The sequence below is a fragment of the Parendozoicomonas sp. 2304DJ65-17 genome (assembly GCF_058148445.1).
Genome location: NZ_JBYVJV010000006.1, coordinates 57,672 through 114,570 on the forward strand (window position 1 = coordinate 57,672; position 56,899 = coordinate 114,570).

A 56,899-nucleotide genomic window follows, 5' to 3' on the forward strand; every position below is an offset into this window, starting at 1 on the left:
GTGCCGAAGGGGTAAGCATTGGCATGGTAGACATGAACAGGCTTTGAGGAAGAGCTCTCCCCCTCAAAGCTGAAGTAATGAGCAGGTTGGTTATCGAGCTGAATATCCTGTCGAGATACAGTTGGCATCATGGCGTTATTATTCTTATCAAATCACTGCTATTGAGACTCTCATAGTGATTTGTACGAATAAATAGCAAACTCTGCCACAGCGATTGGCTTAGAACGCCTGATCAACCTTCACCAAAGCGTCTGCCAGCTCCTGAGGTTTAAAAGGAGGACGCAAGAATCCCTGATAGTCACCCTTTGGATTAACCAGAACTACCTGAGCACTGTGCTCTACAAGATAATCATCAGAATCAGTATCTCCAACTATCTCAAATGCCACGTTCAGTTGTTGCGTTAAGGCTTTCAGATTTGCGGAATCACCAGTCACTCCAACAAAGTCCTTATCAAAGAAATCCACATACTGGGCAAGCTTGTCCGGCGTATCGCGCTGAGGGTCAACGCTGACCAGTACAACATTTACCTTCTGGGCAACTTCCGGGTTGATGGCTCTCAACTCTTTCATCACCTGTGCGAGATTTGCCAGCGTTGCCGGGCAGATATCGGGGCAATAAGTGAACCCGAAATACATCAGAGTCCAGGGGCCCTCCAGATCAGAAGCTTGGAAGGATTCTCCATTGGCCTTTTTCAATGGATTAAAAACAAAAGATCTGGGCGTTTCGTACCACACCACACCCTGTTCGCGCAAAGCTTCGGTATCCAGGGTTGGCTTACCGTTGAACTTGTTAAATGTCAGACCTATTACCGCCAGAACAACCAGCGCCAAAATCAGAACCGTCTTGCGTACACCTGCGTCCATTTATTTTTAACCTTTTCGACTTAACCCAGATAGAGATAGTGATCTGCCAGTAAAACCACAAACAACAACATCAGATAAGTGATGGAGTAGTGGAATGTTTTAATCGCAGCATGTGGGCGAGATTCCCGAAGCAATGCCACCGCCCAATACAAGAAACGCAATCCAAGTGCTGATGCTCCCAGCAGATAAATCATGCCGCTCATACCGGTCATCCACGGCATCAGGCTGACTAACAACAGAATCACGGTATAAAGCAGAATATGAAGCTTGGTATACGCCTCACCATGAGTCACCGGCAGCATAGGAATATCAGCTTTGGCATATTCTTCCTTTCGATGAATAGCCAGCGCCCAGAAGTGCGGAGGAGTCCAGGCGAAGATAATCAAAACAAGCAGCAAAGCATTACCGTGAAACTCGCCGGTTACGGCAGTCCAGCCAAGCAGGGGAGGTGCTGCTCCGGCAATACCGCCAATAACAATATTCTGTGGAGTGGCGCGTTTCAGGAACAGGGTATAAACGACAGCGTAACCAAGTAGAGAAGCCAGCGTAAGCCATGCTGTCAGTGGATTAACCATGGCCAGCAAAATGCCCATACCAATCACACCAATCGCCAGAGCAAAGAGCAGGGCATTCAGTGGTTCAACCTTGCCAGTGGCCACAGGGCGCTTCATGGTACGCGCCATCACCGTATCTATACGACGATCAACAACATGGTTGATCACCGCCGCAGAACCTGCACATAAGGCGATGCCAATGTTTCCAAAGAACAAAACATCCAGGGGAACCATACCCGGTGTTGCCAGGCACATACCGATAACAACAGTCAGCACCATCAAGGCAACGACTTTTGGCTTGCACAACTCCAGGTAATCCCGCCAGCCTGCAGGTTCAACTATGACTGTTTTGCTTGCTCGTGTTATTCCCATAACCTTCCACCTTTTATCCTTATTTTTATTATTCTTTCCGTGTGGTGATCAAGACTAAAACCTTTAAAGCTCTATGCCCGTTCTAACCTGAGCCGGTAATTTAACACCATCACTGAAACCAGCAGTAAAGCTCCACCCAGGTTATGTGCAACGGCAACCGAAAGGGGTAGATAGAAAATGATATTGCTCAATCCCAGACACACCTGCAAAGCAAGTGCTCCCAGCACAAAACCATAAACCGGCTTTAAATTTCCCGCCCCGCGCACAAGACCTTTTATTGCCAGAAACCCAAGCAACAGCGTGGTTAGGATAGCCCCTATCCGGTGCGCCATATGAATAGCAATGCGGGCATCGTTATCCAGTTTTCCACCAAGATAATTTGGTCCGATGGACTGCATAACATCAAACCCTTCTGAAAAATCCATAGGTGGCAGGTACTGTCCCTGACAGGTTGGTAAATCCGGGCAGGCAAGAGCCGCATAATTGGAACTCGTCCAACCACCTAATGAGATTTGTGCAACCACAACGAGCAGCGCAACAATTGCCAGCTTTCGGGGTTGGAAAACTGATGCGGAGAAGGTTCTAACTTTTTGCCACGCCCCCGATAATCGAAAGGTCAGCAGCGCCAGCAAACTTAACGTGGCAAAACCTCCCAATAGGTGAGCAGTGACCACCTGTGGCCAAAGTTTCAACGTCACTGTCCACATACCAAAAGCAGCCTGCAGAATAATCAGCCCGAGAATAAACAGTGGCAGCTTTACTGGCTGGCCTTCACTTTTTCGATTTCGAACAGCGCTTACCGCAATCCCAAGAACAAGTAGAAGCAGTGAGCCCGCCACATAACGATGAATCATTTCCGGCCAGCCCTTCTCGACTTCTACGGGGGCATCCGGAAAACGTTGTTCCGCAATCATTATTTCGCTTGCTGTTTCAGGTACAGTCAGAAAGCCATAACAACCGGGCCAGTCCGGGCATCCCAGCCCTGCATGCACAAGGCGGGTCCAGGCTCCAAGACCAACCACAACAATAGCGATTAATGTTGCGAAAGCTGCCAGCCAGAATCCGGGCTTATGAGATGATGTCATCATACTTCTTTACCCTATACGGCTGGCTTTCAGCATTTTTTCCAGGTCTTTCAGGATTTGCTTGCCCGAATGTTCCTTGCCGTACCAGAGCATCACATTCCCAAGTGGGTCAGTAAGAAAAACTCTTACGGATTCATCGGTGCCATAGGAAATATTGGGCATTCTCCCTGTCAGCACATTGAGTTCTTGGTGTTCTGTTTTCAGAAGCTGGCTAAGTGAACCTTGTGGCACTTCTTCGGAAATAAAGAAACGTGAAACACGTGTGGAATTACGATTCAGAGCAATATGAGACTGGCGGGTAAGGTAGAGAAAATCCTGACACGCCTGCACACACTCTCCTTCAGAAACAACAATAATGCCCCACTTCCCATCCAGCATTTCTGTGTTAAGACCGCTGGCTTGAAACTCTGATAAGGAAAGGGGAGTGGAGAGCATATTACCTTTATGGCTTCGCCCTTCTGGTAAAAACTCACCGGCAAAATACATCCATGCAGCCAGTGCTAAACCGCCAAACGGAATGAAAATAATAAATAGCAATTCCAGTTTGCTGGATGACTTTGCTTCTGCCTGTATCCCTGCTTCTACCATCAAGGTAACTCCTGCTTTACAGCTTGTTTATTATTGCTTTTATCTTTTCTGAGAGCCCAAAACCCCAGCACTACCAAAACCAGAGCCATGGCAAACCACTGCATGGCATAACCAAAGTGCCGCGACGCGGGCATATTGGTTAAGAAAAAATTCTTTTTCAGACTGCCCGGTTGATCACTATCCTGCACCAGTAACCATGACTCCGTCGTGACACCCAGAGCTTCCTGCATACGTTCCTGATCAATGGCCTGAATCACTTTAGGCCAATCTTCACTCCAGACATCTTCTGCAAGAAGAAATGCTTCACCTGCTGGCTGCCAGCTCTGGCCAGCAATGGTCACTTTCCCATCCACAACCGGGACATCCGGCAAACGACTGCGGTCAGGAATTCCGGCAATCCAGCCACGGTCAACTATTACTGTTTCACCGGTGTCGACCAGAAAAGGCGTAAGAACGTGAAACCCGACTCGCCCTTTAAACGTCCGGTTATCCAGAAGGAAGTTGCGTGAGTTATCGAATCGGCCTGCCAGAGTCAGCTGGAAGTACAGAGGATCGTAAAGCCCTTTCAGGTCGGAGACAGAATAAGTACCACCTCTGCGCTCCTGGTACTGATTTTCCATGGCGAGTTTGGAGTCGTATCTCTCCAACTGCCAGAAACCCAGCCCCACAAGAACAGGGAGCAGGGCGACTACCAGTAACACTATTCGAATTCTGTACATCTCGCGGATTCGATACATCTACTTCATCCGTTTCTGGATTTATTATTTTTATCTGCCAGCTTTCCTGTGTTTATACGACGCAGTAAGCTGGTAATTAAAAACAAGCGGAGAACCCCATGTGGATCAAAGTCGCCATTGTTATCCTTCTTATCGCCATGATCGCCAGCCTTGTGAACGCCTTTATCGGGCTGATGAAGGATAGAAGTGGCTCTCCCCGTCTTGTCTGGTCACTCACGTCCCGCGTACTTATGGCGGGGTTAATTTTAGCGCTGATCCTTTACGGTAAGATCAGCGGCCAACTTGATATTTCTGCGCCTTGGTTATGATGTTCTGCTCTTTGTTTTTGTTGGGTTAGACGTGCAACGTCGTAACCCAACAACCAACCATCACAACACGTAAACAAACAAGAACAGTCCAATCCAAACCACATCTACAAAGTGCCAATACCAAGCTGCAGCTTCAAAGCCGAAGTGGTTCTTCCCGGTAAAGTGCCCCTTTGCTATCCGGATATACATGATCAACAGCATTATGGCTCCAAGGGTTACATGCGCCCCGTGAAAGCCTGTCAGCATAAAGAACGTTGAACCATAGATACCGGAGTTAAGCGTTAATCCAAGATCGTTGTAAGCGTGGTAGTACTCGTAACCCTGTACGCCCAGGAACACAAAACCAAGAACCAGAGTAATAGCCAACCAGTTCTTCGTACTTGTGCGGTTATCGGCTATCAGAGCATGGTGAGCCTTGGTACAGGTCACACTCGAGGTCACCAGCAAGATGGTGTTGATGAGCGGCAGTGTCCAAGGGTCAACCAGCTTAGCAGGCCCTTTAAAAGTTTCCGGGTCAGGGTTAGTCATCAACGGCCATTCTGCAGTAAAACCAGGCCAGAGAAGTTGAGTCACACCTTTCTCACCTTCACCACCCAGCCAAGGCACGGCATAGAAGCGGACGAAAAACAGTGCGCCAAAAAATGCCGAGAAAAACATCACTTCGGAAAAGATGAACCAACCCATACCCCAGCGAAAACTACGATCCATCTGGGGGCTGTACAGACCAGCGCGAGATTCGCGAATAACATCGCCAAACCAGCCAAACAGCATGTAAGCCATAACCAGCGCACCAATAAAAAATACATAGTGCCCGGTGGGGTCATCAGCTTTGGCGCTCATACTGTTCATCATCATGCCAGCACCAACCAGCGTCAGGAACAGTCCTACAGTTGCAACAATGGGCCACTTACTTTGAGCAGGAACGTAGTAGGTGCCTTCGCCCTCATTCGCTCCCTGTGTTTCACTTGCCATTGCTCTCTCCTTAATAGGTGCACTGTGTGCACCAGCCTGAGATTTACGGGACTTACAGCCCGGCAGTCCTCTTCTTATTCATTTCTGTAATGTCGAACAGCGTGTAGGATAGGGTCAGCTTGTTAATATGCTTTGGCAGATCCTGATCTACGATAATTTTCAGCGGCATTAGCTTTTCCTCGTGGGCCTCCAGAGGCTGGGAGGTAAAGCAGAAACATTCGGTTTTGTGCAGATAATCTGTGGCTTCAAAAGGCGACACACTGGGAATTGCCTGCCCCACCATATTCTTACCGGAAGGATTGCGAACATAGAATGTCAGCGAGCCAATCTCTCCGGGATGAACCTTCACCTGATGGGTGCTGGGCTTGAAATCCCAGTTCATGCCTTTGTTGTTTGTTGCCAGAAACTGCACAGTAATTGTTCGTGATGTATCCACGGCGGCGGGAACAGACTTGTAAGGGTTCGGGTCTGTTTTTCCATTCAGACCCGTGACCTGACAAAGCACGTTATACAAAGGCACCATCACGACAAAGACAAAAGCAAACATACCAATAGCGGTTATGGTGGCTTTAACAATCGTCTTCTGTGCTGGGTTCAGTTGCATAATCCCACGCCTCCTTTACTTCACATCAGGAGGCGTAGTGAATGTGTGATAGGGAGCCGGTGAAGGCACCATCCATTCCAGACCATGAGCACCTTCCCAGGGCTTGGCTTCAGCCTTTTCACCACTCTTCACACACTTAATCACAATAAACAGGAACAACAGCTGGGTTACACCAAACATGAACCCGCCAATACTGGAGAGCATGTTGAAGTCGGCAAACTGCATGTTGTAATCGGGAATACGTCTTGGCATACCTGCCAGCCCAACAAAGTGCATTGGGAAGAAAGTAAGGTTCATACCAATAAACGACATCCAGAAGTGAACCTTGGAAAGTGCCGTGTCATACATATGACCAGTCCACTTAGGCAGCCAGTAATAAACCCCTGCAAAAATCGCAAAGATTGCACCGGGAACCAGCACGTAGTGGAAGTGGGCAACAACAAAATATGTGTCGTGGTACTGGAAGTCAGCTGGCGCGATAGACAACATCAACCCAGAGAAACCACCAATGGTAAACAACACCACAAACGCTATTGAGAACAGCATCGGCGTTTCAAAGGTGAGAGATCCCCGGAACATGGTGGCAATCCAGTTAAACACTTTCACCCCGGTCGGCACTGCTATCAGCATGGTGGCGTACATAAAGAACACTTCGCCCACCAGCGGGATACCCACCGTAAACATATGGTGCGCCCATACGATGAACGACAGGAAGGCGATACTGGCAACGGCGTAAACCATTGATGTGTAGCCAAACAGTTGCTTACGGGCAAAGGCCGGAATAATCGCTGATACGATTCCGAATGCCGGCAGGATCATGATGTACACCTCGGGATGCCCGAAGAACCAGAACACATGCTGGAACAGAACCGGGTCACCCCCACCACCTGCGTTAAAGAACGAGGTACCGAAGTGAATATCCATCAGCATCATGGTCACAGCGCCAGCCAGTACAGGCATAACCGCAATTAGAAGGTAGGCAGTGATCAGCCATGTCCACACAAACAGTGGCATCTTCATCAATGTCATACCCGGAGCCCGAAGGTTCAGGATTGTGGCAATAACATTAATCGCCCCCATGATCGAAGACACACCCATCATGTGAACTGCGAAGATAAAGTAAGTCGTTGATGGCGGGGCATAATCTGTGGATAACGGTGCATAGAAGGTCCAGCCAAAGTTAGGACCGCCACCTTCCATAAACAGGGTGCTGGTCATAAGCGCAAAGGCAAACGGAAGAATCCAGAAACTCCAGTTATTCATCCGTGGCAGTGCCATATCAGGTGCTCCGATCATCATCGGAATCATCCAGTTTGCCAAACCAACAAAGGCTGGCATAACTGCACCAAACACCATGACCAAACCATGCATGGTAGTCATCTGGTTAAAGAAATTTGGCTCTACAAGCTGCAGACCGGGCTGAAACAGCTCTGCCCGAATCACCATAGCCATGGAGCCGCCAAACAGAAACATTGCGAAGCTGAACCACAGATACATTGAACCAATGTCTTTATGATTTGTGGTCAGCACCCAGCGCATCAGGCCTTTGGCAGGCCCGTGATGATGGTCACTCATTACTTGGCCTCCGTTGCATATTGACCTGTGTATTTCCCGTCTTTCTTGTAGTCGAGAATATCTTTCGGAGTAATCATTTCTCCGGTGTTATTACCCCATGCGTTCCGCTCGTAAGTGATAACAGCGGCAATATCGACTTCACTCAGCTGATCTTTGAAGGCCTGCATGGCTGTGCCTTTCTTGCCATAAAGAACCATATCGATATGGTCACCAATCATTTCTTTCTTGATGGCGATAGGCTGACCTTTCAGAGCCGGGAACATAGGCGGAATACCCTGACCATTAGCCTGGTGACAGGCCACACAAACCTTGCCGTAAACCTGCTCACCTTTGGCCATGAGTTCATCCATGGTCCAGTCTTTCTGGGTCAGCTCGCGAATCTTGGCTGCTTCTTCACGCTTTTCCTGTAACCAGTCTTCGTACTCAGCCTGTGGCCGTGCATCAACCACAATGGGCATAAAGCCGTGATCTTTTCCGCAGAGTTCCGCGCACTGGCCACGGTAAATGCCGGGCTCATTGATCTTGGCCCAGGACTCGTTGATAAAACCGGGAATCGCATCTTTCTTTACAGCCAGTTCCGGTACCCACCAGGAGTGGATAACGTCGGCACCGGTGACAAGGAAACGAATCTTCTTACCGGTTGGCACCACAAGCGGCTCATCAACCTCAAGAAGGTAGTTGGTATTTTTCGGACGGAGGTTGTTTACCTCATCCCGTGACGTGGAGAGGTTGCTGAAGAAGCTGACTTCTTCTCCAAGGTACTCGTATTGCCACTTCCACTGGTAACCGGTGACCTTGATATCTATATCCGCGTCATCCGCGTTATAAACTTCGATCAGGGTTTTAGTGGCAGGAATTGCCATGACAACCAAAATAGCAAAAGGAATACTGGTCCAGAGAATCTCTACCAGTGTGCTTTCGTGAAACTCAGCCGCTTTCGCTCCCCGCGATTTGCGGTGAAAGATGACTGACCAGAACATCACGCCAAACACCAGAACACCAATAGCAACGGTGATCCAGAAGATCGTCATGTGCAGATCATAAATTGAATGACTGAGATCCGTGACCCCTTTCGGCATGTTGAACGCCCACTCAGCCCAAAGGGCAGGGGAGGTCATCAGGCCGATCAGAAGCATGACAAGTCTTCTCGCTTGCAGCCTCATTCACTTCCATCCTCTGACGGTAGCTCTATCGCAACATGAATTCAGGGGATTACAGCTACCCACAGGCGTACGGCATACGTTGGACAGTGCTTATTTTTATTATTCCCCGGCACTGACAAAAAAGTAGCCAACACCGAGCTGTTTCGCATTGTTTACGATGAAAACTCAGGCGAGATAAACGAGAAATTTGCAGAGGACTCTGCAAAAAGAGAGACAGGCTGACACGACACCCGGCTTTTACCGGCACCGTTCAAGACCCAACATCAAACAGACATCATCCGCCAGACAGCGGAAACAGTTTATAAGCCCAGTTATTCTTTTCCGTGAGAGACGAAAAAATCTTACATTGCCTGTACCAAACACTTCACAGGGGCTTCCTGCTTCTCGAAATCTGGTTACAACATTTCCACTGAGTTTCTAACTGCTCCTTCATTAAACAACATGAGCTAACAAAAGCAAACACATAATTTTGTGAATTTTTTTATAAAAACACTCTGTATAAAGCGCTTAAGGCTACGTTAATCGTATCTTCCGCAAGCAAATTGAAACGAGATTACGGCAGGCCTTTGTTAAAAACAGAGATAACAGGACAGCCAGCACAACGGACTATATTTGAACCGATTCCACACAAGGAGACTCCGAAAACTAATGGCTGGTAAAGCCGTTTTTCTAAACGGAGGTTTTCATGTTCCGGTGTCCAATGTCAGCATCTTTTCATGCTTTCACTTTACTTCTTCTTACACTTCTCTCCTTTGCCTGCCGAGCTGAGAAGTGCACACCTTTACAAATCAAGTCCCCAGACCATCCCCGTGAGCTGGAAATGATTATCGAGGAGGCTCGGAAAAAGAAAGCCAGAATAAGCCTTCTGGGAGGCGGTTACAGTCAAGGTAATCAAACCTGCGCCAACAACGTGATCCAGATTAATACCCGGGAAATGAATCAGCTGATAAATCTGGATATTGAGAAAAACCTGATAACCGTACAAAGCGGCATGACCTGGAAACGCTTGCAGGAACATCTGACGCCTTTTGGCCTGGGGGTTACGGCCATGCAGTCTTACAGTGATTTTTCTATTGGTGGCTCATTAGGGGTGAACGCTCACGGGCAGGATTTACACTGGAATCCTGTTTCCAGTACTGTGGAATCGGTCAAAGTTCTGCTGACCGATGGCCGTCACCTTTATGCCAGTCGTACAGAAAACCCTGAGCTGTTCAGGGCCGTTATTGGCACTTACGGGCTTGTTGGCATTATCACCCAGATCACCCTCAGGGTTGTTCCCAACCACATGCTGCTGAAACGTCCGGAGCTGGTGCGGGCCAAAGACTACGAAAAGCTGTTCTTCAATGAATACAAAAACAACAACAGGCTTGCGCTGCATTCTGCCCGACTTTCCATTAATCCGATGTTTCTTTTTCAGAACGTGATTGTTGTGAATTATTACGACACAGGTGAACTCGCACCGCCACCACCGGAATTATTACCACCCAACCTTCCACCAGCAGAGAAAATAAACCTTATGAAAACCAGCTGGCTGGCCCGGCTTGCCCGTACAACCATGGAATTTTTTCTTTACGAAAAAAGTGCCCGAATGTCCCGGAACCAGGCGATGGGCGAATCCGTTGTATCTTTGAAAAATACTGTTCCCGGAACCAAAGATATTCTTCAGGAATACTTTATTCCGCCAGAACAGTTGCAGCCATTTCTGAACGCTTTAAAACTCTGGACTAAAAAGCACCAGAACTTCGAATTGGTTAACGCCACCTTGCGCTGGGTAAATGCGGATAAAGATTCTTTGTTGCCTTACGCTCCGGAAGACCGGTTTGCCATTGTGCTGTTTATGAATCTTCCCGATTCCACCGAAGCAGAGAAGGCTATGGCTCAGGCCACCCGTGAACTGATCGATACAGTGCTTTCTATGGGTGGGCGTTATTACCTTCCCTATGCACTGTATGCCAGTCGCAGTCAGCTGAATCGTGCCTATCCAGAGTTCGAAAAACTGCTGGAAGCAAAAAAGAAGTGGGACACAGGAGACCTGTTAACCAGTAAGCTTTATCAGGCTTATGCCCCACAAAGAAAAACTCACATCAGGACTTTACCGGCTGGGCAGGAGTAACTCTTGATCTTGAAGATCTGCCTTTTCCTTGAGCAGGTTTCACTTCAACAGCCTCTTTCATACTTACCACATCAAGACTTAGAGAACCTTCGGTAAAGTGCTTGCTCTGAGGGAAGCGCTTATAAATTTTCCCCTTACTTTTGAATTTGCCTATAACGCTTTCAAGGTATTTCTCTTTCTCTACATCAACATCCCAGAAGTGAACAACTGTCAGCCCTTTCAAGTGTCGCTTAACCTCTAAAGAAGCATCGGCGTCTCCCCCCACCACAATAAAAATTCCCTCTCTATCATCAAGCTCTGTTACAAACTCATGCAACCACTGGGATGGTGAACCAGATCGGTCTGTAGCTCTCGCAGGCATCATATCCACGACTACAACTTGTTTATCCAGAATTTCAGGCGTTAACACAATGCCGTGTGTTCTTCCCATAACGGTCTGATTTCTTAGCCAGAGCAGCTCATGGTAGTCCCTTTCCGATTCAGGAAAATGTTGGGCATCCAATACCGGCATTAGCTTTTTATCAATGGGGTGAAGGGGAACCAGATGTGTTTTCGTCAGATCACTCCCTTCCTTGTCCCATGGGGTAATCTGTAAGCCATGGAACTTTGCTTGTGTGGTTGCCACTGAGCCGAGGCGCATACTGACCTCAGAGGGGTCAAAGAAAAAGTCCTCCATACCTGGTCTGGGTTTTAAAGGATCATCTCTGGTAACGAGTTCTCTTAGAAACTTGAAAGGCAGAGCATCAACATCCTCTTCTTCGCGTTCCTCCTTTTTGAATTTTTCTAACTGGCTTATAAGTTCATCACGCTTATCGGCTCTCGTCCCTTGTTCTTCTTCATCAACGCTTACTGGAATTTTGGTTAAGTCTTTCAGCTCTTTTTCCCAGCCGACAACAAACTCTTTCGTCATATAAACCACATTCCGGGGAAGCTGAGCCTGAAAGTGAGGCTGAGAAACATTTGCCGCAAGAATAACCAGTTCATCTAAGCCCAGTTTGCTTGCCCTTTTCGTAAACGCCTTAAGTTCTTTTCCCGTGCCCTCTACACCGATTCCATTGGCATCCAGCAGAGTGACCATTTTAATTTTGTCCTTATCCAGCAATACAACTGTGAAGTGACGTACAACTAGCCCTCCCATCATATTGTTATTGCTCACCATCACCCGGAAAAGCCAGCCTTTTTCTCGCAGAGCTGCAGTTTGAAAGCTTCCTACAAGCTTTGCGCCATCTTCTTCAGGATGGGATTTAGGCTGGAGCTCTGCTTGAGACAAAGCCTCACTGAAATCGAAAACTCTTTCTTCATCATTCCATGGGAAAACACTGACTTTAGCGCTGGCACCAGGCCGCCACGGAATAGAAAACTCACAAATATCATCTTTCGAAGTCAGGAAAATAGCCGATGGTCGCTCAGAAAACTCTGAGAAACCCGATACTGAGACAGGTTCATCAGTCTCCTCATCACCGGAGAAACTCTCTTCACGAGTAAATGCTTTACCTGAGATTTCCTTTGCTTCTCTGGCGGGAGGAGGCGAGTCGGGCCCTACAACAGGGGAACCTGTGCCAGCCTCATCGGCACCCATCTGCTTTGCTTGTGCAGAAGCAGATGAAGGAGATGGCGAAGGTTTTTCTTCTGAAGCCTGGGCACAACAAAAGCTAAGAAACAAACTGCCGACGAACAGTCGATACATCAGGGGTTTGTAGAAAATCATAACGACCTCCTCAGAGCAGCTCAGGAGTTTAGTTGTCGTTATGAATGACTATCGCACCAGTTTGCTTTTCTCAATAAAACAGTGTCAGTGAAGGATTTTTATAGGAGAAACATCGTCGTCTGTTTGCGCTGCTGCATCGTGCTCATCAACCTGATTCACACGGGTTTCCAGTTCATCCTGTGGTTCCAGGTTTTTCTGGTTATCAGTAAAGCCACACTCAACACATTCGCGAATAGTGACTCCCTGATCTTCAAACATAACCAGACGATCCATCGCCGCACATTTGGGGCAGACAGCTCCGGCAATAAAGCGCTTTTTCATAATTATTCTCACTGCAAGCTGATCGGGCTAAATAAACCCAACCAGCATTTAGGCTAACTCTTAACTATCAGCCGGTAATACCTTTGTGGCGCAGCATAGCATCCAGCTCAGGCTTGCGGCCACGGAAAGCCTTGAACATATCTGCTGGTTCTCTGGAACCACCGCGTTCAAGAATTTCGTTAAGGAAAGACTCACCTGTTTCCCGGTTAAAGATGCCGTCTTCCTCAAACCTGGAGAACGCATCTGCAGAGAGAACTTCTGCCCACAGGTAGCTGTAATAACCCGCAGCATAACCACCTGCAAAGATATGAGAGAAACTGTTCTGGAACCGGTTAAACGCTGGCGGAACCAACACAGACACCTGGCTGCGCACATCATCCAGAGCCTTTTGAATATCCATTCCATCTTTCCAGCCGTGGTGCAGACGGAAGTCAAACATTGCAAACTCCAGCTGACGAACAATCATCATTGCAGACTGGAAGTTCTTGGCTGCCAGCATCTTCTCCAGCATTTCATCTGGTAAAGGTTCACCGGTTTCATGATGACCAGAAATCAGAGCCAGCGCTTCTTTCTCCCAACACCAGTTTTCCATAAACTGGCTTGGCAGTTCCACGGCATCCCATGGCACACCGCTGATACCGGAAACTGCAGCGTAATCGACCTTGGTCAGCATGTGATGCAGGCCATGACCAAACTCGTGGAACAAGGTCACAACTTCATCATGGGTTAACAGCGCAGGCTTATCACCAACGGGCGGAGTGAAGTTGCAGGTCAGGAAGGCAACCGGCGTGTGAACCTTGCCATCAGCCTTACGGCGATTATGGCAATCTGCCATCCAGGCACCACCTCGCTTATGTTCACGGGCGTACAGATCAAGATAGAAGCGACCTATAACATTGCCACCTCGCTCAATATCAAAGAACTGAACATCTTTGTGCCAGGTATCAATACCTTCACAGGGTTTGAAAGTGATGCCGTACAAACGACCAACCACTTCAAACATACCGTTGATAGCTTTGTTGGCCGGGAACCAGGGACGCAGCTCTTCCTGACTGATGGAGTAACGTTGCTGGCGCAGCTTTTCCCCGTAGAAATTAATATCCCAGGCCGACAATTCCTCTACACCGAACTCATCCTTGGCAAATGCTTTCAGTTCCGACAGTTCACGCTCTGCCTGAGGCTTACTGCGAGCAGCCAGGTCTTCCAGAAATTCCAGAACTTCGGCTGGGCTGGAAGCCATTTTGGTAGCAAGGGAGTAATCAGCGTAGGTTTCGAAATCCAGCAGGGCGGAGAGTTCTTTGCGTGCAGCCATGATTTCTTTCATAGCTTCGCTGTTATCAAACTCACCAGCATTTGGGCCTTGTTCAGAAGCTCGGGTCACATAAGCAGTGTACATTTCTTCCCGCAGATCACGATTTTCACCGTATGTCATGACCGGGAAGTAGCAGGGAAAATCGAGGTTCAGCATCCAGCCGTCTTCGTGGCCTTTGCTTTCTGCTAATTGCCTTGCACCAGCCAGAGCACTTTCCGGTAAACCTTTCAGTTCAGCTTCATCAGTAACCAGTTTGCTCCAGGCCATGGTGGCATCCAGAACACGATCAGAAAAGCCGCTGGTCAGTTCAGAAAGCTTGATGCTCAGTTCAACATAACGTTTCTTTTTCTCTTCTGGTAGGTCAACACCTGCCAGATGAAAATCACGCAAAGCGTTATCAATAACCTTACTCTGGGCTTCATCGAGAGTTTTGTACTCTTCGCCATCAGCAATCTGCTTGTAGGCATCAAACAGGTCTTTGTTCTGGCCAACCCAAGTTCCAAACTCGGATAGTTTTGGCAAACAACCGTTGTAGGCATCCCGCAGTTCATCACTGTTGACTACAGCGTTCATGTGAGACACAGGAGACCAGGCATGGCTAAGGCGTTCATCAAGAGCATCCATTGGCTCCTGAAGATTGGCCCAGGTGTAAGTTTTTCCTTTCGATAAAAGAGTCTCGATTCCTTCACGAGACTCTTTCAACAGTTCATCTATAGCAGGGCCGACATGTTCGGCTGACACCTTGGAAAATGGTGGCAGTTGGTTCTGGTCCAGCAGAGGATTGCTCATTCGATGCCCTTCCTGTTATTACCATGTTTAACCATGGCTGTTCGGCCACAATCTGTCGATCTATTATCGACTTCAATGGTGGCAGCTACAGGGCATTTCAAGGCCTTTCAGCTCTGCTGGATTCTTCAGCTCACATTATCGAACACTCTTTTGGCTTGCCGCCTCCATCAAAGTCATCCTCCCCGAAAGTTAATGAATTCTCCGGTGATGGTTTTGTGCCTTTACGGATAGTCGCCATTCTCTTCTCTAGCTCAGTAGGCTCCCGTGGAGGGGTAGGATCACGTCTGCGTCTTTCATCGACCGATCTCAGTTTTGTAGTTCCCTGCATCAGCTCTGAAACATAACCACTAGACTTCTTCGTAGTCGGACTCACATGAGTTAGTCCTCCTCCATCACGAGTTTTCAGCCTGATTGTGCTCTTTGGCACTGTAGGTGGCTGAACTGTTGGTGGAGGTGGGGGAGGCGGTGCACCCTTGGGTGGTTGTGGCGTACTTGCATAGGCACCTGCTTCTTCCTGCTCCAGCCTCTTATATTCATCGTCTAAAGCTTGTGTGGGATAGATTGATGCCGTAGTTTTTGTTTTAGACTTCTCACCCCCAGAGCCAGTTACTCTCTGATCTTCATCGTCCTCAAGCAGTCCAAACTTACGTTTCCTTGGCCCACCCAGCTCATCATGAGCATCAGATTTCGGTGCATGACTCCTCCAGTTAAAGAATGCTTTCGCCAGCAAACTATAGGCATAATTGGTTGCAACCTGTTTTGCGATACGGGCACTTCCTCGCACTGGCAGCCAGGGCAGATGAGATTCCATACTGACAAGGTCCGCCTTATCAACCTGTGAGGCATCTAACTGAGTTAATAGCGTGATTTTCGACCACCCGCCTCTACGAGATTCATGATCGTCAAGGAAAAACGCTCCCTTTCTTCCGTTACTGACCAAAGCATGAAGGCTGGACTGTAGAGGGATAGCCTGAGCCGCCAGTTCACTGCCATCTCCAAGATCTTCAGCCAGATCCGGAGCTACAAACATCCATTGGTATTTTTTCCAATGGGCGGTTTGTACTTCCAGCTCAGTACTCATTGCCATTGCTTCAATCAGTTCTGGGATCTGGGCAAGAATGTTTTCACTCAGAGGGTTCAACAAGGGGCGGTTATACCCCCAAAGATTATTCCAGCCGCGTACAACCCTGTACTGGTCGCGGTCGTTGTATACGCCGTGAAAAGTGCGAGAGTCCAACGCTCTTGTCCACCAGTCTGCCTCCTTGGATGAACCAAAACTGACAGGAAACTTCACAAACTGGCCGGGTCGGTTACCAGAATAAAACTGAAGGTAAAGGGAAAGCTCTCTTCCTTTTTCTTCTACACCATAAAAGCGAATGCGATCGATATCATTTTTCCGGCAACTGTCATCCAGTTGCTGCAATATTTTCTCATAGCTGGATTCTGGTTCCTGAGTGATTGGTTCTCCCGGGAGAATATCCAGGTCAATATGAGCAAAAGGTGGAGCACTCAGGTTTTTATCGCTGAGAGCACTCCTAACATTGATTGATAGATGCTGCTGAAAATAGTCAGGCTCAATGGCAACCTCGGCATGTCCCGGACTCACTATTCCCAGTTCCCAAAGAACTTCAGGCAGGGCACTGTAAAGGAGTGGAAGGTAAGCAGCCGTTTTTTTCGAAATATAAAACAGATGATCTTTCCAGCCTCCGCTTCCATTACGGAAAATGTCAAAATTCGAAACTCCCAGTTTCCAGATCGCTTCATTCGGAGAACTCGACGTAGCAACGTCACCAACAGCATCACCAAGACGCCAGAATAAATCCTGCATTTTCCCGGAGTTTCTTCCCGTCCAGAAATACTCCAGCCAACCAGCCTGTCTTGAAATCTCAGCAGTCATAAAAAGCGCTGTAACCGGCAAGACATGATCACTTGCAGCTTCGTATACACGATCCTTTATCGTATATGGTGCAAGACTCATCTCCGACAATTTGGACTGGGGCAGCCATCGCCACTCCCTATGAGCTTCCAGAAGCGCTTGATTATGCTGGTCGTCAGTAACTGCACCTGGCTGTTGTACAACAGCTCGCCGATACCAGTTATCAAGGTGACTCCTTAACTCAAGTCTCGAAGATGCGAATGTGGTCAGAGAAACCAGAAATAAAACTGAGGCCGTAAGACAGCGAAATGTCCGTCGCCGATACGAGTCAAACATGAGAGTTTGCCGGTGAGTTGCCAAAATCAGACCTACAGAACTAGACAACAATGGTGAGTTTGCAAGCTAACGGCACTATTCTGGCTAAATTTCTGCTCGCTTTTATCTCGATAAAAACCTAAAAAAGGCACAGAAACTGATAATCAGCTCCCTGTATTAATTACTCACTCCAACCTGTAACCCTTATGGGTTACAGGTTCGGAATCGCAGCATTACTGATCCCAGTCATAATTATAGGGAGAATCAGGATCATCCGACTCAGCACTGTAAGATGGCGAATATGAGCTACGACGAGGATGAGAGTATGAAGTATGGCGAGATGGGGAATAAGATCGACTGTAAGATGGCATTTGTGAATACCCTCCAGACTTCTCCTCATAATATTCATCCTTACTCATTCTTTTTTTAGCCATATCATATGTTTTGAATAAACCCATGTAAGCCGCACTCACAATAATATTCTTGGCAATCGCATAGATGCCCCGAGGGTAAAGCCATGGCAAGTGCGCATCCATCTGCACCAGACTTTTGTTCGTTATCCATGAACTATCCGCACCGGTAAGAAGTGTTATTTTTTGCATGCCAACGCTCTGGGATTCATAGTCATCAATAAAGACGCCTCCACTGATCCCATTGCTTATCAATGTATGTGATTGTGATTGTGCAGGGAGGCCGGTTGCAGCAAGTTTTGCTGCATCTTCAATATCAAGGGCTAAGCCCGTATCAATATACTTCCAGGTGTACCCTTTCCAGTTAGAGGTTTGTAGCTCTTCGTCACTGACCAGGAAAGAGGTCTCTATCAACTCAGGAATATGTTCGAGAATACCTTTGCTTATGGGGTTTAAAAGAGGCTTGCCATACCCCCGCAAGTAATTCAGAGACTGCACGATCCGGTATTGGTCATCCTTGTTATAAACCCGTTGAATCCAGCGATTTTCCAGAGCCTCCGTCCACCATACCCCTTCATAGGCATCTCCAAAACTAACAGGGAAGCGGATCAGGCGTGGTTCGTGAATGTCTGAATAAAGGCGCAGATAGAGCGAGAGTTGCGATTTTTTATCAACAGTTTCCTTCGCACCATAAATGCTGATTCTGGTTATGCCGTTGGTACGAGCGCTCTCATGCAAGCCAACTAAGGCTTTCTCATAGCCTGACCCATAAGGTTCATTTTGAATGGAAACAGGGTGAACCTTTATATCAATTCTGGGAAATGGAAGGCCTTCTACTCGAGCATTGGTTTCTTCAAAACTGAACGAAAAGTACTTACCAAAACTTTCTGGATGCAACTTGATATGGCTTCGGCCTGTTCTGGTTAGTCCCATCTGCCAAGAGACTTCCCGCAGATTAAATAACGCCGATGGGACCAAAGCAGCTCCTCTCTGCGCCCAAAAAACATTACGTTTCCCCTTCAGGAGTTTAACCAGAAATTTAGGGTCAAAGTTTATTGCGCCAACCCGCCACATGAGTTCGAACTGAGACATAGAGGTTGCTACATCAGAGAGTAGCCCCCCAACCCAAAGAGAATCTCCATCATCTACCCCGATAAAGATCAAAGCAGGCAACATTGCTAAAGATAAAGCATGATCGTAGAGCACCTCCCAGCCTCGCCCCATATAACCGTAGGGGGCAGGTTTTAGGGACTCCAGCTTCTCTGTAGGGAATATCTGCCACTCAGGGTGGATATCCAACAAGTCTCTGGCGGTATCATCCAGCTCACGTTCCTGTACAGGTAAGCTTTCCTCCGCACTGACCTTCGGTATAACAGCTATGATCAGCAAACAACAAAGGAGTAGCCGAAAAAAACAGAGCCATTCAGAACAGCTGAAATCTGGGCGCTGGCATTTAAACCTTGGCAACGTATATAAAGTTATTAATCTCTGCATGACTTATTCTTGAAAATTAAATAAGCCCATAGAAGTAGCCCAGTTTCTTGCCTTTGCAAGAAACTGGGTCTTAACCCCATCAGATTTCAATACAGTGATTAGTTTGCATCCCTGCTTTTGTATTCATTATGCTTTGCCAACATTAACTCCACATACGAGAGCTACCAGACGTTCCTATGACTATACGCAGCTACCAAGGCAAAACACCCTCACTGGGCGATAAGGTTTTTGTTGACGACACTGCTGTCGTACTGGGTGATGTTTCAATAGGAAAAGACAGCTCTATCTGGCCCTGCGCAGTGATTCGGGGCGATATGCACGAAATCCGCATTGGTGAACGCACCAGTGTTCAAGATGGCTCCGTACTTCACATTACCCATGCAGGCCCCTACAACACCGATGGCTGGCCTTTGCATATTGGTGATGACGTTACCATCGGCCATAACGCCACTTTGCATGGCTGCACAATTCACGACCGGGTACTTATTGGCCTTGGAGCAATTGTGATGGATGGTGCGGTTGTAGAGCCTGAAGTTTTAGTTGCGGCAGGCGCTATGGTTCCGCCAAAAGCACACCTTCAAAGCGGATATGTGTATAAAGGCAATCCAGCCAAGAAAGCCCGCCCTCTTACCGACAAAGAACGGGATTTCTTTCTGTACTCTTCCAAAAACTATGTTCGTTTAAAGAACAAACATATGGCCGAGCAAAACGGTTAGACCTTATCAGGCTGATTCTCTGGAGCAGCCTGAGCAAATGCATCCAGCGTCATGCAATGTTCCCAGATGCTTACGATTTTGGGGAATGCAGAAAGATCCATAGAAAAACGTTTGGCATTTTTCACCTGAGGGATCAGGCAAACATCCGCTAAGGTCGGTGTATTCCCCACACAGAAGGGAGCAGCTTCAACCTGCTGCTCCAGAGCCTCAAAACTCTTGGCAATCCAGTGGTGATACCAGGTTGTTACTGCTTCCTCACTCTGGGACAGATCATTTTTCAGATATTTAAGCACCCGGGAATTATTCAAAGGATGAATGTCGCAGGCAACCTCATAAGCCAGAGCTCGAACGTGAGCCTTCTCCCAGGCTGACTTTGGCAACAGGGCTGGTTCCGGATAGGTTTCATCCAGCCACTCAATAATTGCCAGCGACTGCCCCAGCACTCCTTCCTCAGTTTCTAGTGCAGGAACCAACCCCATAGGATTTACCGCTTTATATTCCTGTTCATTCTGCTCGCCGTTAAGCAGATTGACTGCAACCTGTTCATAATCCAAACCTTTCAGGTTCAGGGCGATACGGGCTCGAAATGCAGCAGAGGAACGAAAGTAGCTGTAGAGTTTCACGGTTAGCCTTTCTTGTTATTTGTGTTGAGCCAAGAATTTATCCAGAGCGTTGCCAAAATCCATTTTTTCCCGATTGCCCAACGGCGGTGGGCCTCCGGACACCTGGCCAGTGCTGCGCATTTCTTCCATAAAATTCCGCATAGCCAGACGATGACGTATGTTTTCCTGATCGTAAAACTCACCCCGGGGGTTCAGGGCATGTGCGCCTTTCTGCAAAACTTCTGCCGCAAGAGGAATATCTGCTGTAATCACAAGGTCGCCAGACACGCATTCCTGAACAATATGATTATCCGCAACATCAAAGCCAGCAGGAACTTGAACAGAGTTGATTAAGGGAGAAGGAGGTGTTCGGAGATACTGGTTTGCAACCAGTGTCATCTCGGTTTTCGTGCGCTGAGCAGCCTTGAACAAAATCTCTTTAATGACATTAGGACAAGCGTCGGCATCAACCCATATTTTCATTTGAGCAATCCGGAAGGTATCAGTGATTGCAGAGTGTCACAGCCAGCCGGTACTGTCACCTGCTGTTGTTATACAGAGGTCTCTATGCCGGCATGAGAGCCAAGATGCTCAACATCCAGTGTCTTTTGGCAGTATTTTAAATGAGAAGTCAGTGCCTTTTTTAATTCCTCACAGAACTCACTGTGCCTTGCAATTATGCACTCTCTCTCACCAATGTATTCGAGTGTTTGTAAACACTTCTGCATGTCATATATCTGAGCCATACAACCTTGCAGGTATCCTTTGGAATCCGCTATTTTCCTTGCCCTACTGATGAGAGCGTTGAATTCCTTTATTGCATAAGAAGCCTCATGCAAGTTAACTGCTATGATTTCTTTGTTATCTACCAGTCTTGCAAGCATATCCCTTTCTTTATCGGTTAAATCGGCTTTCACCCAGGTAGCAGCTGACACCATGCTTTGGCTCATCAGAGTAGAGACTGCCCATACAGTTCTTTCCATTTCATTAGAAAGCTCGGCTAATTTCTGAGGAATCTTCTGCTGGTACAGATATTCGTTAAGAACACGGTGCTTGTTGAAACAAGATTTAAATGAGTCCCTAACATGCTTGAGTGATGAATGAGTCATAGCTACAGCATTGTGAGCAGCGACATTATCTTCATTCAAAATACGCTGCACTGCTCCAAGGGGACATGTCATCAGGTGGCTTAGTGTGAGCTCTTCACGAGCACCATCAAAAAACTCTGGAAAGGTTCCAGCTAAATGTGAGATGTGTTCAGCAAATTTTGGTAGAGGAAGCGTCCCAAAGTGTTCCCCAAACCTGTCCTCATCAATAAAGTCTTCAAGTTTTTTCTCTGTTTTGTTTGTTATTTTTACATAGGCAAGTATTGGTCCTACAAGGCTCAAACAAACCTCTTTCTCCACCCAGTCCTTCTCTTCGTGTCTATTCGTGTAATCTATTAAGATTCCGTTTGCTCTCTCCATCTGCTTGCCAGTCGCCCTTGAGTCTATACACGATGCAGTTACAGTTACCATCTCTCCTGCCAGAAGCTGCACAAATCTGTTCTCTACAAGACTCCGCTCTTCAGGGTTGGATGGGATACATGCTGTTCCCGCATATCTTTTCTTTATAAAAGATTCGAGCTCACTGATAGTTTTGCACCTGATCACAGAACCTCTAAATAGAGGATCAACACTCAGCCATGAAAGAGCTCTTGCCTCAACCATGCCCTTATCAATGCAACCGGGAGCACCACCTTTGCAAATGACATCCAGTTCATCCGTCACCAATTGCTTCTGATAAGGCCTTCTTCGAGAAGCCTGGCTAGAGAAAGCCTCATAATATGAAGAGGTAAAATCCTTACCTCCAAAATGTTTCTTTCCTACCTTGTCAGCTACCAACTCACCTAAACGAGTTGAAAGAATCTCTGAAAGTTTCGTCTTTACTTCTGGTGACCCAAAAGAAAGGCCAGTTATATGCCGTGCAACCTGTAAAGCTTCCTCGGGAGTGTGAATAACCCAGATATAATCTTCAAATGCACAGCTATCACCCAGTTCAGCCATAATCTGCAACTTAAGAATGTCTTGAGCTCGTTGTACTTCAGCTTCCAAATGAGCACTTTCTTCCGGAGGAGGGGACAAGGTTCTCTCAAACCAGGATGGATCACTGCGTCGTTTAATATTTCTCTCTGTTACATGCAAAGCTTCCATGCTTAATGAATGAGACCTTAAAAGCTCTGGAGCCGGTTGCATGAGAGTTGCAGAGGAACCAGTAGTCGCAGCACTTTCTGAGAGTTTGCGATTGAAAACCCTGACCCCTGATTGGCCACTGACATAATCCCCACCAACCAGCTCAACACTAACGAGCGGCAATGCAGAATCAGAGATGCCTGTTTTTTTAAACGTGGGAGCGGCCATGAATCCCTCAAACCTGTGCATTATGGAATGAGTATTTAAGACCAACAGGCCAAATCTAAGTTTCCATCAGAAACTAACGAGGTGGTTATATAAAAAGCTATACATTTTTATTCAGCTACTTTGGAAACCTTCTGATCTATAGCACCGAAAATCGACTGCTTTGCGTCCGTTAACATTTCGATCCGCACGCTCTCTCCAAAACTCAAAAAACTGGTTTTCGGCTGCCCTTTTTCAAGAGTTTCCAGCATCCGTCGTTCAGCAATACAACAAGAACCTACACTGCGATCTTTATTTGAAATGGTGCCAGAACCAATAATAGCTCCAGAGCCTAGATGACGAGACTTGGCAGCATGGGAAATCAGCTTGGGAAAGTTAAAGGTCATATCTGTTGCGCAATCAGGCTGACCAAACAGCTCTTCACCCCTGTGAACCAGCAAGGGCAGATGAACCATTCCACCCTTCCAGTATTTACCCAATTCATCCGGTGTTACAAAGACCGGAGAAAAGCTGGAGGCTGGCTTGCTCTGCACAAAACCAAAACCCTTTCCAAGCTCTGCCGGAATTAAATTGCGAAGAGAAACATCGTTCACCAAACCCAGTAATCGAATAGAACTTTCAGCCTCTTTCTCCGATGCACCCATGGTCACATCGCCAGTGACAACAACCACTTCTGCTTCAAAATCTATCCCCCAATCTTCGCTGGCCAGTTCAATATCATCACAGGGACCAAGCATTTGATCGGAACCGCCTTGGTACATTAATGGGTCAGTCCAGAAAGACTCCGGCATATCAGCGCCGCGAGCTTTGCGCACCAGTTCCACATGATTCACATAAGCACTGCCATCCAGCCATTGATAAGCTCGGGGTAGCGGCGCAGCAAACAGTTCTGGAGAATAATCCACCGCTGCCGGGTAATCTCCGGCATTCAGCCTTTCATACACTTTTTCCAGCGCAGGTGCGGCTGTTTCCCAATGATCCAGTGCTTCCTGCAGAGTTGCTGCAATATCAGATACAGCCACCAGCCGGGAAAGATCTTTAGAAACAACAACCAGTTGCCCGTCTCGCCCCGCTTTCAGAGATCCCAGTTTCATTTGGTTTCTCCTTCACACAGTTCTGACGTTTTCCACGAGTTAACATAGTTTTTATCTTCCACCGGCCACAGGGTATCAACCATTTTCAGTGGACGACGGGAGTCCACCATAACCGCCACTTCATCAGTTCCTGTGGCAGGGTTTGCCAAGCTCTTTTCCAATGCTTTGGGATGAGGGCCGTGGGGGAAACCACAGGGATGGAAAGTCATCATGCCTTCATCAATGTTGTCACGACTGAAGAAGTTACCCCGGTGATAAAACAACACTTCGTCGTAGTCATCGTTGTTATGGAAGAACGGAACCTTGAGAGCACCAGTATCAGTTTCCACAGGTCGGGGAACAAACGTACAAACCACCAGCCCGGAACCAACAAAGGTAGAATGCACAGAAGGTGGCAGATGATAGCGGTGGCTCATCATCGGCCGAATATCCCGCCAGTTAATCCGCAACACCATATTGGTACCGTGCCAGCCAACAGCATCCAAAGGGTTAAACGGGTAGGTCACTTTAGAAATATGGCCTTCACGCTTTACATAAATCTTCCAGCTGTTTTCGTCCTGCTGACCAAGAAAGCGTTCGTTAATTTCTGGATGATCAAGACAGGCGGGATCAAAAATAGCGTTGTAACCAGCCAGCCCTTTATCGGGAAGAGACAGCAAACCATCGGTATTTTCAATCATCAGAAAAGAACAGGGCTCCGATGTTTCGACACGCCATGCTGTTCCCCGGGGAATCAGCAGGTAATCCCCATCCCGAAAACTCAAATGTCCATAATCACAAAAGAGATCACCTGTGCCGTTATGAACAAATAACAGTTCATCGCCATCACTGTTGCGCACCAGATATTCCATATCCCGTGACAGTTTCCAGAAACGCAGGCGAACATCCCGATTATAAAGAAGCGGAGCAGACAACCATGGACTTATAGCTTCCGAGTGAAGTTTGTTCAGATCAAAAGCATGTGGGCGAAGCGGGCCTTCCCACTTTTCCCAACCTGTTGGCGGGTGCTTGTGATGCATGTGGGAAACGGGGCCATAAAATCCTTCCCGGCCCAGCTCTCTTTCATAGGTTCCCTTTGGCAGATCACAATGAGCCTGCCGGGATGACTCCCCCTCACGAACCGGAAGGCCGTGAGTATATTTATTATTCATTTTTAACATCCAATGTTGTTTCTATACTGCGTTGAATCCTTAACGCAGGTCTAACTAATCCTCAAAAGCCTTGTCCGTTCGGGCTGCCATAATGAAATCATTTTTATGCAGCCCTTTGATGCTGTGGCTCCACCAGGTCACGGTAACTTTTCCCCACTCTGTTAAAAGGGCAGGGTGGTGACCTGCAGCTTCTGCCAGTTCACCAACAGCATCAGTAAACGCCAGAGCTTTTTTAAAATTCGAGAATTGGAAAACTCTTTCCAGCTGAAGAATTCCTCCTCTGTTTTCCATACGCCATTTCGGCAGCTGTTTGAGCAACTCTGCAATTTCAGGTTCGTTCAACAGTGCAGCCCGGGCTTCACAGGGCGCACACTTGGACTCTGATAACTCACTCACGGCATCACCTGCTTATTGTCATCAGTCGTTGGTAAAGAGTGGTGGCAGCAAACCCGTTTGGCGAGCTTCCGCCACCATCAACATAATGTCCTGTTTGCTGAGATCATTCAGCTCAGACATTCTATCTATCACGTAGTACAAAGGCTGAAGAATATCGATACGGTATGGTGTTCGCAGCGCCAGAACCGGATCAAACTTTTCTCGCCTCGGAGCAATACTTTCTACGCTCCACTTGGTTTCTTTGGGGCTGGAAAGAATGCCTCCACCATAAATACGTAAACCGGCAGGAGTATCGATCAAACCAAACTCCACAGTGAACCAATAAAGTCTTGCGAGAGACACCCGTTGTTCGTGGGTAGCCCCTTTACCCAACTTTCCATAGGTGTGGGTAAATGCAGCAAAAGAAGGATTGGTTAACAGAGGGCAGTGGCCGAATATCTCATGGAATATGTCCGGCTCTTTCAAATATCCCATATGCTCGGGGCGGCGAATAAAGGTCGCGACCGGAAACTTCTTATCCGCCAACAAAGAAAAGAACCTGTCGAAATCAATCAGTGCCGGAACTCGCTCAACCTGCCAGCCTGTGGCTTCTGTTAAAACCTTATTCAGCTCACCAAGCTGCGGAATATGGTCGTGAGGAAGGTGTAACCTTTCCAACCCATCCAGATACTCCTGACACGCGTGCTCGGGCATCAGGTTTATCTGCTGCTCAACAAGCTTTGCCCAGGTTTCGTGCTCCTGCTCGGTGTACTGAATCACACCATCAGCATCCGGTTCCCGGGCAACGTAAGAAGACTCTTTCATTATTGCTCTGCCTGCTGTCCCTGAAGAAGATCACCCTGAACCTGAGCAGCCTGATTGGCGAGCACGCCCCGCTCTATCTGATCTCTTTCGATACTCTCAAATAAAGCCTGGAAGTTACCCTCTCCAAAACCTTCATCACCTTTGCGCTGAATGACCTCAAAGAAGATAGGGCCAATTACTGTGTCAGTGAATATCTGCAAAAGCAGGCCACCGTGGTCATCACCATCCAGAAGAATGCCCCTGCTCTTCAATTCCTCAACATTCTCACCATGATTGGGTAATCGTTCATCCAGCATGTCGTAATAAGTGGCGGGAGGAGGAGACATAAACTTCACCCCAGCACTGCTTAAAGAACTCACAGTTCTCTGAATATCATTTGTACTCAGGGCAATATGCTGAATACCTTCCCCTTTGTATTGTTGGAGAAACTCTTCAATCTGGCTGTTGTCATCGGAGGATTCGTTAATGGGGATGCGAATTTTGCCGCAGGGGCTGGTCATTGCCCGGGACTTCAGGCCTGTCAGTTTGCCTTCTATGTCGAAGTAACGAATTTGTTTGAAGTTAAAATAGTGCTCATAAAAAGCTGCCCACCGGTTCATATTGCCCCGGTAAACATTGTGGGTGAGATGATCAATCTCATACATGCCGAAGCCAGAATGTTGATCACTCACATTATCTATAGGTTCAAAATCCACATCGTAAATTGAACCCTTGTCGCCATAGCGATCAACAAAATAGATATGTGCGCCACCAATGCCTTCAATACCGGGAATATTCAGCTCCATATAACTGGCTTGCGATTTCAGCGGGCTGGCGCCCAGTTTTAAAGCGCGCTCCATGGTGTGCTTTGCATCCGCAACACGGAAGGCCATTGCGCAGGCGCAGGAGCCGTGACGGTTCATAAAGTCATGGCTAAAACCGGAGCGTTCGGCATTAATAAGAAAGTTAATCTCCCCCTGACGCCACAAGGTGACATTACGGGAACGATGCTTCGCAATCGCTTTAAAACCAAGAGTGGAGAACAGCATTTCCAGCTCATGGGGATCAGCCGCGGCGAACTCAACAAACTCAAAGCCGTCGGTTCCCATAGGGTTGGTTTCAGAAATTAAACCTTCCTTGGGTGAACTGAGAAGAGCATCCATAAGAGCCTCCGTGCCCTATAGTTATTCTTAAAAAGTATAGAGCCGCTCAGGCAAATAGCCGCAAGGAAGATTTATATGGGTGTATACCGCTCAGGGCGACAGCCGGTTAAAACAGCTCAACAGCAAGAAACTTTGCCGCCGCCAACCAAGCAGCCTTTGAGTAAAAAGTTCTTTGCAGGTTTATCAACGGCCAAAGCTGCAGTAGGAAGGCTCTTCAGTCGTTCATCGTCATCCGTGCCTGAACCAGCCAAACCTCTGGAGCGTTACAAGGTGTCCTTTCCTCCGGAAAAAGAAGGCACAATTTCCCAAACAGGGGATAAAGCTCCATTAGAGTCACAGACCCGCCTTGATAAAAGGCAACACAACATGCACCCAGATTTTTTCAATTCCGTGAAGGCTGCGCTGGATTCTTCTGACAAAGATCTGGAAACATTCCTGCGGAGTTTTGCTAACACTAATGATCTGTCCAAAGTTCATGATTACTTGCTCACCAGATCAGAACTGACAACAGAAAGGATTTCCCTGCTAGAACGCTGTAAATACAGCCTCCTTATTAAAGAAGTTGCCAGAGATATCTGCTTTGCAGAGGCTGACAGTTCAAAAAGCTCTGTTTCATTTAGGCATGATATGAAGCAGCTCGATGTCGATGATAGAGAGCTGATGGTTCAGGTGAACAGAACCAAAAGGGGAAGAGACCTTCGATTGATGAAAGATGAATCCCGCCTTTTCAAAGATCTGAGAAGAGAAATCCGAGACACAATGGAAGACGAAAAGATTATTTATGATCAACGTCTGAGAGGGCACACTCCAACCCAAAAGAAAGGTATAAACAGGGAAACCCTGAGAAGAAATAAGGACAAGTGGTAACGCTTAATTGAGAGCATAAAAAAACGGAGCGCGAGGCTCCGTTTTTACATTCCGTTCTGCAAATAACTATGCAGGAACTGCCTGACCAGTCATCTGTGCAGGACGTGGTGCACCGATAGGCATAACAGTACGACCATACTTTTCGTTCAGTACCAGAGCAAAAGCTTCGTACAGAGCGCTTGCACCACAGAAGATACCAACGTAACCAGCCAGAACGCCAATAGCGTGGTTGCCGGTAAAGTCTTTAGCTGCCAGCAGGAAGAACAGAATAGCCAGAGAACCAAAAACGATTTGGCCGATACGTGGGCCAGTCAGGGTTCCCAAGAAGAAGAAAGAAGTGAAGATACCCCACAGCAGCAGGTACCAGCCAACAAACGCGGCGGATGCTGGAGCAGCCAGACCCAGTGCAGGCAGAGTCCAAATCATAACCAGAGACCACCAGAACAGACCGTAAGAGGTAAATGCAACAGTACCGAAGGTGTTGCCCTTACGGAATTCCATCATGCCAACCAGAATCTGAGCCAAACCACCGTAGCAGATACCCATAGCGAGAATTACTGCATTCAGCTCAAAAAAACCTGCGTTATGCAGATTGAGAAGAATTGTTGTCATACCGAAACCTGCCAGACCGAGTGGGGCAGAATTTGCGCTGCTGGTAGCCATTGGATAAAGCCTTAAAAGAGAGATATTTGTGTGTATCGTTGAAAAAATACACACAAAGTTGAATGAGCCGCGCGAATTGTAGGGAGCAGGAATTATCGTTTCAATAGAACTGCGGAAAGCCACTAAATAACCAGCATTTATTCATAGTGGCAGTGATTCTGCCTTGGTTATCTATTAACCAAAGGTTTTGCGTATCCCAGCTCCATATCCCATGGGAACCGAACCCAGGTGTCTTGTGAAAACTCATCAACAGAAGTATCAACAAGCTCCTGCCCAGAAGGTTTTACATAAAGGGTGGCAATATGTGCGGCTGGTAATAGTCTTCTGACTTCCCGAAGAGTTGTTCCAGTATCAACCAGATCATCAATAACCAGATATCCCTGCCCGTCAGTTTCAAGCATGGTGTTTTTGATAACTTTCAACTCACCAACTTGCTGATGATCGTCATAGCAGGAGATACAGAGCGTATCGATAAGGCGGATATTTAATTCACGGGCAATAATGGCCGCAGGAATCATTCCTCCACGAGTAACGGCAATTATGCCTTCCCATTTTTTATTATCTCCCGGTGCTTTCTTAAGCAATTCCCAGGCAAGTTCTCTGCTATCCCGGTGTAATTCTGACCAGGTTTTTATAACGTCTTTGGTATAGGGTGACGAGGTCATTGTTAGAGCGTTTTTTTGGGTGAATTAAAAATTCGCCCCATAGTATGACCATCTGGTCAAAATTAACAGGCAGACATTCAACCCGTAATATCCGGGTTGAATGCTTACCAGACTTTTAAAAGTTTAACGGGCGTTAACACCACTCAAGCCATAACCGGTATAAGGTATAAAATCAGGCACTTGGAGAATCCTGTTGTGCTGAATTTTAGCGTTCTCTTCATCGATTTCTTCAATCTTGTACTCTCCCAGGATTATTTGTTTATACAATTCAACACCACCCCGGTTATAGACATTGAATGTTCTCATAATGTCTTCTGATTCAAGGCTATACATCAAGCTATCTCCACTCGCCACCATATACTCATTGTTGTAGGTATCTGGAAGAGAAAGTACATAGTGACTTCTTGTGGTCAGCTCACCTTTTTCCAGCTCCAGAGTTATGCGAACAACATCGTTACCTGCATGCTTGGTTCTCACATACAGATGAGTACAGATATCAGGAGCATCGCTGTAACAAGTGGCACCATATACACTCTTTACCCGAGGAGTGGTGTTTGACTCTCCATCTGTCGTCCACTTTGTAGACAGTTTATTAAGAAGAGTTTTAGTCATCGTCTCGTCGGTAGCTACACCACCATCCTTATCAACCAGAACCTGCAGTGTTCTGGGGCCGTTCAGTGTTTTCTGAACACCCATATCACCAACAATAAATGTAGTGTTATTGAGAGCCACAATGCTGGTTGTATCTACACGCCTTTCATCTTCCTGTTTTACAGCTCCAATTTTCTTTAGAGTCATAGCCGCATGGTCAAGACGATAAATATTCCCCATAACCGCTACTACCATCTCATCTTCATTACCTGGAATGTCAGAGATACGGACTTTGTACATTGGCAAAGTCTCAGCCTTAATTTTGTAGGCTCCATCATCTCCTTCCAAAGGCTTGCCATCCCACGCTTGTGACAGCCCGGGAAGCAATCTTTCCGCTGCGTCCAGAGCCTCCTTTTTCGTGGTTATCTTGTTTTTATCCGCATTCCAGAGTTCTTTCACGAGGGTTTTGGAAGGGCCGTCTTTTTTGAGCATGAGCTTAAGAAGGGCTTTATATTCTGGAGATTCTTGTTGATCCTTAAGAGCAACCAGCTTTGTCATGCCGCCATCCATGGACTCATTGCCGTACTTCTCAACAACTTTCTGCCACAATTTCTTGCTGTATTCTTTACTGATCAAACCTCGCTCAACCAACATATCAAAAGATTTGCGCATGGATGCTGATTTTCTTGCGTCCTCAAAGCTATGGAAGAATTTCTTTTTATTTCCATCTTCCTGATCAAGGTCAGGGTCGTGAATGATTTGAGTTCCTTTCTGAAAAGCAGTTCTTGCCAGAAGTTTTACTTCCTGAGTGTTCTTCTGGAAAGTATGAGAATCCGCAAACTCATCACCAAGAATCACATAGTGATGATCATATCCACCGTCCGCCCGTGGAGTTAAACGATTCAAAACTCCACCAGCTGCGGCAATATAAATCACGCCATCTTTTTTGCTGAATACAGGAGCGCCACCAATTGGCAGACTTTCTCTCACTGTGCCATCAGGAAGGTGAAGTGCAGGCAGCTGATAGGTCAACCACTGACTACCAACTATATCAAACACCATGAAATAGCTGATCTGGCGGTTCTTGTTCAAGTTGTAGAGCTCCACGCCACTGCTAACAGCAACCATCACAGCTTCTGTTTCATAGGAGGCCGTGTGAGGGGCTTGAGTTGCATGAATATCTGGATTATCGACAGGCATAGAACTTCTCCTTATCCATAGAGTGAAGCGAGTTTCCTTATAGGGTTAAAAAAGTAGACCGGCCAATAATTATCGGGTTCCCGCAGTATCAGCATTGTTAGTGATACTGACCAAAATCTGATATCTACAAATAAGGGCACTTAAGGCACAATGCGGCTTCTGCAAATCCCTGCCTCACCTTTATAAAAACGGATTAAAAATAATGGAGATCTGGAGCGCAGCACTGACGCTGTTTCTGATCATGGACCCTCTGGGCAACCTGCCCGTGTTTATGTCCATTCTTAAGTCAGTTCCGGAAGAACGTCGCAACAAGGTTCTTATCCGGGAGCTATTAATAGCCCTGCTTATAATGATGATTTTCCTGTTTGCTGGTCAGGCCATTCTGGATGCTATGCATCTTCGCCCAGAAGCCGTCAGCATTTCCGGTGGTATTATTCTGTTTATCATCGCTATCCGGATGATCTTCCCATCAGGCAATGGATCTCACGATGAGGCGCTCAAACATGAACCATTTATAGTGCCTTTGGCCACACCTTTGGTGGCGGGCCCTTCTCTGCTGGCTTCCCTGATGCTGCTGGCAAACCGACAGCCAGATATGCTTGCTGACTGGACGATTGCGGCCGTTGGCGCCTGGGTGGCGTCTTCCGCCATTCTTATGTTCTGCAAACCTTTGTATAAAATTCTGGGCGACAGAGGCCTTATGGCGATTGAGCGCCTGATGGGTATGATTCTGGTTATGCTGGCTGTGCAAATGTTGCTGGATGGGTTGGTCCAGTACTTCCAGTAAAGTCCGCTCATAAAAAAGCCCGCACTAACGTTTCGTTAATGAGGGCTTTTTTTATTCCACCGGTTTATTCCATGCTCGCCAGGCGAACATACACTCCTCCGGTACCGTGAGAAGAGTAAGGAAGTGCATCTGGCGTATCCTCCAGCATTTTCTTTCCTGTGTGGTAACCAAGGTTTTGTGCACCTTCTATCGTTGCGCCACCTTTTATCTGAGCAGGAAGAAGCCGAAGATTATCTTCAGCCTCTCTACCAGTCAGAGGCATTCCACCCGGGCGGCTCATGCGTTCGTTGTTTAAAGTATTGGAGTGTTCTTCCTTTGCTCCCTCCGATGCGGTTAACACACGACCGTTCCAATGAACCTTCATCGATACCAGATCCGCATCAGCATGTTTAGTACGCACATGAAGCGTGGTTTCGGTGTCAGTCGGAGACACAACCATTCTCTTACCTGCCAGCAGTGCTTTCACTCTTGGGGTTTCTGTATTCCAGTAAGGCTTAACCTGCGTTACCAGCTCTTTGGTCATATCAGGTTTATGAACAATCTCTTTTGTTCCCGGGGTACATACAACAACGCGAAAGGAGTCATACTTGGCGGGTGTTTGTGGATAATCTTCTTTAGCCATTTTCTCTGGATAACCCGTGGCATCGTCAGCCCCCATATCGCCAACAACAAACGTGTTCTTATCCAGTGCAACCAGATCACGTACATCAACCGGGCGGTTACCTTCCTGTGGAAGCGTTCCGATGTAATTCAGCTGACCATTGTGCTCCATACGGAATACTCGCCCCATCATGGAAACAATCATCTGATCATCATCGCCCGGAATTTCTGAAATGTTTACCCGATGAATAGGCAGGCGCTCATCATAGATCTTCCATTTCCACTCTTGTTTCTTGCAATCGAAAGTGTAAAGAAGCTGATCCCAGACTTGCGAAAGCCCCGGGACCAATCTGTCGGCAGCCGCCAGTAATTCTGATCGCTTCCCTTCAGAGTAAACCCGGTTATAACGCTCCCATATCTCTATGACTTCACTCTTGTGCGGGCCATCCTTCGACAGCATGTCTGCCAGAACCATCTTCCACTCATCGGAGCCTTTCTTCAGAGTTCCAAGCAGCTTCAACCCATCTTCGATACTGGTTTCAACTCCGCGAACCTTGTACTTCTTTTTCTCCAGAATTTTCTTGTGCTTATCTTCAGATACCAGCCCCATATCAACCAGAATACTGAAGTCTTCGGTTCTTTCTTTATAGCTCTGGTAAAATGTTCCCGGTGTGTCCACACCTTTCACCTTGCGCATGATCGGTGGATCAAGAAGTTGGGTATTTCCCTTCGCCAGCAACCTCACCGGTTCACTGTTTTCAGTAAAGGTCACAGGAGCATCATGCTCAGCATCAGCAATCTCTGCATAGCTGTGCTTATAGCCTCCAGCAACAGGGGTAAGTCGGTTAAGAATGCCGCCAGCAGCACCGATATAAATCGTTCCGTCTGGGTGCACATAACAGGTACTTACAAGAGGACAGCTTTCTTTCTGACCCTTTAACTTTGGCAGCTCATAAGTCAGCCACTCTTTGGCGGTGTCATCGTAGACGTAGAAGTGACTGAGCTGACGGTTGGTACCAAGGTTGAACAGATCAACACCATGGCTGACCAGTACGGCCTGATTAGGGCGAGGGGAAGCCTGCATAAACATCTCCTTGTTATCGTAGTGTACATTAGCTCTTTACAATTCCATGGCTTAAGCCAATAGCTCCATTGCTGTTAACCAGCAGCTACTTCCTGAGACGCATATACAAGGGATAAGTTTTTCTAAATGGAGATTCTCCGGTTAGTCCCCCTAACAGACCTGTTGCTCCCTCTTACCGTTCAAACTTGGGGCACCCGCCCCAAAGCCTGACAAAAACCCTTGGTCTCCTGCGCACCAAGTTGATACATTAAGTTTCTATATCTGCCCATAACCTGTACATCAGGCCGACGGGGCTGGATAAAAGAGCCCGGAGTTGGGGAGCTCTGGTGTTTATTCCCAAGACTTTCAGCATTTCTGAAAAAGGTGGGAATAGTGGTCTCGAATTTGCTTTGCCGTACTTGTTTTGTAGACAAGTACGGTCTGGCAGTAGTCCGACAATAAAATAACTACAAACAATAAATAACAAAGAGACAGAAACCATGAATAAAGCTATCAAGCTGGCAGGTGCCGCTCTGGCGCTGACTGCCGCCTCAGGCCTGACTCAGGCCGCAACTCTCGACAGCGTAAAAGAGCGTGGCTACCTGCAGTGTGGCGTAAGTACAGGTCTGCCAGGTTTCTCCAGCCCTGACGAGAAGGGTAACTGGACCGGTATTGATGTTGATGTTTGCCGTGCCATGGCTGCTGCAACTCTGGGCGACGCTTCCAAAGTTAAGTACGTTCCCCTGACCGCTAAAGAGCGTTTCACTGCTCTGCAGTCTGGTGAAATTGATGTTCTGTCCCGTAACACCACCTGGACCCAGACCCGTGACACATCTCTTGGCCTGAACTTCGTAGGCGTGAACTACTACGATGGTCAGGGCTTTATGGTTAACAAAAACCTGGGCGTAAGCAGTGCTAAGGAACTGGATGGCGCGACTGTCTGCATCCAGGCCGGTACCACCACCGAGCTGAACATGGCGGACTACTTCCGCGAAAACAAAATGACTTACCAGCCTCTGGTATTTGATACATCTGCCCAGACTATTGCCGGTTTCGAAGCTGGCCGTTGTGACATGCTGACTTCTGACCAATCTCAGCTGTACGCTCTGCGCACCAAGCTGGCCAAGCCAGGTGATGCTGTCGTTCTGCCAGAAATCATTTCCAAGGAGCCTCTGGGCCCTGTTGTACGCCAGGGTGATGACCAGTGGCTGAACATTGCCAAATGGTCTTTGTACGCACTGGTTAACGGTGAAGAGCTGGGACTGACTTCCACCAACATCGAAACTCAGAAGAAGGGTGACAATCCTGCCGTTTCCCGTTTCATTGGTAAGACCGGCCCTGGTGGCAAGGCTCTGAACCTGCCAGACGACTTTGCTTATCAGATCGTTAAGCAGGTTGGTAACTACGATGAAGTCTTTGAACGCAACGTTGGCGCCAAGTCTCCGTTGTTGATCAAGCGTGGTATCAACGCACTGTGGAAAGACGGCGGCATCGTTTACGCACCTCCTTTCCGTTAATTCCTGCCTGCGTGGGTTGGGTTACGTCGCTATGAGGCTAACCCAATCTGCGACATCACCTTCTGATAAAAGAATTTCCAAGGCAGGTTTAACGTGTCTGAAAACAATACCCACTCCGCACATGCCGAGAAACCGGGAGCTTTACGTTTCTGGTATGACCCCAGAGTCCGCAGCGTTCTTTTTCAGCTGTTCTTTATCGGGCTTCTGGTTTTCCTTATCTCCACCATTATCACCAACACCACAAACAACTTAGAGCAGCGTGGTATCACCACGGGCTTTGACTTCCTCAGTCAGGAAGCCGGTTTTGGCATTATCCAGAGTCTGGTGGAATATGACGAAACCCACACCTTTGGCAAAACGTTTATTGTTGGCCTGCTGAACACAGCGCTGGTTGCCGTGCTGGGCGTTATTCTGTCTACAGTTGTTGGGTTTCTGGTTGGTATCGGACGACTGTCCAGTAACTGGCTGATTGCAAAACTGTCTACTGCCTATGTTGAAATCTTCCGAAACATCCCTGTTCTGCTGCAAATCCTGTTCTGGTATATCGCCGTACTGCGGGTACTGCCATCTCCACGGCAGAGCATCTCACTGGGTGAATCTGTTTTCCTGAATCTTCGGGGCTTTTATATTCCTTCACCCGTTTTCGAAGAAGGCTCATCAATTATTCTTGCCGCTCTAGCTATTGCTGCAGTACTGGCTTTTGGTGTTTCCCACTGGGCAAAACAGCGTCAGATTAAAACCGGCCAAACATTCCCAGCATTTCGCGCGGGTCTTGCATTGATGGTGACTCTGCCCGTTTTGGCATGGGCAGCAGCAGGGCAACCCATATCTCTGGAGCTACCAGTCCTGAAAGGCTTCAATTTCCGTGGTGGTTTAACAGTGATGCCAGAACTTATGGCACTGCTGCTTGGCCTGACCTTCTACACGGCGTCGTATATTGCCGAGAACGTACGAGCCGGTATTGAAGCGATTAACAAAGGCCAGAGGGAAGCTTCCGGCGCTCTTGGCCTGAGTGAAGGGCAGACCATGCGTCTGGTTGTTATTCCGCAAGCCATGCGTATCGTAATTCCACCTCTTGCCACCAACTACATGAACCTGATCAAGAACTCCTCTCTGGCCACTGCCATTGGTTACCCGGAGCTTGTGAATGTGTTTATGGGTACAACCCTCAACCAGACCGGACAGGCTATTGAGATTATCGCCATGACCATGGCCGTTTATCTCACCATGAACCTGTTGGTTTCCCTGTTTATGAACTGGTTTAACAAGCGCATGGCGCTGGTTGAAAGGTAAGGGCGGAGCAGAACAATGATAGTCAACGACAAAACTATTCCAGATCGCCTGGCACCGGCTTCCAGCCGAGGGTTGATCGGCTGGTTAAGAGCAAACCTGTTTTCCACACCCGGCAACAGTGTGATGACTTTGCTGGGGCTGGCATTTCTGGCCTGGACGATTCCTCCATTGTTCCAGTGGGCAGTACTTGAAGCGGATCTGATTGGTTCAACCAAAGATGCCTGCACCAGTGAAGGCGCATGCTGGGTATTTGTATCCGCACGCTTCCAGCAGTTTATGTATGGCTTCTACCCGGACTCTGAACTCTGGCGGGTAAACATCTTCTTTGTAGAGATGACCGCCGTTCTAGTTTGGGTACTGTGGGACAAAATGCCCAAGCGTAACTGGGGTGGTATCTGGTTCCTGACAGGCTTCCCAGCCACCAGTTTCCTGCTGCTTTACGGTGGTTTTGGCTTAGAGGTTGTAGAGACCCATAAGTGGGGCGGCTTAATGCTGACTCTGGTGCTATCACTGGTGGGTATGGTGATCGCACTTCCGGTTGGTGTTTTGCTGGCACTGGGTCGCCGTTCAGATATGCCCGCCATCAGTTCTTTCTGCACCATCTTCATCGAAGTCTGGCGTGGTGTTCCGCTGATCACCATTCTGTTTATGGCCTCGGTAATGCTGCCTTTGTTTGTACCCGGTGATATCGAAATGGATAAGCTGGTGCGAGCTATGATTGGTATCAGCCTGTTTGAAGCTGCACTGATAGCCGAAGTTATTCGTGGTGGTTTGCAGGCGATGCCGAAAGGTCAGTACGAGGCTGCAGATGCGATGGGACTGAGCTACTGGCAGGGTATGCGCCTGATTATCATGCCGCAGGTTCTAAAGATTTCCATTCCCGGAATTGTGAACACCTTTGTTCAGCTATTTAAAGACACCAGTCTTGTACTCATTATTGGCCTGTTCGACCTTCTTGCAGTTATGCAGGCGGGTATTACCGATGTAAACTGGCCCAATATTTCCATTGAAGCCTTTGTCTTTACCGGATTTGTTTTCTGGATATTCTGCTTTGGAATGTCTCGTTACAGCATGGCTCTGGAACGGAAGCTGGATACAGGCCATAAAAATTAGAAGCACATAACAACAAATACACAAATAACAATTACAGGGTTTTGATATGCAAGCAGACGTAGCAGAAAAAGCCGAAGAACAAACCCAGCAGAGCGTGTCCATTGAGAAACTCGCTGGCGCCGAGACCATGATTGAGCTGAAAGGCGTAAACAAATGGTATGGCGATTTTCACGTTCTCAAAGACATCAACCTGACCGTAAAGAAGGGTGAGCGCATTGTTGTCTGCGGACCTTCCGGCTCCGGTAAGTCCACCATGATCCGTTGCATCAACCGCCTGGAAGAGCACCAGGAAGGCATCATTGATGTGAACGGTGTAACGCTGACCAACGACCTGAAAAACATCGAACACATCCGCAAAGATGTGGGCATGGTGTTCCAGCACTTCAATCTCTTTCCACATCTGACCGTTCTGGAGAACTGTACTCTGGCTCCGATCTGGGTTCGCAAAATGCCCAAGAAGGAAGCGGAAGAGATTGCCATGAAGTATCTGGAGCGAGTAAAGATTCCAGATCAGGCAAACAAGTTTCCCGGTCAGCTTTCCGGTGGTCAGCAACAGCGTGTAGCGATTGCCCGCAGCCTGTGTATGAATCCTGAAGTGATGCTGTTCGATGAACCTACGTCAGCCCTTGATCCGGAAATGATCAAGGAAGTGCTGGACGTAATGATCGAGCTGGCACAGGAAGGTATGACCATGATCTGCGTAACCCACGAGATGGGTTTTGCCCGTACCGTGGCGAACCGGGTGATCTTTATGGATGGTGGACAGATTATTGAAGAGAATGCACCAGAGCCGTTCTTTAACAATCCTCAGTCGGATCGCACCAAGCTGTTCCTGAGCCAGATTCTAAGTCACTAAAATCAACAGCACGATAGAGAAAACCATTCGCAACTCTGGGAGGATAAGGAGGTTCCTCCCAAGGGTTTGGCCAGTCTGTTTTTACAGGTATACCCTTTTCAGGAAAATTTACCCTTGCCACTCTGCTTATAGGCTTTCCTAAAAGTTTAGAGAGTTTTGCAGCGTACTGTGCGTTTTCAAAATCCTGCCTTGCCTCTTTAAGACTGTGCGTATGTGCCTGTGCATGTTCATAAATCTCCTCAGGGTGAGGCTCAGGAGGGCCATACATAAGCAGTGTGTTTTGATCGTAAAGTCTGAGAGCTTCCTGCTCGAGAAGTTCTCGCGGCATTCGGGAAAGAGTGGCACGGTAAGCATCTCTGGGGTTATCGAAAAGAGAGTTAGCTTCTTTTCGTTTCTTGTCTGCGAACTCACTTCGCTCTGCCAGAATCTGTGCAAACCCTCGCCCCTGAGGTACAGGTTTATATCTTTCTTTTCGGAAACCCAAGCGCTTGCTCACGGTAGTGACTAAACGACCATAGTTTCGGTAACAACGCTTTCCCAACTCTGCAGTTAACATCACAAGGCCAAAACCAACCGCCCACGCTGAGAATAAATAGATAGGGTCTGCCAGAAACTCCTGACGGCAGTCTGCATTCGTCCGCGAGACAAGAACCTCTGTCTCGGTGCAGGCCCAGGCAGATAAAGAACTCCTCAAGTATCGGCCAATAAAAGCCCCGACAAGAATGGCAACGGAAACAGGACCATACTGATACACAGTCCGACCAAAAGCTTTCAGGGAATTCTTAGGGTTGGATTTACGAGACGTTCCATTGTGAAAACCAAGCTCAGACAGGTTCTCAAAACTGTCTGACCTGAGACTCTTTTGCAGTGGCGATATGGGTACGGACTGATTCATTCAAATAATCCCTTATCTTCGCCCTCGCTGTGTTTGGAAGGCTTAATGGCCAGCCTTTAAGGCTGGAACCAAAGAATTATCATCAGAACAAAAAAGGTAGAAATCACTAACAGAGCTGACAGTTACACTGTGCCAACTTCTGACATAGATAAGATTCCCAGAGCCAGAGGAATACACTTCTCGGCAGCATCACTGTCTTTAGAAACATAGGCCGTCACTATCGCTCCCTCTTTGAGTATGCAAAGTGCATCCAGAAGTTTTTCGCTTTTATTGGTAAGTTTTTCCTTTAACAGTGCTCGAACCTGATTTTTGTGCGCTTTGCAGAACAGCAAAATATCCTTACAGGTGTCGTCTTTCTCAATAGCGGTATTAATAAAAAAGCATCCCCGAAATGGCAACAGAGTACCGGTTTTATCCTTAAACCAGCGGGTTAAAGACTCGAACAGTGTGCGGATAATCTCTTCATCATTCTGGGTCTTATCCAGTTCAGCGCGCAGCCAGGAAAAGAACCTTTCATCCCGAGCTTCCAGCGCAGCAAGTATCAAGTCATCTTTGCTGGAGAAGTGGTTATAGAGGGTTTTTTTAGCCACTCCTGAGTCTTTCAGAACCTCGTTGATCCCAACAGAGTTAACCCCTTTCTCATAGAACAGTTTCAGGGCCGCTTCGATTAATAGCGTTCGCTTGTCGGTCATACCTTACCTCTTTTCAGCATATAACTTTGACAAGGGGAGACCAACTTGTCTATCCTTTGCACCAAAAGTAGACAAGTCTGTCTACCAAAGGGTAAGAGATATGAAAGATTTGATTCTGTCCGTGTTCGCCGGCCTTGGTGCAACCTTGGCAATAGGTGTTCTGGCCTTTGCCGATACTGCGAGTTCTAACTTCGTTTTACTCATGGCACCCTTTGGAGCCTCTGCTGTTCTGGTGTTTGGTGTACCAGAAAGCCCTTTGGCACAACCTAAGAACGTCATTCTAGGACATCTGCTTACAGCGTTTGTCGGTATAGTTTTTTCCCAGTTTATTGGTGTAACCCCTTTCACTCTTGCAGTGGCCACAGGCATAGCCATTACCGGCATGCTGGTAACAAAAACCACTCATCCACCTGCAGGAGCTAACCCGATTCTGATCATGCTTGCTGGTGAAAGCTGGGGCTTCTTGGTTTCACCGGTGCTGATTGGAACCCTCTCGATTGTTGCGGTGGGTATCGCCCATAAGCGCCTTCGTCACAGACTGGTTATGGAATAAGTAACCTATGGGCAAGGTGACGTTTTCAGTTAAGTAATCTGCTATGCAACTTTATGAAAATACCTGGCTTAAAAGATAAACAGCAGTTTTTAGTTTTCACTGACCTGATGAGAAAGCTTCGATAACTTCAGCTTCCGTCATTTCTTTGGTTTGATTACCAAACTCATAACCTGCAGGTTTTCTGTCAATGAAAATCTGCAGGTTCAGTTCAAAATCATTATCTGCAAACAAACCCGCCGGCATCATATACATCATCTTTTCACCGGCCGGGTAACGATAAAACAAATGCGTTCCACAGGTTCGGCAAAAGCCTCGCTCAGCCCATTCCGATGAGGCAAAAGTGGAAACATTCTCTTCCCCATCAAAAACAACATCATCACCACAATTCACCGAGAAGTAAGGCCCTCCGCCCCACTTTCTGCACATCCCACAATGGCAGGCACTCATGTGTTTGCTGGCTTTGGCAGCTTTTACTTCAATAGCACCACAAAGACAGCTTCCTTTCATCGGTTCGTTAGCCATAAATCCTGTCCTTATTATTTGAACACTGATTTTCTGTATTGCGCAGGTGACACATCCATCATCTGACGAAAGCGGGTAGAAAAATGGCTCTGGCTGGAAAAGCCAACCTGCAGAGCAACATTAGCCAGACTTTCACCGTTACCAATCAGCTCTTTGCTTTTATTGATTCTTTCGCGGGTAACAAACTGGTGAGGCGTTAACCCCGTGGTTTCTTTAAACATTCTGGCGAAGTGGTATTCACTCAACCCTGTTTGTTCCGCCAAACTTGTCAGAGACAGCTCAGCCCCAAGGTGCTCAACAACATATTCCTGAACTCTTCTCACCTGATAGTTTGTTAAACCACCGGTTATCTTCGGCTGCTGAAAAGATCGGGAACAGTGATGTTTAAGCAGATGAATCATCAGCATCTGGCTGCTGCTTTGAAGGGAAATCTGATCAGCTTTATCCTGCCAATCCAGAACATTCACCATTTGCAGAAAGATGGTTGCCAGATAAGGGTCTTCCAGAAAAGTTTTGTCATCCAGCGACAAATGATTTGCAGACTTATCCCAGACTTTTTCCCCAAGCTCGCCAAGATCCTGGTCAGAAAAGTAAAAGTGAAGAAGGCGGATTTCGTCGTTTACTTTCCAGACATACTCCTGCCCGGAAGGCATAAGGCAGAGTTTTTCGGGCGCGCCACCATTGGCGACTTCAGAACCGATCACCCGGTTCATTTTGTACCCGCCAGACACATAGCAACTCAGGGTGTGGTGTTGTGGCTGGGTATAACTCACCTCATCAACATCATTGGCCCAAAACGCAAAACCAAGAGCATCTTTAAGAGTAATGCTGTTTAGCAGGCGGGCACGTGAGTCTGCGAGATCCTGAAAAACCTCTGTATCACCTATGTTCCCGTAAGCCTGCTCAATCATAGCGCCCTCTGATTCTTTATATTTATCTCTACTTTGTGCGGATACAGCTCATAGTGCCTAAAGTTGGCCTGAATAACACCTGCGGAACCAAGACCAACCGCAAGATTCTATAAAAACTGAATGAATTAGCAGGAATCTGTAAGAAGCCATAATCAAAAGGCCAGATACTGCAGCCATAGCCCATTAAAGTCTGGAGTATTGACTATGAATCTAATGCTGTATGCGGCCACTGTGCTGATCTGGGGAACCACGTGGATTGCCATCAAGCTTCAGCTGGGTGAAGTGGCCATCAGCGCATCTATTTTTTATCGCTTTCTTATCGCGGGCTGCGTGCTGATGCTTGCTCTCAAGCTCACCGGCAAACTCCAGAAGATGACACTGCAACAACACGCCAGCTGTTTGATGCTGGGTGTTCTGCTGTTCAGCGTGAACTTTGTGTTCTTTTACAGTGCCACCCAGTACATAGTCAGTGGTTTAAGCTCTGTGATTTTCTCAATGGCAACCGTGATGAACATGATCAACGGTTACCTGTTCTACCGTCACAAACCCACACTGCGTTTAATTGTTGGTGCAGCTCTGGGAATTACCGGTGTGTTCTTCCTGTTCTGGCAAGACCTTTCTGTCGCCAGTGAAATACACCAAACATTGTTGGGAATGGGCTTAGCCGCTGCCGGAACTTTGTGCTTCTCATTCGGCAATATGCTCAGTGCAAAACAGCAAAAGCAAGGGCTTTCTGTTTTCAGCGTAAATGCCTGGGGCATGCTTTATGGTGCAGGAATGCTGGCAACCTGGACTTTCCTGCAAGGCGTTCCGTTTACCATCAGCACAGAAGTAAGCTACCTCGGTAGTTTGTTTTATCTGGCGATTCCTGGCTCGGTCATAGCCTTCAGTTGTTATCTTTTGCTGGTTGGGCGTATCGGCCCTCAAAAGGCAGCATATTCAACAGTGCTGTTCCCGCTGGTTGCCTTGGGAATATCCACTGTTTATGAAGGCTATGAGTGGAGTCTGGTTGCTTTAGCTGGTGTGGTTTTGGTTATTGTTGGGAATATTCTGGTTTTCTATCAGGGGAATATTAAAGATTTCTTTTCTCGCAAACGGCCAGTGAGCGCTTAACAATTATTGGTTCTTAAAACCACGCCGCCCTTGCAAGCCTCCAGTATGAATAGCCAGAAGTCGACTGTCTCTGGCTATCTCTCCCGAACACACTTTCTTATATAGAGAAAACATCATTTTGCCGGTATACACCGGCTCCAGAGGAGCTCCGGTTTCTCGTTCAAACAACTCTATAAACTTCAGAAGTTCTGGTGTTGTGCGGGCATAGCCACCGCAATGAGTCTCCGTATCGACAGCCCAGTCTCTCTGGCTCTGTGAAAGATGCTGCTGAATCTCACTTTCCATCCAGCTCGCCCCTTTCAGAACAGCAACACTTTGAACAGATGTTTTCTGAGCGGATCGAATTACGCCAGCAGCAGTTGCGCCTGTACCGGAAGCCAGCCAGATTTGATCATAAGTTTCAGGAGACATATTTCCGGCACTCAGAATATCTTCACAACCTTTTACACCCAACTCTCCAGAACCACCTTCAGGAACAACCCACACACTAGAACCAGATAATTGAAAGTCACTGAGTAACTGTTGCTGAAATTCAGAGGTATGCTTTTCTCGATAATCTGCCCGGGAAATAAAGTGAAGGCGCATTCCCCACTTTTCAGCATCCTGCAAAGTTGAAGATAAAACCTCAGCTCGCTCGCCACGGATAACTCCAATTGTGGGAAAGCCAAGATTCTTTCCAGCGGCAGCCAAAGCATGAATATGGTTAGACCAGGCTCCGCCAAAACTTAGGACAGTGGAATATCTATTAGCAAACGCATGTTGAAGATGGTTCTTGAGCTTGAACCATTTGTTGCCACTGATTTCCGGATGCAGCTGATCAAGGCGGAGGATATCAAGGGTAACACCAGCCTCCGCCAGCCAGCTTGTTTGTACGGTGTTTACAGGAACTTTTTTCTCAGAAAGACTGCTAAATAGTTCAGAGTTATACATTGCGTTTATCTAACAGCTCCCGCACAACAACTGGCATCTTTTGCCGTAGTTGAAGAGAAATCTTTGCTTCATTCTTCTGCCACAGAACTCCCAACCAGATAATGCCCAAACCAATCACAGTTAAGGCAATTGGGAACAGCCAGCTGTTTTCAAAGACTTCATTGGCCAGATGCCCCAGGTAACCGGCCACCCCAAAAGCGCCAAACACCACAAACACTCTTCTGGCAATCACAACACCAGAAGCAACCAACAGTAGATTAATGCAGAAGTAGATAAATTTATTTAGTTCGCTATCTGAATGCTGGGATGACATTCCTCCCCAGAACGCCATAACCCCAAACAGGTAAAGCCAGAAGGCATAATCCAGAGTCTTGCGGGAACGAATATCCACCAGAAACGCGAACAACGTCATTACCAGACCAAACCACATGGTAATCCAGCCACGCTCACGCCAACCGTAATCCGCACCGAGAAACAACTCTGCAATATCCATCGACATATACCAGAGCGTGACAGCAACAGGCATCAGCATAAATGGATAACGGTATCGCCAGATCATAATGGCTCCGACCAGCAAGGTCGCAAGTTCCATATAGATCCATAAGAACTTGATGTAACGATGATATTCCCGATAAACAGAATCATCTGGCCACCAGCCCATGGTTTGCTGAAATCCGTAAACAGCCAGAGGGGTTATGGCAATTACAAATGCTGCGCAAATGCCTGCAGGAATCTCTCTTCCTACTCGCTGAAACGCTGTTGTTATAAACAAACCCAACAGGACATAAACACAGGAAATGGTAAGAATTCCCACGCCGCCAAACTCTTCCCACCCCAAAGTCATAAACAACGTAAGCGCACCAATGGCAACAAGGCCACCAAAGTAATAGAGCACATGGGTGAAATCGAAGCGGGGACCCGGCTGTCGTTTGAGAAAACGATAAAGAGGTTCAACCTGTTCAGGCTGAAGAAGGTTTTGCTCCACTGCTTTCTGGAGGGTGCTCTTGGTCACCATAAGCAGGCCACCTTTGTTGTGGAGTTATTTTGTTAATCCTACCACAGGGCTGTTATTTGGTGCCTCTGTAGGGGAAAATCCACCCAACTGCCATCACGGCCTGTATGGTGATTTATAGTGTCAGGCTGTTAGAACAATAAGGGTCATGCAATGAAGAACCCAAAGAAAGTAGCCAAGGTGATTTTGAACGGCTTTCGTCGTCATTATCAGCTGTTCCAAGACATCACAGCCTCGATAAAAGATCACTACATCAGCCAGAACTGGCCTGCCATCAGCCAATCTGCGGCAGACAGGATTTCCTACTACGACTTACGGGTGCGCGAATCCGTTAACGAAGTCAGTGAGTTACTGGGCGAGAGCAGGCACGACGCTACCCTATGGAATGAGGTTAAACAGCACTATAAAAGATTTCTGCTTTTCCACCCTCAGGCTGAGCTGGCTGAAACTTTTTATAACTCGGTATTCTGCAACCTTGTTCACCGCCAGTATTACAACAACCAGTTTATCTTTGTGGAAACCACGCTGCAGGATCGTATCCCGGTTCCTGTAGACACGGAATACAGAAGCTATTTCCCCGTTGAGTTTAACGATGACGGTATTGGCGAAACCGTTAAGACAATCATCAAAGACTTTCGCTTAAACGCTGAGTTTGTTGATCTTGAGCGTGACATTGCTCTTCTGCAGAAAGCCTTTTTTGATCAGGCTCCACTGACTCACCACCAGCCTTACCGTATGCGGTTCGATATTCTCAAGTCGCCATTTTTCCGCAACAAGTCGGCTTATATTATTGGCCGAGTGGTTTCCCGAACGGGTATCCAGCCGTTTATTATTCCGGTGCTTCACCATCCGAAAGGCGGCTTATTTATTGATGCGCTGCTGACAGATCCACGCCAGCTTTCCATATTGTTTGGCTTTGCCCGCGCGTATTTTATGGTGGAAACCCGTGCGCCATCTGCACTAGTTCGATTTTTGAAAACTCTTCTCCCCAATAAAACTCTTGCTGAACTTTACAGCGCCGTTGGTTTCCATAAACACGGCAAAACTGAGTTTTACCGAGAACTTCTTCACCACCTGAAAGCTTCTGATGATCAATTCATTATTGCTCCCGGCGTGAAGGGCATGGTGATGGAAGTGTTTACGCTTCCTTCATTCCCGTATGTGTTCAAAGTGATTAAGGACAAGTTTGCTCCCAGCAAAAACTTCGGCCGGGATACGGTACTCGAGCGTTACCAGTTGGTGAAACAACATGATCGTATTGGCCGTATGGCTGATACCCATGAATACAAAGATGTTGTTCTACCCAAACACCGTTTCCCTGAAGAGCTTATCGCACAGTTTCAGGAAACCATTCCCGGTTCATTCTCCATCGAAGGCGATACCGTTGTTATCAAGCATCTGTATATTGAACGTCGCATGACGCCTTTAAATATCTATCTTGATAAAGCTAATCCGGAAGAAACGGAAGAAGCCATTGATGAATACGGCCATGCTCTTAAAGAGATGATTGGCGTAAACATCTTCCCCGGCGACATGCTGCTGAAAAACTTTGGCGTAACCAATAATAGACGGGTGGTGTTTTACGACTACGATGAAGTTCAGTACATGACCGAAATGAACTTCAGGAAGATTCCACCACCCAGATGTTATGAAGATGAGATGGCGGCAGAACCCTGGTATTCCGTAGCTCCCAATGATGTGTTCCCAGAAGAACTGGCAACCTTTGTAACAACGCTGCCCAATGCCAGAAAGCTACTGCAGCAACTGCACCCAGATTTGCTGGATGCGGAGTACTGGCAGGATATTCAAAAGAGAGTGGCTAACGGTGATTATCTGGATGTGTTCCCTTACCCGGATAAACAGCGCTTCTATCACCAATGGTGATGATCATGTAATCACCCTTGTCAAAAGAAAAAGGATTACTCTTTTGACAGGGGGAAAGCATCCGCTGTTAGATGCAATCACGGCGGTAAAAGTAATCCATCCGGTCGGCAATCTTGTCCGCTGTTAGACGAAACTGAGTCCAGTTTAAATTTACCCAAAATCCGGCTAAATCTTTTGCCCAGACTTTGAGGGCAGAATCTCCTTCCTGACTGGCAATATATTCAATTTCTGAGACCAGATCATTAAGTTCATTATCAAGAATGGACGTGTCTTCAATACGATTGTCGACATACACTTCATCTGCATAGTAATCAATGAGGTTTACAGATCTATCCAGCCTGTCACAGGACAAAAGGGCAAAGCTTGAAGAGCTAAAGATTGAAAGTACAAAAAATAAGAAAGTTGCTCGCATGTACTACACCTTGAGAGGGAAAGAATACTATTTGTTGTTAATCTTGGCTTTATTCGTAAATGATGACTTCTTCAACAATGACATCCTCCACAATCACATCTTCTACAACGATGTCTTCATAGATAACATCTTCGTAAACCACGTCATACGGGCCATCATCAATAACAACACACCCTCCAAGAGACAAAGCGAAAAGAGCTAGCGAGAGACACTTGAGGCGAAACATCATAATCTGTACTACATTTTTCTGATTTTAGGCTTGTGCATCCTATAAACACTCGCGATAGTGAAAAACAGCAAAAACACAAAGGTGCTTCTCTTTTTTGAAAAGGTTAAATTCTGCGCCCATGAACAACTGGCGTCGTTTGTGTTAAACCATAGAAGACAAGGTTTTTTTAGGGTTGTAAAACTGTAGAAAAGAACGAGTTACCTTTGCGCCATCACAATCCCCAATACGATAAAGATCATACTGGATATTGCTGACATTCCCTGCGAAGCCCCTCTATTTGCTATCTGCCGTTGTAATTTCACTGCTATCAGGGCGTAAATGCTATGTATGATTGTTACAACTCCAGCAATGGTTATATACATAACGAAGAACTGTTCATAAAGCGCCTCTGAATGATCCAGAAACTGGGGGAGAAAGGCTGCCAGAAAGAGAACTGTTTTAGGGTTGCTGGCAGAAATTAGAAACCCTTCACGAAAGCGTTCCCAATACGGTGGAGTTTGTTGCAGCTTATTTACTGCATCCAGTTGTTGTTCTTTCCTGTGAAAGGTTGTGTACAGCCCTTTCATTCCCAGAAACACCAGATACAAAGCTCCTGCATACTTAATGATTTGATAAGCCATGGAGTCGACAGTTAACAGTGCGCCTATGCCCAAGCTTACAGCTACAACGATCAAAAGCTGACAAAACAGATTGGCTGATATTGTTGTAAAAATGCTGGAAAAACCATACTTGGTTGCATGGCTCAAAACGGCAAGAACATTAGGGCCCGGGGAAAAGGTAATAGACAGATAAGCGATGAAAAACACCAGCCATGTTTCCAGCTGCATAAGCACTCCTTAAAAAATCAGCCGGTTGTTTCCAAGCGGCTGATTTTTAGCTTCTTAATTTTTGTGTCCGGTATCTAACTGCCTCTCCAGCCATTGACTGTAATGGGACATCCCAAAGCAGAATATAAAGAACACTGCTGCACCAACAAAGTAAGCTTCCATGTAGAAAGGCGTCCATTGGGGGTCGGCACTGAACGACACACGCACAGTATTCAGCACATCGAACAGGCCAATGATCACAACCAGAGAACTGTCTTTGAACAGGCCGATAATTGTTCCAACCAGAGGTGGAATCGATATCTTCAAAGCCTGAGGCAAAATGATCATCCGTGTTGCCTGCCAATAAGATAGCCCCATCGCATCTGCTGCTTCATATTGCCCTTTGGGAATAGCCTGAAGACCACCACGTATCACCTCAGCCATGTAGGCAGAACCGAACAGGATGATGCCAATCTGGGCACGAAGCAGTTTATTAATGGTTAATTCTTCCGGCATAAACAATGGCAGCAGGAAAGAAGCCATAAACAAAATACTGATTAGAGGAACCGCACGTACCAGTTCGATGTAACTCACACATACCGTACGGATAAAGTTCATCTGGGAGCGACGCCCCAAAGCCAGAACAATACCCAGCGGCAAAGCAAAGAATACCGAGAACACAGCCAACCCGAGAGTCAGAGGCAAACCACCCCACTTGCTGGTTGGAACCTCTTCAAGCCCAAATAAACCGCCACCCATAAGCACAAAACTGAGCGCAACCACTGCGAGCCATGCACCCAGAAACCAAGCCTTCCAGAAAGCACGCACACCTGTTGCCATCATCATGGCTACCAGCACGAAGCAAACGACAATTGGTCGCCACTGTTCTTCCTGAGGGTAAAAGCCAAACAACATGAACTTGTACTTAACAGAAATCAGAGACCAACAGGCCCCACCAGCCTCTTTACAGGCTGCAACGGTCTGGTTGGTGATTTCAGTAGCATTACCTTCCGGACCAAAGATTCCCCAGGTTGCATTAATAAAGAACCAGTTCACCAACCCGGGCAAAGTTTGCCAGAGCACATACAGACACAGCGCAGTCAGCACTGTATTAAAAGGACTGCTGAACAGATTCTGTTTTAGCCAGAACAATAACCCGCTCTGCCTGACCGGTGCCGGACGGGAGGGCAGGGGATTAGCATTAATAATCGCCATATTTATTATCTCCCGTTACCGTTCAGCCAGCGCCACACGGGCGTTGTACCAGTTCATAAGCAAAGACGTTGTTAAGCTGGTAAACAGATAAACCAACATAATCAGGCTGATACATTCCACCGCCTGGCCAGTCTGGTTCAGAGCTGTACCACCAACAGACACCAGATCCGGATAACCAACCGCAACACCCAGAGAACTGTTTTTGATGACGTTCATATACTGGCTGGTTGTGGGAGGAATAATCACCCGCAAAGCCTGAGGCAAAATGACCAGTCGCTGGCTTTTAGTGGGAGAAAGCCCCAGAGAGCTTGCAGCTTCCTGCTGACCTTTGTTTACTGCCAGAATTCCACTGCGAACATTCTCAGCAATAAAGGCACTGGTGTAAGTCACGAGCCCAACCAACAGGCAGAGAAACTCTGTTGTGACTTCTATACCACCTTTAAAGTTAAACCCTTTGAGAGCGGGAACATCTGGAATAATGTTTTGAGGGCCCAACAACCATCCCACAACACCACCAGCGGCTAACAAACCGAGAAATGGCAGTAGAACGGGTAATTGTTGACCGCTATTTTTTTGAATGGCTTTTGCTCGTCTGGCCCAAACAATTGCCAAAACAAAACCAACAACCAAACCAGCCAGCAAATAATAAAAGTCGGTATTGGCTTCCAGTGTTGGCAGAAACAAACCACGATTACTTAAGAAAACCCCAGGCACCGGATTTAAAGCCTGTCTGGCTCCCGGCAATGCGTGAGTCAGCAGTGCATACCAGAAAAACAGTTGGAGCAGCAGAGGAACATTACGCATGTACTCCACATAGCCACGGGTCAGGTTTTTAACCAGCCAGTTTTGTGAGAGTCGGGCAACACCAACAACAACTCCAATAATCGAAGCTAATGCGATAGCAATCAAACTGACCCGAAGGGTGTTAACGATACCAACAATAAAAGCCCGCCCATAAGAGTCATGGGAGGTGTAAGCAATAGCGGAATCACCAATATCAAACCCGGCACGCTGGCTAAGAAAATCCAACCCAATGGGGATGTTGCGGGCGTTCAGGTTAATAACAAGATTAGAAACCAGGTAATAAGCGACACAGGCAATAACAACGAATGTGGTTGTCTGTATCAGCAGGGAGCGAAAAACCGGATCATTCCAGAACCGAACTGCAGGCGCTCCGGCAAGAGTATTATTCATCATAGGCAGAACCTGTCGTCGAGACTTCTGTCAAAAAGGCAGGTGAACCAGCATTTATCTCAAACGCCTAACTCACCTGCCTTTCAGACCTTCAGATAAGAGAAGAACCCTTTAAGTTTTTCTCTTAACGAATAGGTGCTGCGTAAAGAATGCCACCCTGATTCCACAGAGCGTTGATACCACGCTCAATCTTCAGCGGACTCTCAGGGCCAACATGACGCTCGAAGATTTCGCTGTAGTTACCAACAGAAGAGATAGCGCGGGCAGCCCAGTCATTGCTCAGACCAATGCGCTCACCCAGATTGCCGTTTTCACCCAGAAGACGCTGAATAGCAGGATCTTCACTCTTCTTCATTTTTTCAACGTTGGAAGCAGTGATGCCCATTTCTTCAGCGTTGATCAGTGCATTAGCTACCCAGCGCACCAAAGAGAACCACTGAGCATCGTCAGAACGTACGGCCAGAGCCAGAGGTTCTTTGGAGATAACTTCAGGAAGGATCACATAATCAGCAGGGTTGCCTGGAGCGTTGGCACGAATACCAGCCATAGCAATACGGTCAGCAGTCATAACATCGCAACGACCACTGAAGAAAGCGGAACGCTCTTCGGAACGGTCTTCAAACACAACAGGCTTGTAGTCCATCTTATGCTTGTTGAAGAAGTCAGCCATGTTCAGTTCAGTAGTTGTACCGGTACGAGTACAAACCGCCGCACCATCCAGTTGAGTTGCGCTGGTTACACCCAGATCTTTATGCACCATAAAGCCCTGACCATCATAAATAGTGGTCGCGGCAAAGCTCAGGCCCATACCTGCGTCACGGCTCATAGTCCAGGTAGTTGTACGACTGAGAACGTCAATTTCGCCAGACTGCAGGGCGGTCAGACGCTGCTTGGAAGTCAGGGGAACATATTCAACCTTGTCTGGATCGTTGAAGATTGCCGCAGAAATTGCACGACAGAAATCAACATCAAAACCAGCCATCTTGCCCTGTGCGTCAGGAGCAGAGAAACCTGCAGTTTTACCGTTAGAACCACACAGCAACTTGCCACGCTCTTTAACGGTTTCAAGAGTTGATGCACTGGCAGAACCAGTCATAACAGCCAGACCAAGAACGCTGGCAGTCAGAAGCTTCCAGGATTTCATTAGAGATACCACTCCCCGTGTTTGTTGTTTTTGTGTTGTGTTTATTATTCTTTCACGCACTGCTTTTATGCGTTGAAGGGCGAATATCGCACAACTGCTACAAGCTTGTCACTGCTATCTTAAGAAGGCGCCTTCAGTTGATTGAAACGCAATATGAATGCCACCTCGGTGATAGCAGGCAAGTGAGGTTATCCCCCCATTATGACAATTCTGTAACACCTCATTAATTTCTGCCTGCAGCATTCCATTAACGAATACCCCCATTCAACACACGAATTAACTCTGTATAAATTTTATGCTGCAGGTCAATAATTCACCAAAAATATGGAAAATCATCCAAATTACCTGCTGATAAACATCGAAAATAAGAATAGTATCCTCGCGGTTCAGAATTGTTCGTATACACACACATTCATACAGACTACTGAACCCTATTCTGTCCGAATTAACATCAATAGCTTGGGGGACAAGCTGATTTGTCAGCGGGCAGAAAACACAATAAAACACACATGCCCTTGGAGTTTTCCATGTTCCGCAAGAACGCCCTTCCTCTGGCTATAGCCACTGCTATTGCTGCTTCTTCTGCCGCTCAGGCAAATTTCAGCAACCTTTATGAAGATGCCACTGTTAGTGGGAAGCTGCGCACTGTTTACATTGATGCAGACAAGAAAGACGGTGGCACCGATGCAGGCGCATGGACTGCCAGTGCTGATATCACTGTTAAGTCTGGCTGGGCTTACGACATGTTCGGTTTTGATGCTTCCTACTATGGCGCGATGGCCATTAACGATGGAAACACCGATGATCCAAAAAACCTGCTGACTTACGGCGACAAAGATGGTTTTGGCAAACTGGGTCAGGCTTACCTGAAAGGTAAGTTCGGTTCTAAGGATATGGGCGCTTCTTTTAAAGCAGGTCGCACCCGTATTTACACCGGCCTGATTTCCGGCTCTGGCTCCCGCTCTATCCCAAGCTCCTGGCAGGGTATTGATACTGACTTCAACTTCAACGGTTTGAATGTTGGTGTTGCCTGGGTAAATGCTGTTCTGCCTCGTGATACTCCAGACATGAAGTGGATTGAAAACAGCGAAGGCGAACGTATCGACAATATCCTGGGTATGGAAGCCAGCTACAAGTTCGACAACGGCCTGAGCCTGAAATACATGAACGGCTTTGCCAAAGACTTTGTAGAAAGCCACCAGTTCATTGCCAAGAAGGGCTACAAATTATCCAACGGTGACAAGCTGACTGTTGAAGGTAACTACCGAGTATCCGAAGAAGACGGCAAACTGTGGACCGGTCAGGGCGGTTATGGCTCCAGCGACTCCGGCTTCGGTGACAAAGCACAGACTTACGACTTCAATGTGAAGTACGGCATGGGTGCAGCTTATGTTCGTGCAGGTCTTGGTTACACCAAAGCTGACTCTTACTCTTACGGTGGTCGTGAATACACTGGCCGTCATTACTATGACTTTGGTAAGTACTCCTATGGTGCCTGGAATACCTGGACCAACTCCGGCCTGATCGAAGAGTTCTACTACGACGGCGAAAAGGTTATTGCTCTGGGAGCAGGTTACGACTTCGCTGACATGGGCATTCCTGGCCTGACCGTTGATTACAAGTTCCGTTACGGTTCTGGTATCGATCTGGCCCAGGGTGGCAGCGCTTCTGAAACAGAGCACGGCATTGACGTGAAGTACAAGTTCCAGAGCGTTAAAGGTCTGAGCACCCGCATTCGTTACGCTATCTACAATCAGGATGACCTGGTTTACGCAACCAAGGGTGGCGCGGCCTCCAAAGCTGAAACCGACGAGAACCAGCTGCGCGTTTACCTCGATTACAAGTTCTAAACAAAATTCATGACCCCTGTCAGGGGGATTCCTCCCTGACTCTGCTACTTTGTTCTGCTGCCCAACAAGCTGTTGGGCAGCTTTCAAGAATGAATAACACCTCAAGGATGCCATCATGCGATCCATGCATCGTGGGCTGAAGCTGTTCACGGCCACCGCCCTTGCGCTTTCCGTCAGCGCCTGCTCATTCCTTCAGCAACAACCTGAAGCGACTTACGAGAAGGACAAAACCTACAAACTGACTGTTCTGCACACTAACGACCATCACGGCCGCTTCTGGCAGGATCGTAAGGGTCGCTGGGGAATGTCTGCCCGTATGACTCTGGTTAAGCAGATTCGCAGCGAAGTAGAAGCTGAAGGTGGTAACGTTCTGTTACTCTCCGGCGGCGACATTAATACCGGAGTACCTGAGTCTGATCTGCAGGATGCAGTGCCTGATTTCAAAGGCATGAACATGCTGGGCTACGATGCCATGGCTGTGGGCAACCATGAGTTTGATAATCCCCGCGAAATCCTGAAGATGCAGGAAGAGCTGGCAAGCTTCCCATTCCTGTCTGCCAACATCATTGATGAGAAGACCGGCAAGCCGCTGTTCAACCCTTACACTACCTTCAACTTCAATGGCCTGCGCATTGCGGTTATGGGTATGACCACAACCGACACCCCTAAGCAAACCAGCCCTGAAAGCGTTGCTGGCCTGGAGTTTAAATCTCCGGTCGAAGTGGCTTCCAAGCTGGTTCCTGAGCTGGAAAAGAAAGCCGACATTATCATCGCCACCACTCACATGGGTCATTACCAGAATGGTGATTACGGTGTGAATGCTCCAGGTGATGTAACTCTGGCACGTAGCGTTGATGGCATTGACCTGATTGTTGGTGGTCATTCCCAAGATCCCCTGTTTGAACCAGACCAGCAGAACGGAACTTACGTTGTACAGGCTCACGAGTGGGGCAAGTATGTGGGCCGTGCCGATTTTGAATTCAAGAATGGCGACCTGAAGCTGGTTAGCTATGAGCTGATTCCGGTTAACCCAAAGAATGCCAAGATTAAGATTCCCCAGGACCCAGACATGCTGGCTCTGCTGACTCCTTACCAGGAGAAAGGCGCCAAGCTGGTTGAAGCAAAGGTTGGTTCTGTTGATGAGCGTCTGATGGGCGAGCGTAAAGAAGTACGTTTCCAGCCAACCAATCTGGGTACTCTGCTATCTCAAGCCTTTATGGAAAAATCCGGCGCTGATTTCGCCACCATGAATGGTGGCGGTATTCGTGCCAGCATCGATGAAGGCGAGATCACTTACAAAGATGTTCTGACTGTCCTGCCTTTTGGTAACACTCTGAGCACTGTGGAAATGAACGGTGCTGAAGTGATGGATTACCTGAAAGTAGTTGCAACCAAGCCAACAAACTCCGGTGCGTTTGCACACTTCTCCGGTATTGAGATGGTTATTGATGGCGACAACGTAAGTGATGTGAAGATTGGTGGCGAAGCTATCAATTACGAAAAGACTTACAAGATGGCTATCCTGAGCTTCTCTGCCAGTGGTGGTGACAAGTATCCTAAGCTGAACGACAAAGCTGGATATGTAGACACAGGCTTCCTGGATGCTGACGTTCTGCGTGAGTTCGTAGAGAACCACTCTCCACTGAAAGTCTCTGAGTTCGAACCTGCCGGCATTGTTCGCAAGTAATTTCGAGCAGCTCTTACAAGAAACCCGGCATCAAAGCCGGGTTTCTTTTATCTACACAATTGGGGGCAGTTAGAAGTTATACTTCAGGGTGTAGATCATCGCATTGTTGTAGCCATCAAGGCCCAGCTTCTCGCTGGCATAACGGTACTGAATACCTGCACTGATATGCTTGGTAGCGTTCCACCACAGAGCAGCTGCACCGTTGATACCAAAACTGCCGTTTACATCTTTGTACTCATCTGCACGCATAAATTCCATTTCGTGCCAGTTGGTGATCATGAAATCCTGGTCCATAGCTTTGAAGCTGTAGCCCAGTACCCAGCCAGCCATTACGCCATTCTTACCGTTGTAACCGGCATCACTGTCTACATAGTGACCGCCAATCCAGGGCTTGATCCACAAACCAGAGTCGTTTGAATAGCGATAGCCTAAACCAACAACACTGTTGGTTTCATAGAAGCCTTTAGAGTTGAAGTGATAAACCTGTGAATACAGAGAGAAATTTGTGTCGCCGAGGTAGTAATGGAAAGTGCCTTTGGTCGCTATACGCTTTTCATTACCATCTTCATCTTCGCGATCTTTACCGGGGTTTTCCAAGTCATAAAAACCGTAGAATTCACCCCAATCGTAACCAACACCACCTTCTACTTCGAGGAAGTAAAAGTCTTCCTTGAAACCGCCAGTGCGTTGTTCAGTTCCTTTAGACCAGTCCAGAAAGTTCACGCTGACGTCTGCGAAGCTCCACAGAGGTTCAGTGATGCTGCCTGCATTAGCAGTCCCTGCCATGCAGGCAGCTGTCAGCGCCAGTGACGCTGCAATTGTGTGTGTTTTTTTCATGGTACAACTTCTTCTTTGTGTGTGTGCCCTCAAAGAGGGAGGGTGAGAGTAATTCACCCCTTGTTCGAAAAAGTTGCCCCGCGTCAATTACTGCTTATTTATCCAACAATCTATGTATCTTTTTGTTCTATAACCGCAGTGGAGAGCTAGACACTTATTATTTTCTGTGTACAAAAAAGCCGGCTGCATGCCGGCTTTTTGATTTGCAAAATCTTTAGAAGTTGTACTTCAAGGTGTAGATCATTGCGTTCTGGTAGGTGGTAGAACCTAGCTTATGGTCTGCATAACGGTACTGAACACCAGCTGTAATTTCTTTGGTTGCATTCCACCAAAGAGA

Annotated in this window: 55 protein-coding genes (2 of these 55 only partly in view); 14 read left to right on the forward strand and 41 right to left on the reverse strand. The window is 47.3% G+C overall.

Going from position 1 to position 56,899, the window contains the following annotated elements:
* The 6 genes from ACY2RR_RS15510 to ACY2RR_RS15535 form a co-directional block, all read right to left on the reverse strand.
* A protein-coding gene (locus tag ACY2RR_RS15510) for an alpha/beta fold hydrolase (protein WP_490109077.1) crosses the window boundary here: on the reverse strand, positions 1–131 show its 5' portion. The gene continues 736 nt to the left of window position 1, outside the view; only the first 131 of its 867 coding nucleotides appear in the window; it begins with the start codon at positions 129–131; its stop codon lies off the left edge, out of view.
* Positions 132–219: 88 nt separating this feature from the next.
* Positions 220–864 carry an SCO family protein gene (locus ACY2RR_RS15515; protein WP_490109078.1) on the reverse strand — a complete coding sequence of 215 codons (645 nt, stop codon included), beginning with the start codon at positions 862–864 and terminating at the stop codon, positions 220–222.
* A 20-nt stretch (positions 865–884) separates the two neighbouring features.
* Positions 885–1,790 (reverse strand): heme o synthase, encoded by a 906-nt coding sequence (gene cyoE, locus ACY2RR_RS15520; RefSeq protein WP_490109079.1) that lies wholly within the window; start codon positions 1,788–1,790, stop codon positions 885–887.
* Positions 1,791–1,861: 71 nt separating this feature from the next.
* The gene (locus ACY2RR_RS15525) at positions 1,862–2,878 is read right to left on the reverse strand and encodes a COX15/CtaA family protein (protein WP_490109080.1); all 1,017 of its coding nucleotides are present in this window, start codon (positions 2,876–2,878) and stop codon (positions 1,862–1,864) included.
* A gap of 6 nt (positions 2,879–2,884) precedes the next feature.
* A complete protein-coding gene (locus ACY2RR_RS15530; protein ID WP_490109081.1) occupies positions 2,885–3,463 on the reverse strand; it encodes a hypothetical protein in 579 nt (192 codons plus the stop codon).
* Positions 3,463–4,200, reverse strand: a complete 738-nt coding sequence (locus ACY2RR_RS15535) for an SURF1 family protein (protein WP_490109082.1) — start codon at positions 4,198–4,200, stop codon at positions 3,463–3,465. The genes ACY2RR_RS15530 and ACY2RR_RS15535 overlap by 1 nt, the downstream gene beginning before the upstream one ends.
* A 98-nt stretch (positions 4,201–4,298) precedes the next feature.
* On the opposite strand from ACY2RR_RS15535, the gene ACY2RR_RS15540 reads away from it, so the two are divergent.
* Complete coding sequence (locus ACY2RR_RS15540) at positions 4,299–4,508, forward strand: DUF2909 domain-containing protein (protein ID WP_490109083.1); 210 nt, start codon at positions 4,299–4,301, stop codon at positions 4,506–4,508.
* Positions 4,509–4,568: 60 nt separating this feature from the next.
* Here the strand turns inward: ACY2RR_RS15540 and ACY2RR_RS15545 are convergent, their stop codons facing one another.
* Genes ACY2RR_RS15545 through coxB form a run of 4 tightly spaced genes read right to left on the reverse strand, consistent with a single transcriptional unit; the run spans position 4,569 to position 8,795 of the window.
* A complete protein-coding gene (locus ACY2RR_RS15545) occupies positions 4,569–5,480 on the reverse strand; it encodes a cytochrome c oxidase subunit 3 (protein WP_490109084.1) in 912 nt (303 codons plus the stop codon).
* A gap of 52 nt (positions 5,481–5,532) precedes the next feature.
* The gene (locus ACY2RR_RS15550) at positions 5,533–6,084 is read right to left on the reverse strand and encodes a cytochrome c oxidase assembly protein (RefSeq protein WP_490109085.1); all 552 of its coding nucleotides are present in this window, start codon (positions 6,082–6,084) and stop codon (positions 5,533–5,535) included.
* A gap of 15 nt (positions 6,085–6,099) precedes the next feature.
* Complete coding sequence (gene ctaD, locus ACY2RR_RS15555) at positions 6,100–7,659, reverse strand: cytochrome c oxidase subunit I (protein ID WP_490109086.1); 1,560 nt, start codon at positions 7,657–7,659, stop codon at positions 6,100–6,102.
* On the reverse strand, positions 7,659–8,795 hold the full coding sequence (gene coxB / locus ACY2RR_RS15560; RefSeq protein ID WP_490109087.1) for a cytochrome c oxidase subunit II: 1,137 nt from the start codon (positions 8,793–8,795) through the stop codon (positions 7,659–7,661). The genes ctaD and coxB overlap by 1 nt, the downstream gene beginning before the upstream one ends.
* A gap of 727 nt (positions 8,796–9,522) precedes the next feature.
* On the opposite strand from coxB, the gene ACY2RR_RS15565 reads away from it, so the two are divergent.
* Positions 9,523–10,935 carry an FAD-binding protein gene (locus tag ACY2RR_RS15565; protein WP_490109088.1) on the forward strand — a complete coding sequence of 471 codons (1,413 nt, stop codon included), beginning with the start codon at positions 9,523–9,525 and terminating at the stop codon, positions 10,933–10,935.
* Here ACY2RR_RS15565 and ACY2RR_RS15570 read toward each other — a convergent pair.
* The 5 genes from ACY2RR_RS15570 to ACY2RR_RS15590 form a co-directional block, all read right to left on the reverse strand.
* Positions 10,907–12,643, reverse strand: coding sequence for a hypothetical protein (locus tag ACY2RR_RS15570; RefSeq protein WP_490109089.1), 1,737 nt, complete (start codon positions 12,641–12,643; stop codon positions 10,907–10,909). The two genes, ACY2RR_RS15565 and ACY2RR_RS15570, sit on opposite strands and share 29 nt — an antisense overlap.
* 84 nt (positions 12,644–12,727) lie before the next feature.
* Entirely contained in the window at positions 12,728–12,964 is a 237-nt protein-coding gene (locus ACY2RR_RS15575) for a YheV family putative zinc ribbon protein (protein WP_490109090.1), read from the reverse strand.
* Between the two features lie 67 nt (positions 12,965–13,031).
* The gene (gene prlC / locus ACY2RR_RS15580; protein ID WP_490109091.1) at positions 13,032–15,065 is read right to left on the reverse strand and encodes an oligopeptidase A; all 2,034 of its coding nucleotides are present in this window, start codon (positions 15,063–15,065) and stop codon (positions 13,032–13,034) included.
* A 130-nt stretch (positions 15,066–15,195) separates the two neighbouring features.
* Entirely contained in the window at positions 15,196–17,277 is a 2,082-nt protein-coding gene (locus tag ACY2RR_RS15585; protein ID WP_490109092.1) for a hypothetical protein, read from the reverse strand.
* 212 nt (positions 17,278–17,489) lie between these two features.
* The gene (locus tag ACY2RR_RS15590) at positions 17,490–18,965 is read right to left on the reverse strand and encodes a hypothetical protein (RefSeq protein ID WP_490109093.1); all 1,476 of its coding nucleotides are present in this window, start codon (positions 18,963–18,965) and stop codon (positions 17,490–17,492) included.
* 371 nt (positions 18,966–19,336) lie between these two features.
* Here ACY2RR_RS15590 and ACY2RR_RS15595 point away from each other — a divergent pair, with 371 nt between their 5' ends.
* Positions 19,337–19,876, forward strand: coding sequence for a gamma carbonic anhydrase family protein (locus ACY2RR_RS15595; RefSeq protein ID WP_490109094.1), 540 nt, complete (start codon positions 19,337–19,339; stop codon positions 19,874–19,876).
* Here ACY2RR_RS15595 and maiA read toward each other — a convergent pair.
* The 8 genes from maiA to hppD all read right to left on the reverse strand — a co-directional run bounded on the left by maiA (position 19,873) and on the right by hppD (position 27,461).
* A complete protein-coding gene (maiA, locus tag ACY2RR_RS15600) occupies positions 19,873–20,499 on the reverse strand; it encodes a maleylacetoacetate isomerase (protein WP_490109095.1) in 627 nt (208 codons plus the stop codon). The genes ACY2RR_RS15595 and maiA overlap by 4 nt on opposite strands.
* A gap of 15 nt (positions 20,500–20,514) precedes the next feature.
* A complete protein-coding gene (locus tag ACY2RR_RS15605; RefSeq protein WP_490109096.1) occupies positions 20,515–20,961 on the reverse strand; it encodes a YaiI/YqxD family protein in 447 nt (148 codons plus the stop codon).
* A 68-nt stretch (positions 20,962–21,029) separates the two neighbouring features.
* Entirely contained in the window at positions 21,030–22,877 is a 1,848-nt protein-coding gene (locus ACY2RR_RS15610; RefSeq protein WP_490109097.1) for a hypothetical protein, read from the reverse strand.
* A 107-nt stretch (positions 22,878–22,984) separates the two neighbouring features.
* Positions 22,985–23,968 carry a fumarylacetoacetate hydrolase family protein gene (locus tag ACY2RR_RS15615; protein WP_490109098.1) on the reverse strand — a complete coding sequence of 328 codons (984 nt, stop codon included), beginning with the start codon at positions 23,966–23,968 and terminating at the stop codon, positions 22,985–22,987.
* The gene (locus ACY2RR_RS15620; RefSeq protein WP_490109099.1) at positions 23,965–25,119 is read right to left on the reverse strand and encodes a homogentisate 1,2-dioxygenase; all 1,155 of its coding nucleotides are present in this window, start codon (positions 25,117–25,119) and stop codon (positions 23,965–23,967) included. The genes ACY2RR_RS15615 and ACY2RR_RS15620 overlap by 4 nt, the downstream gene beginning before the upstream one ends.
* A gap of 54 nt (positions 25,120–25,173) precedes the next feature.
* Positions 25,174–25,515: a 4a-hydroxytetrahydrobiopterin dehydratase gene (locus tag ACY2RR_RS15625; RefSeq protein ID WP_490109100.1), complete on the reverse strand. Its 342-nt coding sequence runs from the start codon at positions 25,513–25,515 to the stop codon at positions 25,174–25,176.
* Positions 25,516–25,536: 21 nt separating this feature from the next.
* Complete coding sequence (gene phhA / locus ACY2RR_RS15630; protein ID WP_490109101.1) at positions 25,537–26,319, reverse strand: phenylalanine 4-monooxygenase; 783 nt, start codon at positions 26,317–26,319, stop codon at positions 25,537–25,539.
* Positions 26,319–27,461 carry a 4-hydroxyphenylpyruvate dioxygenase gene (gene hppD / locus ACY2RR_RS15635; protein ID WP_490109102.1) on the reverse strand — a complete coding sequence of 381 codons (1,143 nt, stop codon included), beginning with the start codon at positions 27,459–27,461 and terminating at the stop codon, positions 26,319–26,321. Before hppD ends, phhA begins: the two co-directional genes overlap by 1 nt.
* A 75-nt stretch (positions 27,462–27,536) precedes the next feature.
* On the opposite strand from hppD, the gene ACY2RR_RS15640 reads away from it, so the two are divergent.
* A complete protein-coding gene (locus tag ACY2RR_RS15640; protein ID WP_490109103.1) occupies positions 27,537–28,328 on the forward strand; it encodes a hypothetical protein in 792 nt (263 codons plus the stop codon).
* Between the two features lie 66 nt (positions 28,329–28,394).
* Here the strand turns inward: ACY2RR_RS15640 and ACY2RR_RS15645 are convergent, their stop codons facing one another.
* The 3 genes from ACY2RR_RS15645 to ACY2RR_RS15655 all read right to left on the reverse strand — a co-directional run bounded on the left by ACY2RR_RS15645 (position 28,395) and on the right by ACY2RR_RS15655 (position 31,447).
* Positions 28,395–28,991, reverse strand: coding sequence for an acetate uptake transporter (locus tag ACY2RR_RS15645; protein ID WP_490109104.1), 597 nt, complete (start codon positions 28,989–28,991; stop codon positions 28,395–28,397).
* Between the two features lie 167 nt (positions 28,992–29,158).
* Positions 29,159–29,656, reverse strand: a complete 498-nt coding sequence (gene gpt, locus ACY2RR_RS15650; RefSeq protein WP_490109105.1) for a xanthine phosphoribosyltransferase — start codon at positions 29,654–29,656, stop codon at positions 29,159–29,161.
* 123 nt (positions 29,657–29,779) lie between these two features.
* Positions 29,780–31,447, reverse strand: coding sequence for a hypothetical protein (locus tag ACY2RR_RS15655; RefSeq protein ID WP_490109106.1), 1,668 nt, complete (start codon positions 31,445–31,447; stop codon positions 29,780–29,782).
* Between the two features lie 202 nt (positions 31,448–31,649).
* On the opposite strand from ACY2RR_RS15655, the gene ACY2RR_RS15660 reads away from it, so the two are divergent.
* Entirely contained in the window at positions 31,650–32,234 is a 585-nt protein-coding gene (locus ACY2RR_RS15660) for a YhgN family NAAT transporter (RefSeq protein ID WP_490109107.1), read from the forward strand.
* Between the two features lie 64 nt (positions 32,235–32,298).
* On the opposite strand, the gene ACY2RR_RS15665 is transcribed toward ACY2RR_RS15660, so the two are convergent.
* A complete protein-coding gene (locus tag ACY2RR_RS15665) occupies positions 32,299–33,918 on the reverse strand; it encodes a hypothetical protein (RefSeq protein ID WP_490109108.1) in 1,620 nt (539 codons plus the stop codon).
* 479 nt (positions 33,919–34,397) lie between these two features.
* Between ACY2RR_RS15665 and ACY2RR_RS15670 the strand changes: the two genes are divergently transcribed.
* The 4 genes from ACY2RR_RS15670 to ACY2RR_RS15685 all read left to right on the forward strand — a co-directional run bounded on the left by ACY2RR_RS15670 (position 34,398) and on the right by ACY2RR_RS15685 (position 38,676).
* On the forward strand, positions 34,398–35,414 hold the full coding sequence (locus ACY2RR_RS15670) for an amino acid ABC transporter substrate-binding protein (protein WP_490109109.1): 1,017 nt from the start codon (positions 34,398–34,400) through the stop codon (positions 35,412–35,414).
* A 93-nt stretch (positions 35,415–35,507) separates the two neighbouring features.
* On the forward strand, positions 35,508–36,707 hold the full coding sequence (locus ACY2RR_RS15675) for an amino acid ABC transporter permease (RefSeq protein WP_490109110.1): 1,200 nt from the start codon (positions 35,508–35,510) through the stop codon (positions 36,705–36,707).
* Positions 36,708–36,722: 15 nt separating this feature from the next.
* A complete protein-coding gene (locus ACY2RR_RS15680) occupies positions 36,723–37,820 on the forward strand; it encodes an amino acid ABC transporter permease (protein ID WP_490109111.1) in 1,098 nt (365 codons plus the stop codon).
* A gap of 127 nt (positions 37,821–37,947) precedes the next feature.
* Positions 37,948–38,676, forward strand: coding sequence for an amino acid ABC transporter ATP-binding protein (locus tag ACY2RR_RS15685; RefSeq protein WP_281645369.1), 729 nt, complete (start codon positions 37,948–37,950; stop codon positions 38,674–38,676).
* On the opposite strand, the gene ACY2RR_RS15690 is transcribed toward ACY2RR_RS15685, so the two are convergent.
* Together ACY2RR_RS15690 and ACY2RR_RS15695 are read right to left on the reverse strand one after the other, a co-directional pair.
* Positions 38,618–39,571: a hypothetical protein gene (locus tag ACY2RR_RS15690; protein ID WP_490109112.1), complete on the reverse strand. Its 954-nt coding sequence runs from the start codon at positions 39,569–39,571 to the stop codon at positions 38,618–38,620. The two genes, ACY2RR_RS15685 and ACY2RR_RS15690, sit on opposite strands and share 59 nt — an antisense overlap.
* Before the next feature lie 122 nt (positions 39,572–39,693).
* Positions 39,694–40,263, reverse strand: coding sequence for a TetR/AcrR family transcriptional regulator (locus ACY2RR_RS15695; protein WP_490109113.1), 570 nt, complete (start codon positions 40,261–40,263; stop codon positions 39,694–39,696).
* A 100-nt stretch (positions 40,264–40,363) separates the two neighbouring features.
* Between ACY2RR_RS15695 and ACY2RR_RS15700 the strand changes: the two genes are divergently transcribed.
* On the forward strand, positions 40,364–40,816 hold the full coding sequence (locus ACY2RR_RS15700) for an HPP family protein (protein ID WP_490109114.1): 453 nt from the start codon (positions 40,364–40,366) through the stop codon (positions 40,814–40,816).
* 96 nt (positions 40,817–40,912) lie between these two features.
* Here ACY2RR_RS15700 and ACY2RR_RS15705 read toward each other — a convergent pair whose 3' ends face one another.
* Positions 40,913–41,338, reverse strand: coding sequence for a GFA family protein (locus ACY2RR_RS15705; RefSeq protein WP_490109115.1), 426 nt, complete (start codon positions 41,336–41,338; stop codon positions 40,913–40,915).
* Between the two features lie 14 nt (positions 41,339–41,352).
* Positions 41,353–42,249 (reverse strand): helix-turn-helix domain-containing protein, encoded by an 897-nt coding sequence (locus tag ACY2RR_RS15710; protein ID WP_490109116.1) that lies wholly within the window; start codon positions 42,247–42,249, stop codon positions 41,353–41,355.
* A 204-nt stretch (positions 42,250–42,453) separates the two neighbouring features.
* Here ACY2RR_RS15710 and ACY2RR_RS15715 point away from each other — a divergent pair, with 204 nt between their 5' ends.
* Positions 42,454–43,362, forward strand: a complete 909-nt coding sequence (locus ACY2RR_RS15715; protein WP_490109117.1) for a DMT family transporter — start codon at positions 42,454–42,456, stop codon at positions 43,360–43,362.
* A 3-nt stretch (positions 43,363–43,365) separates the two neighbouring features.
* Here the strand turns inward: ACY2RR_RS15715 and ACY2RR_RS15720 are convergent, their stop codons facing one another.
* Both ACY2RR_RS15720 and ACY2RR_RS15725 read right to left on the reverse strand, forming a co-directional pair.
* On the reverse strand, positions 43,366–44,292 hold the full coding sequence (locus tag ACY2RR_RS15720) for a 1-aminocyclopropane-1-carboxylate deaminase/D-cysteine desulfhydrase (RefSeq protein WP_490109118.1): 927 nt from the start codon (positions 44,290–44,292) through the stop codon (positions 43,366–43,368).
* A complete protein-coding gene (locus ACY2RR_RS15725; RefSeq protein ID WP_490109119.1) occupies positions 44,285–45,307 on the reverse strand; it encodes a DUF2157 domain-containing protein in 1,023 nt (340 codons plus the stop codon). Before ACY2RR_RS15725 ends, ACY2RR_RS15720 begins: the two co-directional genes overlap by 8 nt.
* 150 nt (positions 45,308–45,457) lie before the next feature.
* On the opposite strand from ACY2RR_RS15725, the gene aceK reads away from it, so the two are divergent.
* Entirely contained in the window at positions 45,458–47,188 is a 1,731-nt protein-coding gene (aceK, locus tag ACY2RR_RS15730) for a bifunctional isocitrate dehydrogenase kinase/phosphatase (protein WP_490109120.1), read from the forward strand.
* Positions 47,189–47,255: 67 nt separating this feature from the next.
* On the opposite strand, the gene ACY2RR_RS15735 is transcribed toward aceK, so the two are convergent.
* The 6 genes from ACY2RR_RS15735 to ACY2RR_RS15760 all read right to left on the reverse strand — a co-directional run bounded on the left by ACY2RR_RS15735 (position 47,256) and on the right by ACY2RR_RS15760 (position 52,188).
* Positions 47,256–47,600, reverse strand: a complete 345-nt coding sequence (locus ACY2RR_RS15735; protein ID WP_490109121.1) for a hypothetical protein — start codon at positions 47,598–47,600, stop codon at positions 47,256–47,258.
* A gap of 49 nt (positions 47,601–47,649) precedes the next feature.
* On the reverse strand, positions 47,650–47,829 hold the full coding sequence (locus ACY2RR_RS15740; protein ID WP_490109122.1) for a hypothetical protein: 180 nt from the start codon (positions 47,827–47,829) through the stop codon (positions 47,650–47,652).
* A 197-nt stretch (positions 47,830–48,026) separates the two neighbouring features.
* Positions 48,027–48,656, reverse strand: a complete 630-nt coding sequence (locus ACY2RR_RS15745; protein ID WP_490109123.1) for a LysE family translocator — start codon at positions 48,654–48,656, stop codon at positions 48,027–48,029.
* 54 nt (positions 48,657–48,710) lie between these two features.
* On the reverse strand, positions 48,711–49,850 hold the full coding sequence (locus tag ACY2RR_RS15750) for an amino acid ABC transporter permease (RefSeq protein WP_490109124.1): 1,140 nt from the start codon (positions 49,848–49,850) through the stop codon (positions 48,711–48,713).
* A gap of 15 nt (positions 49,851–49,865) precedes the next feature.
* Positions 49,866–51,047, reverse strand: a complete 1,182-nt coding sequence (locus tag ACY2RR_RS15755; RefSeq protein ID WP_490109125.1) for an amino acid ABC transporter permease — start codon at positions 51,045–51,047, stop codon at positions 49,866–49,868.
* Positions 51,048–51,168: 121 nt separating this feature from the next.
* Positions 51,169–52,188: an amino acid ABC transporter substrate-binding protein gene (locus ACY2RR_RS15760; RefSeq protein WP_490109126.1), complete on the reverse strand. Its 1,020-nt coding sequence runs from the start codon at positions 52,186–52,188 to the stop codon at positions 51,169–51,171.
* Positions 52,189–52,715: 527 nt separating this feature from the next.
* Between ACY2RR_RS15760 and ACY2RR_RS15765 the strand changes: the two genes are divergently transcribed.
* Entirely contained in the window at positions 52,716–54,038 is a 1,323-nt protein-coding gene (locus ACY2RR_RS15765; protein WP_490109127.1) for an OprD family outer membrane porin, read from the forward strand.
* 115 nt (positions 54,039–54,153) lie between these two features.
* Positions 54,154–55,725 carry a bifunctional UDP-sugar hydrolase/5'-nucleotidase UshA gene (gene ushA / locus ACY2RR_RS15770; protein WP_490109128.1) on the forward strand — a complete coding sequence of 524 codons (1,572 nt, stop codon included), beginning with the start codon at positions 54,154–54,156 and terminating at the stop codon, positions 55,723–55,725.
* Between the two features lie 69 nt (positions 55,726–55,794).
* Here the strand turns inward: ushA and ACY2RR_RS15775 are convergent, their stop codons facing one another.
* Both ACY2RR_RS15775 and ACY2RR_RS15780 read right to left on the reverse strand, forming a co-directional pair.
* Positions 55,795–56,562 carry an outer membrane protein OmpK gene (locus ACY2RR_RS15775; RefSeq protein WP_490109129.1) on the reverse strand — a complete coding sequence of 256 codons (768 nt, stop codon included), beginning with the start codon at positions 56,560–56,562 and terminating at the stop codon, positions 55,795–55,797.
* A 214-nt stretch (positions 56,563–56,776) separates the two neighbouring features.
* A protein-coding gene (locus tag ACY2RR_RS15780) for an outer membrane protein OmpK (RefSeq protein WP_490109130.1) crosses the window boundary here: on the reverse strand, positions 56,777–56,899 show its 3' portion. 633 nt of this gene lie beyond the right edge of the window; the window shows 123 of its 756 coding nt (coding positions 634–756); the start codon falls outside the window, past its right edge; its stop codon occupies positions 56,777–56,779.

What these genes read in the sequence shown, in the direction of transcription:
- ACY2RR_RS15515 (WP_490109078.1), bottom strand. Translation starts at nt 864, where the DNA reads ATGGACGCAGGTGTACGCAAGACGGTTCTGATTTTGGCGCTGGTTGTT.
- cyoE (WP_490109079.1), bottom strand. Translation starts at nt 1,790, where the DNA reads ATGGGAATAACACGAGCAAGCAAAACAGTCATAGTTGAACCTGCAGGC.
- ACY2RR_RS15525 (WP_490109080.1), bottom strand. Translation starts at nt 2,878, where the DNA reads ATGATGACATCATCTCATAAGCCCGGATTCTGGCTGGCAGCTTTCGCA.
- ACY2RR_RS15530 (WP_490109081.1), bottom strand. Translation starts at nt 3,463, where the DNA reads ATGGTAGAAGCAGGGATACAGGCAGAAGCAAAGTCATCCAGCAAACTG.
- ACY2RR_RS15535 (WP_490109082.1), bottom strand. Translation starts at nt 4,200, where the DNA reads ATGTATCGAATCCGCGAGATGTACAGAATTCGAATAGTGTTACTGGTA.
- ACY2RR_RS15540 (WP_490109083.1), top strand. Translation starts at nt 4,299, where the DNA reads ATGTGGATCAAAGTCGCCATTGTTATCCTTCTTATCGCCATGATCGCC.
- ACY2RR_RS15545 (WP_490109084.1), bottom strand. Translation starts at nt 5,480, where the DNA reads ATGGCAAGTGAAACACAGGGAGCGAATGAGGGCGAAGGCACCTACTAC.
- ACY2RR_RS15550 (WP_490109085.1), bottom strand. Translation starts at nt 6,084, where the DNA reads ATGCAACTGAACCCAGCACAGAAGACGATTGTTAAAGCCACCATAACC.
- ctaD (WP_490109086.1), bottom strand. Translation starts at nt 7,659, where the DNA reads ATGAGTGACCATCATCACGGGCCTGCCAAAGGCCTGATGCGCTGGGTG.
- coxB (WP_490109087.1), bottom strand. Translation starts at nt 8,795, where the DNA reads ATGCTTCTGATCGGCCTGATGACCTCCCCTGCCCTTTGGGCTGAGTGG.
- ACY2RR_RS15565 (WP_490109088.1), top strand. Translation starts at nt 9,523, where the DNA reads ATGTCAGCATCTTTTCATGCTTTCACTTTACTTCTTCTTACACTTCTC.
- ACY2RR_RS15570 (WP_490109089.1), bottom strand. Translation starts at nt 12,643, where the DNA reads ATGATTTTCTACAAACCCCTGATGTATCGACTGTTCGTCGGCAGTTTG.
- ACY2RR_RS15575 (WP_490109090.1), bottom strand. Translation starts at nt 12,964, where the DNA reads ATGAAAAAGCGCTTTATTGCCGGAGCTGTCTGCCCCAAATGTGCGGCG.
- prlC (WP_490109091.1), bottom strand. Translation starts at nt 15,065, where the DNA reads ATGAGCAATCCTCTGCTGGACCAGAACCAACTGCCACCATTTTCCAAG.
- ACY2RR_RS15585 (WP_490109092.1), bottom strand. Translation starts at nt 17,277, where the DNA reads ATGTTTGACTCGTATCGGCGACGGACATTTCGCTGTCTTACGGCCTCA.
- ACY2RR_RS15595 (WP_490109094.1), top strand. Translation starts at nt 19,337, where the DNA reads ATGACTATACGCAGCTACCAAGGCAAAACACCCTCACTGGGCGATAAG.
- ACY2RR_RS15605 (WP_490109096.1), bottom strand. Translation starts at nt 20,961, where the DNA reads ATGAAAATATGGGTTGATGCCGACGCTTGTCCTAATGTCATTAAAGAG.
- ACY2RR_RS15610 (WP_490109097.1), bottom strand. Translation starts at nt 22,877, where the DNA reads ATGGCCGCTCCCACGTTTAAAAAAACAGGCATCTCTGATTCTGCATTG.
- ACY2RR_RS15615 (WP_490109098.1), bottom strand. Translation starts at nt 23,968, where the DNA reads ATGAAACTGGGATCTCTGAAAGCGGGGCGAGACGGGCAACTGGTTGTT.
- ACY2RR_RS15620 (WP_490109099.1), bottom strand. Translation starts at nt 25,119, where the DNA reads ATGAATAATAAATATACTCACGGCCTTCCGGTTCGTGAGGGGGAGTCA.
- phhA (WP_490109101.1), bottom strand. Translation starts at nt 26,319, where the DNA reads ATGAAAGAGTCTTCTTACGTTGCCCGGGAACCGGATGCTGATGGTGTG.
- hppD (WP_490109102.1), bottom strand. Translation starts at nt 27,461, where the DNA reads ATGGATGCTCTTCTCAGTTCACCCAAGGAAGGTTTAATTTCTGAAACC.
- ACY2RR_RS15640 (WP_490109103.1), top strand. Translation starts at nt 27,537, where the DNA reads ATGGGTGTATACCGCTCAGGGCGACAGCCGGTTAAAACAGCTCAACAG.
- ACY2RR_RS15645 (WP_490109104.1), bottom strand. Translation starts at nt 28,991, where the DNA reads ATGGCTACCAGCAGCGCAAATTCTGCCCCACTCGGTCTGGCAGGTTTC.
- gpt (WP_490109105.1), bottom strand. Translation starts at nt 29,656, where the DNA reads ATGACCTCGTCACCCTATACCAAAGACGTTATAAAAACCTGGTCAGAA.
- ACY2RR_RS15655 (WP_490109106.1), bottom strand. Translation starts at nt 31,447, where the DNA reads ATGCCTGTCGATAATCCAGATATTCATGCAACTCAAGCCCCTCACACG.
- ACY2RR_RS15660 (WP_490109107.1), top strand. Translation starts at nt 31,650, where the DNA reads ATGGAGATCTGGAGCGCAGCACTGACGCTGTTTCTGATCATGGACCCT.
- ACY2RR_RS15665 (WP_490109108.1), bottom strand. Translation starts at nt 33,918, where the DNA reads ATGCAGGCTTCCCCTCGCCCTAATCAGGCCGTACTGGTCAGCCATGGT.
- ACY2RR_RS15670 (WP_490109109.1), top strand. Translation starts at nt 34,398, where the DNA reads ATGAATAAAGCTATCAAGCTGGCAGGTGCCGCTCTGGCGCTGACTGCC.
- ACY2RR_RS15680 (WP_490109111.1), top strand. Translation starts at nt 36,723, where the DNA reads ATGATAGTCAACGACAAAACTATTCCAGATCGCCTGGCACCGGCTTCC.
- ACY2RR_RS15685 (WP_281645369.1), top strand. Translation starts at nt 37,948, where the DNA reads ATGATTGAGCTGAAAGGCGTAAACAAATGGTATGGCGATTTTCACGTT.
- ACY2RR_RS15690 (WP_490109112.1), bottom strand. Translation starts at nt 39,571, where the DNA reads ATGAATCAGTCCGTACCCATATCGCCACTGCAAAAGAGTCTCAGGTCA.
- ACY2RR_RS15695 (WP_490109113.1), bottom strand. Translation starts at nt 40,263, where the DNA reads ATGACCGACAAGCGAACGCTATTAATCGAAGCGGCCCTGAAACTGTTC.
- ACY2RR_RS15700 (WP_490109114.1), top strand. Translation starts at nt 40,364, where the DNA reads ATGAAAGATTTGATTCTGTCCGTGTTCGCCGGCCTTGGTGCAACCTTG.
- ACY2RR_RS15705 (WP_490109115.1), bottom strand. Translation starts at nt 41,338, where the DNA reads ATGGCTAACGAACCGATGAAAGGAAGCTGTCTTTGTGGTGCTATTGAA.
- ACY2RR_RS15710 (WP_490109116.1), bottom strand. Translation starts at nt 42,249, where the DNA reads ATGATTGAGCAGGCTTACGGGAACATAGGTGATACAGAGGTTTTTCAG.
- ACY2RR_RS15715 (WP_490109117.1), top strand. Translation starts at nt 42,454, where the DNA reads ATGAATCTAATGCTGTATGCGGCCACTGTGCTGATCTGGGGAACCACG.
- ACY2RR_RS15720 (WP_490109118.1), bottom strand. Translation starts at nt 44,292, where the DNA reads ATGTATAACTCTGAACTATTTAGCAGTCTTTCTGAGAAAAAAGTTCCT.
- ACY2RR_RS15725 (WP_490109119.1), bottom strand. Translation starts at nt 45,307, where the DNA reads ATGGTGACCAAGAGCACCCTCCAGAAAGCAGTGGAGCAAAACCTTCTT.
- aceK (WP_490109120.1), top strand. Translation starts at nt 45,458, where the DNA reads ATGAAGAACCCAAAGAAAGTAGCCAAGGTGATTTTGAACGGCTTTCGT.
- ACY2RR_RS15735 (WP_490109121.1), bottom strand. Translation starts at nt 47,600, where the DNA reads ATGCGAGCAACTTTCTTATTTTTTGTACTTTCAATCTTTAGCTCTTCA.
- ACY2RR_RS15740 (WP_490109122.1), bottom strand. Translation starts at nt 47,829, where the DNA reads ATGATGTTTCGCCTCAAGTGTCTCTCGCTAGCTCTTTTCGCTTTGTCT.
- ACY2RR_RS15745 (WP_490109123.1), bottom strand. Translation starts at nt 48,656, where the DNA reads ATGCAGCTGGAAACATGGCTGGTGTTTTTCATCGCTTATCTGTCTATT.
- ACY2RR_RS15750 (WP_490109124.1), bottom strand. Translation starts at nt 49,850, where the DNA reads ATGGCGATTATTAATGCTAATCCCCTGCCCTCCCGTCCGGCACCGGTC.
- ACY2RR_RS15755 (WP_490109125.1), bottom strand. Translation starts at nt 51,047, where the DNA reads ATGATGAATAATACTCTTGCCGGAGCGCCTGCAGTTCGGTTCTGGAAT.
- ACY2RR_RS15760 (WP_490109126.1), bottom strand. Translation starts at nt 52,188, where the DNA reads ATGAAATCCTGGAAGCTTCTGACTGCCAGCGTTCTTGGTCTGGCTGTT.
- ACY2RR_RS15765 (WP_490109127.1), top strand. Translation starts at nt 52,716, where the DNA reads ATGTTCCGCAAGAACGCCCTTCCTCTGGCTATAGCCACTGCTATTGCT.
- ushA (WP_490109128.1), top strand. Translation starts at nt 54,154, where the DNA reads ATGCGATCCATGCATCGTGGGCTGAAGCTGTTCACGGCCACCGCCCTT.
- ACY2RR_RS15775 (WP_490109129.1), bottom strand. Translation starts at nt 56,562, where the DNA reads ATGAAAAAAACACACACAATTGCAGCGTCACTGGCGCTGACAGCTGCC.